The organism is Burkholderia sp. BCC1644 (assembly GCF_902833225.1).
Lineage (GTDB): Bacteria > Pseudomonadota > Gammaproteobacteria > Burkholderiales > Burkholderiaceae > Burkholderia.
This window is the reverse complement of the sequence record NZ_CADFEI010000017.1, coordinates 112,926-168,135: the sequence shown is the minus strand read 5'-3', so window position 1 is coordinate 168,135 and position 55,210 is coordinate 112,926. Positions and strand designations below refer to the sequence as shown.

Here is a 55,210-nt window from a genome sequence, read left to right as displayed (position 1 = left end):
GTGAACACGCGCGCCGTATCCATCAGGTAGTTCTGCACGGCGTCGTGTGCGCTGTCTGCCCGTTCGACGCCCCCCCAGAGTTCCCGTCCCTCCGTTGCGCCGTAGTGCTCGAGCGCCTGCCGGAACAACGCTTCCTTGCTGCCGAACGCCGCGTACAGGCTCGGCGACGCGATGCCCATCGCGGTCGTCAGGTCGGTCATCGACGCCCCCTCGTAGCCGAGGCGCCAGAACACCTCCATCGCGCGATCCAGCGCCGCTTCCTTGTCGAAGCTTCTCGGTCGGCCCCGTTCAGCCATTGCATCCGTCCCATCGTCGATTTCTGTATCGATCGATAAAATAAATCAATTGACTGTGGCGCGCAACTTGCCACATTCTGTGTCGGTCGTTACATAAATGAGGAAAGGAACCGACATGAACCGACTTCAGGGCAAGCGCGCACTCATCACGGGCGGCAGCCGCGGCATCGGCGCGGCAATCGCCAAACGGCTGGCGGCCGACGGCGCGGACGTCGCCATCACGTACGAAAAATCGGCCGAGCGGGCGCAGGCCGTCGTCGCGAGCATCGAGGCGCTGGGCCGCCGTGCCGTCGCGATCCAGGCCGACAGCGCCGATCCGGTTGCGGTGCGCGATGCGGTCGACCGTGCCGCGGAGGCATTCGGCGGGCTCGACATCCTCGTCAACAACGCGGGGATTTTCCGGGCCGGTACGCTCGACGACCTCACGCTCGACGATATCGACGCGACGCTGAACGTGAACGTGCGCGCGGTGATCGTCGCGTCGCAGGCGGCGGCGCGGCATCTCGGCGAGGGCGGGCGCATCGTGTCGACCGGCAGCTGCCTCGCGACGCGCGTACCCGATGCGGGGATGAGCCTCTATGCGGCGAGCAAGGCCGCGCTGATCGGCTGGACGCAGGGGCTCGCGCGCGATCTCGGCTCGCGCGGCATCACGGTCAATATCGTGCATCCGGGCTCGACCGATACCGACATGAATCCGGCCGACGGCGACCATGCCGGTGCGCAGCGTTCGCGGATGGCGATTCCGCAGTACGGCAAGGCCGATGACGTCGCCGCGCTCGTGGCGTTCGTCGTCGGGCCGGAAGGGCGGTCGATCAATGGCACCGGCTTGACGATCGACGGCGGTGCGAACGCGTAAGGGCTGGCGCCCGGCGTGATCCGGCCGGGCAGTGTGACGTTCGTTATCGGCAGCCGAGCTGTTGATGCTCGGCTTCGAGGTCGGCCCGTCTGTCGTAGGCGTGCAGTTCGTTGCGCGGCTTGCCGTCCGGGCCGAAGCCGCGCACGACCTTGTGGCCGCGGTCCGGGGCATGCGTGACCGCGTCGATGCCTGCGGCCAGTTCCCGGCAGCGGGCGTCCGACGAAGTGTTTTCCTGATGCGGTGCTGCGGCGGCCGTGACGTTGGCGATGCCCGGGCTGACATAGCGCTGCCTGGCAGGCGCCGCGCCGGTAGCGGTGGCGTTCGCCGTGCAGGTCAGGGCCGAAAGCGCGGCCAGCGCCGCGATGGTTCGAATCATGGTCGGGTCCGGGTACGGGCGAAGGTTCGGGATTCTACGCAATGTGCGGTGCGGGTCCATGGGGATCGGGCGAAGTGCGATCGCATGTCGCATGTCACGACGATGAATCGCAGAGGATCGCCAACGGTTTGTGCGTACGGCGCACAGTGCGACACGGTGGACGAAGGCCTCATTTACAAAGACGCCACGTGTACTTAGGATGGCGCCATCTCGGGCTCGTCAGAAATCCTATGCGTACAGTCGATCGGGCGATGCTCGCCGCGCTTTGCCTTGGCCTCGCCGCGTGCGGTGGCGGCGACAACAATGCGGCGCAGACCGTTGCGGGCACATCCGTTTCGCCGGCGTCGCCCGCCGAGCCTGCCAGCGCGGCGTCCGGCAGCTCGCCTTCATCGGCAAATCCCGCCAGCCCCGCGCCGACGTCCAGTGTGGCGGGCACGACGTCCGGCGCGGCATCCAGTGTGGCCGGCACGGCCTCCGGAGCGGCGCCTTTGCCCACGCAAGGTGCAAATTCCGCTCTCGTCGCCGACTTAACCGTCTATCCGGCCGCCGACGGCAGCGATCAGGCCGATGCGCTGCAAAAGGCATTCGACAGCCTGAAGACCGGCCAGCGCCTCGTCATCGCGCCGGGGCGTTACGTCGTCGGGCATTCGCTCACGGTCAGCGTGCCGCAGGCGGTGATTTCCGGATACGGCGCGACGCTGGCCGCCACGAATCCCGCAGACCAAACGATCGTGATGAGCGGCACCGGTTCGACGCTCGTGGGCGTGACGCTGGTCGGTACCGGCACGACGCGGCTTACGACGCCGGCCTCGACCAAGGTCGAGGTGACGGGCGCGGGCGTCCAGGTGCTGCAAGTGACGATCGACGGCGGCGCGAGTGCGGGGATTTTCGTGTTCGGTGGCAATGGCGTCGCGATCGTCGGCAATACCGTCCACGCGACGCTGGCCGATGGCATCCACACGACCAACGGATCGATCAACGTGCTCGTGCAGAACAATACGGTGACGGCCACCGGCGACGATTTGATCGCCGTCGTCAGCTATCTCGGCGACGGCCGTCTCAGCAGCAACGTGCTGATCGACCATAACGCGGTGTCCGGCAACCCGTGGGGGCGCGGCATTGCGGTGGTCGGCGGGCAGGCCGTGACGATCTCGAACAATACGGTCGACGGCGTGCAGAAGGCGGCCGGTATCCTGGTGGCGCAGGAGGACAGCTGGAACACGTATGGTGCATCGAACGTCATGATTACCGGCAACGTCGTGACCAACATCCAGAATTCGAACGTGAACAACGGACTGCAGCCGACGCAGCAGGCGGCGATCGAGCTGGACACGTGGACGGGAACGGTGACGAACGTGGCGGTGACGGGCAACAGTGTGTCCGGCTCCGGTTATGCCGGTTTTCGGGCGTACGGGAATGTGTGTTCGTTCAGCGTGACGGGGAATACGTTCTCGTCGATCGCGGGTGCGCCGCTGTCGCTGCTGGCGAGCGGGTGTGCGGCGAGCCAGATTGTTGTCGATGCGAACCGGTTGGGCGATGGCAGTTTGATGGCGCTGCCGTCGGGGTCGTCGGCGAAGGGGGCGTTTAACGTGACCGGTGCGGATGCGAGTTTGATGCCGCAGGTACGGACGGGGTTGATGTGAGGGGTGGTTGGCGGGGTTGCGTGAGGGGGCGGACGGTTGTCGCCTGATGGCGTTGTGCGTGCGCGGTTCCGGCGGGGCGAGGCTGGTGGTGGCGCGTAGCGGGGGAGGTGTGGGAAATGCTGGTCCCCGACAGCATTCATATCTGCAAGAAGTAAAAGGAATCTCGGGGGTATGTGAGGAGAAACACCCCCAAAAGAACCCCCAGATTGTCGATGTGATGAGGGGGCAGTGTCCGCCCTCCATCCCGTGGCAAGCATGTTGCCCCGTTGATATAAGTGGATAGCCTGTCCGCTTCGTGGGACGATCTACAACCCACCTGTGCTATCCGCAAGTCGACTTCAGCCGGTCAAGTCGGACTCTTCGTCCGTATCGTCGGCATCAGTCTCATTCTCTACCATCCCCGCAACAGCGATGTCCTGATGCACCATCGTCTTATAGTTCAAAATGTTTGCACCGAGGATGTATGCATAAAGACTACTCGGCTGTAGCCGGAAACTCATGTCCTTGTATTCAAAGTCGGCTGTTATGGTTTTGGTTGTGATTAGCGTGGAACCCTGGAGCAGGGTTGGGTGTAGTTGAGCGAAGTCGACGCAGTGGCGGAGAAGCGAGCGATCATCGTATGGCCGGTCGCTCCATTTTACCTCCACAATCCACTGAGGTTTTTGAGTTGAGGTAGATAGTGACACGATGTCAATTTCGCCACTGTTCCATCGAGCGTAGTACAGCTCAATGCTTTCGTTATGTTGCCATTGGCTGAAAATCGCTGTTTCAGTCAGGTTTCCCATTGTTTCGGCATCTTTGCTGACTTGGCCGAATAATGCGGCGCGCATCGATGGATTTGTCAGATAAATCTTGAACTGCATGGCTCGCTTAAATCGCCTTGCGTTTTGGTCGATTCTCTCGATGCGTCGAATAAGAAATGCTGCTTCGAGATATTCCAAGTATCGCTTAATAGTATTCTTTGCGACGCCTGAGCTTTTCGATAATTCCTCAAGGGAGACTTCGTTGCCAGTGTTATATGCAAGTACGGTAAAAAGTCTGTTGAGCTCCTGTATGTCAGATATTCCATACAGGCTTGGGAGGTCGCGCAGTAAAACCTTATCGATAATATCGCTTTTGATGTACTGGCCTGGATTTGATTTTACCGTATCGGAAAAAACAGCCTCCGGATAGCCTCCGTAGTTGAGATAGCAAATGAACTCATTGTTGAGTTCGTCAATATTGGTGCAGGTATAGTGATAATTCCCTGATTGAGGGTTACTTTTTTTGATCAGGGAATCTTCCTTGTTCACGAATTGCAGGTATTCGGCGAAAGTGAGGGGAGGGAGGATAAAATCGCTAAATCGACCGGCGCCGGATTCATTGCTTTTCATTCGCAGTGCTGCGGCAGCAGATCCTGTGGCAATGAACTTATAGTCCACATAAGAGTCGACCAATGATTTTAGATGAATTTCCCAGCCTTTGAGATATTGAATTTCATCGAAGAAAATAAAGACTTGGCTGTTCTTCGTTAAGCCCAATAAACCAGTATACAGTTGGACAATCTTGTCTAGCCTTAGACCGGTGTAGAGTGGCGTTTCAAGCGAGAGATAGAGGATGTTCTTGGCCTCAACGCCGCTTTTGAGAAGTGCTTCGATCGCGTGGTAGACCATGACGGTCTTGCCAACCCGCCTGGGCCCCATCAGGACGACCGCCCGTTGGATGGACCTGTCAGTCACGGCGCGCAAGAATGGCGCAAAGTACTTACGACGCGGCATCTTCGCGTATGCAACATGGTCAGGCGCTTCGTCTTCCCACCACGGGTTGTCGAACTTCAGGCGCCCAAGGATCTCTTCCTCAGAAATTTCGAACATCGGTGACGCTCCTAAGATCAGTGTCCTGACTTTAATTCTCGAACCTTTTCAGGTCAAGGTCAATGCGCTGATCTTGTTTTTGATGCGTTGTCTTGTCATGTCGACCCGTCGATGTATCGCCGGACAACGGAGGGGCGCATTGACGTCACGGAACGTCGTCCTTCTCACCCACCAACGAACCTTAAAGAGGAATATCGAGGTGCTCCGAGGCGCGGGGCGCGCTGTCCTTGCCACTGCAGTCGAAGCCAAACGGGGAGGGGGCAAGCCAACGTTGTGTGCCGGCCGTGAGCGTCACGCCACCGCCGGATCGCGCAAGCGCATGAGAAGCGACTCGACCGCCGGCGTGAGCGGGTCGGTCGTGCCTTCGCGGTCATCGTATAGGGTGCCGAGCACGAGCAGGACAGCCGAGGGCACCGCGCCGGGCACAGTGCTCGGCGTGTCGCCATCTTCGAGCGTCCAGGTGCCGGGGATTGCCGCCGAGATCTTCCAGGGCTTGACCGTCGATGAGGAACTTAGCCACGCGACACCTCCGCGCGGGCAAGTTCAGCCAGACAACGCAGTGCATCGCCGGTCACATCGAGAGCTTCTTGGTAGGTGGGGGCGAGCGCAGCAGCGCGCAGCGCTTCGCGGATGATGAGAATGGGGGCGGGGAGCGCGGGCATCGTGGCCCGCGTTCGCTACGACTTGTCCAGGTCGACCGTCGCGCCGACCGCGCGCATCCGATTCACTATCCTGTCGAAGGTCTCCGTATCCAGCTCGAGCCGAGCCATCGCGAAGAACAGCACGTGCATCCCCATATCGCGACTGTTGTTCGCATCCGCCGCCATGTACTTGCGCCACTGCCGCCCGGTCGATATGCCGAAGAGCTCGGCCATCTCCGTGCTGCTCTTGCCAAGCGCCTGTTTCAGACGCTCCATGTCTTCGGCTGTGGGAGGGGAGTATTGAATCATTTTTTTTAGGCGCGACTTGGCGCGCACGAAGAAGGGTCTTCATGATGGGCATCCTTTCGGAGAGTCGGTCCTCGCGGGGTGCGCGAACCATACCGCTCAATGCAGGCCCTTTGGGTACCTTTGTCAAACTCGGGATGTCATCCGTTTTCATCAGTTCATCCCCTTTGGATCGGCGGCCAGCGCAGCGAGTCGCAACGCCTGCATCAGCTCGCCAGCTTGTTCCGGGCGCAGCGATACGCCGGCCCGGCCGGGTTTCCACTCACCGCCATCCACGACGTACCAGACTCGAACGTCGATCAGCGTGCGGCCGCGATACTCGCTAACCGTGACGCGCAGTCGCTCGGAGTCGGAACGGCGCAGATCGAGGAAGCACATGCCATCTGCGCCGTTGGTGTTAACATTCGCGTTCGAATTGAGATTCTTTTTGTATTGGCTGGCCTGCGGGTCGGCCATTTTTTTTGTTTGCATGGCTCAGACCTCCGCACGGTAGTTTGCGGGATCGGAGAGCCAGCGATGAATCTCACGGTTCGGCCATGCAATACAGCGCTGCGAGCCGAGCTGTACGCGCCGCGGAAAGCGACCGGCGATTTCACGCAGTCTGATTGACTCGCGCGAGAGCGGCACGAACGTCTTGAGATTTTGCCAGCGCGAGTATCCGTCGAGCGGCAGCGCTTGGGGGGCAGTGGTGAGCGCCTGTGCGCTCGGTTGTGCGAATGTTGTCTTGGCAGCCATGCTGTAAACCTCGTACAAGGTTGTTGAACATGGCGCTAGTTAAATATGTTGCGTCGGGCGCGGGTGCCAGCTGGCAAAACTCGCTGCTAGCTGGCAAATCGATCAAGCTTCACTGAGCAGGTCAAGGCCCGCTTTGATACTGGCTCTGATGGAAGATGATCCCGTGCCTTGTCGCTTGGCATCTGGCAGAGCGTCGAGAATATCGGTGACTGCCTCGGCGATTCTCGACGAGTTTGGATCGTCCCCCTTCCTATAGCGATTCGATGCGCTCGCTAGAGCGAGCGCGAGAGCGCCAATTTGCTTGTGCAGGGTCGCGCGTTCTCGGTCTCCAAGATCGGATGGTGCAGAAGCATCAGTGCCGGTGCGGTCATCGCTCAACAGATTGCGGAGATCGGCGCTACCGATTCGAAACGTATCTGGAGAGGGAAACTCCAAATCGACGATGAAATCCCGCGCGCTGTTTGAGCCTGCGGGCCGGGAGGGCATCCTTCGAAGTACCTGCAACAGAGAGTCGTTGTCTTGATCGAGCAGTAGGATTCCGTCCGTGAATTCAATTTTTCCTAACCGATCGCCGTCGAAGATTTCCTGGCGGTCCCTCCGGGCGTCGAAGGCTATGCGGTACACCCCTTCAAGCAATTGAACGCGTTCGGATTGATGGAACCACTGTTCCCGTTCCGCACCAGATCGCTGGCGCCCCATACCAGCGATGGACGGGTCTGGACGCGTGCCGAAGCAGTGACAGCCTCGCGCGACAGGTATTGCGTATCTCGCCGTCGCATCCCACCAAACCGGAATCTGCCCTGCATATACATGATCGAGAACGTCAGAATCCGTAATGTCCTCGGCGAACGATTCTCGAAGAAGGTTCGCCGCCTGTGTGACTGTGAACCAGCGTTTGAATGAGCCGAACTCCCGCATTGCTAGCCCTGTAGCAAAGCCCTGTTTAGGAACCGCGCCAACCGGGTAGGGCACCCGGCGTTCGCCCCGTCGAGCTAGGCGCGGTTTGACTTTTGGGATGCCGTCAGTTGGCAACCGTGGTCATCGATTGTAGATCGGCATACTGTTTTTTTGTACAGGTATGGCAGCCAGGCGTTGGATGAGGCGAAGGGCAGTCGTGGTCTCGGGATAATGCTCGTCTACGACGGTCGGTTTGCTGAGGCGTTGCCTCGACCGCATGTCACGGATGCCGAGTTGTCAGGTCCGGTGCGTAGGTTCGGCACATGACCACACCACACAGTAGACCGGACATTCATGCTTGACTATTTCTTTACCGATAGTCGATCAAAGGGGGTCTTGCGGCCGCTATCACGCAACGCACGAGCGCCCCGGAGTCAATCGCTCCGCACGTTGGCCGTGCACGTTTCCGCCAAACTTTCGACAGCGCATCATCCTACGCCGATCCACCTTGGGGCGAGCTGCATGCTCGATTTGCTCCGGACAGTACCGAGGGAGGATGTTGCAGCGTTGTCGACCTGAATTATGCGACACTTGGGAACATTAAAGCCTCTGGACACCACGAACAACGATGAGATCAATTTGTGTATTCAACAATAAGGGTGGCGTAGGAAAAACAACCCTACTCGCAAACCTCGCGGCATACCTCGCTATCGACTGCGACCTCAAGGTGCTTGTCGTTGACGCAGACCCTCAGTGCAATGCAACTGCGTATATGTTGCAGGAATCATTGCTCGAAAAGTATTACAAATCACGAGACGATGCTACGACGATCAATCATCTCATCACCTCGTTAAAGCGCTCAAAAGGGTACGGGCCGGTCCCTGTCGTCCGAAGCCAGGGGTTTGGTGTCGACTTGGTACTCGGCGACCCAAAATTCTCCCTTGCAGAAGATTTTCTGGCAAAAGATTGGGGTGACGCCATTTCGGGGGAAGAGCGAGGACTTAAGACGACATTCCTGTTTAGCGCGTTATTGGAATGGGCGGAAAACGAAGGTTATGATTATGTTTTTTTTGATGTTGGGCCGTCTCTCGGTGCAATAAATAGGACGGTGTTGCTCGCGTCTGATTATTTTATTTTGCCGATGTCGTCGGATATATTCAGTCTTCGCGGCCTGCAAAACATTCAGCTGGCAATCGCAAGTTGGAAGCGGAGCCTGGAACGAGGTTTATCGGTTTTTGAGGAAGATAATGGCCATCCTTTTGCAATCGAAGAAGGTGGAGAGGCCGAGTCTGTTAATATTAAATTTTTGGGATATGTCACGCAGCAATACACGGCAAAGACCGTAGACGGCAAGAAGCAGCCCGTATCTGCCTACGAAAAAATTATCCGAAGAATTGGGCCGTCGGTTAAAAAGCATCTGGTGGACGGATTTAATGGTGGGATAAGCTTGAATTATAAACTGGGTGAGATTCCGTATTTCCAGAGCGTGGTTCCCATGTCCCAGAGCGCAAGCAAGCCCATATTTGGGCTAAAGTCTGCGGATGGTGTGGTGGGAGCGCATTTCGATAAGGTTAGGCAATTCCATGATGTCATCTCGAGCATCGCTGAAAATATCGAGGCCAATCTTGAAGGTATTGAATAATGGAATGGCCTCAGCGTCTAGTACGCGATATTGCGGCGCGTCGGTCGGTGCTTTTCTTTGGGTCCGGCATATCAATGAATTCTATATCCGCCGATGGACAAAAGCGCCCAAAAAGTTGGCCCGGATTTCTCGAGTCGGCGCTGTTGAAAATTCCTGCCGCCAATAAGCCAATAGTAAAAGAGGTAAAAAAATTTATTGCGGCAAACGATTTGCTTACTGCGTGTGAAATAATTAAGCGCGCTATTGGTAGAGATGATTTTGTTGAGCTGGTAAAGGCTGAATTTCAGGACCCGGGTTATCGCCATGCCCCAATTCACGAACATCTTTGGCAACTTGATTTTAGAATAACAATTACTCCAAATTTCGATAATATCTATGATGGCTTGGTCGCGCAACGGGGGAATGGAACGGTATCGGTAAAGCAATATTTTGACAACGACATTGCTGATTCTATAAGGGGGCAGGGTCGGGTTGTCATAAAGAGCCATGGCACCGTTACCCACCCCGATAAGCTAATATTTTCTAGGGGTGATTATGCGAAGGCGCGGAACGAGCACCGAGATTTTTACGGATTGGTTGATTCGTTGCTTCGAACCCATAGCTTTATATTTGTTGGGTGTGGTTTGGATGACCCGGATATTCGATTGTTGCTTGAGGACTACTGCTATCGACACCAATACGCCCAGAGTCATTATTTTGTCTTGCCTGCAAAGCGATATTCACAGATGACGAAGGCGGTCCTTGAGGAGTCGCTAAAGCTCAAATTACTGGAGTACAGAGCTACTGCCGATCATGCGGATCTGACAACTTCTTTGCAGGCACTGGTAACTAACGTTGAACAGAAGCGCAACGAGTTAGGGGAGTCGCAGAGTTGGTAAGGCGCCGCTGACGGCTCGGTTCATTGCATATGGACCGTAGATTGGCTTCGGCAGGCTCCAAATCGATAGTCGTATTGGCGACGATGAACTCGGATTCGAGTATCCTCGCTCGCCACCGATTTGCCAGATACTGCTGCGCTTCATAGGGTAGATTATCTGTAGTAAGCGGACTTTCGCGGATAACCGCTCAGGAACCGCTCCTGGCCGAATGCCGACGTGTCGACTACGCGCCCTCCCCCCACGAAATTCGAGATGCCCTTTTTCAGGTGTCGCAATCAGCCATTGGATGATGTGAGGGGCAGTACCTTCGCCCCGGCCTTCAAGTCGTCGAGGTAGTCGGCCCAGCGCTGCATCATCTTGCGACGCTCTGGCAGATACTCGGCGTGGACGTAGGCTGCAGTGACTTGGTTGCGTTCCGCGTGCGCCATTTGACGCTCCACAACGTCGCGGCTGTATCCAAGTTCGCGCAACGCTGTCGCGGCAAGTCCGCGAAAGCCATGCCCAGTCATGCGCGACTTGTAGCCCATTCGATACAGGGCATACAGCATCGTGTTGTTCGAGATATGACTCCTGCCCTGCACGCTGTAGAAGACGAAGCGCTGCTCGCCATTGATCTCGCGCAACCGCGCCAGTACGTCGAGCGCCTGCCGAGAAAGCGGGACGATGTGCGGATCGCGCATCTTCATGCGATCGGCGGGCACGCGCCATTCAGCGGCATCGACGTTGATCTCTGGCCACTCGGCCTGGATCATTTCTTTCGTTCGCACGAACGTCAGCGCCATGAACCGCAAGGCGAGTCGCGTGACCAGATCGCCGGAGTATTCGTCGATGTCGCGCATGAGCTGCGGGATCTCGGTCGCCTTCACTCGCGCCATTTGCTGTACGCCGGCGCTCTTCTTCAATACCGTTTCTGCGTCGATGTCCGCGGCCGGGTTCCGGGTACAGCGGCCGGTCATGATGCCGTACTGAAACACGGCACGCGAACGCTGCAGCACCCGCTTGGCCGTCTCGCGAACGCCGCGAGACTCGACAGTCCGGATGATCGCTAGCAGTTCAGGGGCATCGATGCTCGCGATAGGGCGGGCGCCGAGTGGGGGGAATACGTCGACTTCAAGGCAGTTGATGACCTTGCCTGCATACACCTCGGACCATCCACCGCGCTGAGTCTCAAACCATTCGCGCGCGACGATTTCGAACGAGCTGGCGGCGGCCAGTTGCGCAGCGCGCTTGTCGGCTTTCTTGGCTTCGCCTGGGTCAACGCCTGCGGCAAGCTTTTCACGCGCGCTATCGCGGCGAGCGCGTGCCTCGGCAAGCGATACATCCGGATACGTGCCGAGCGCCAGGCTCTTCTCTTTACCGTCGACGCGGTACTTGAGAACCCATCGCTTGCCGCCGGTCGGCATTATCAATAGCAGCAGTCCGCCACCGTCATAAAGCTTCTGTTGTTTTTCAGTGGGCCTGGCTGTGCGGACCTTGAGGTCGGTGAGCGCCATGTGCTGGTGCCTCGGGGGTTGTTTGCTGGGGGTGTTTTGCGGAACCCCCAAAACAACCCCAAGTCGGGGGTTGTTTCCACTGGGGGTTGCTGGTGGAAGTTTGCAACAAAAAACCCCGCACAGCCAAGCGTGACGGGGTTCTTGTGGTGAATCTGGTGGAACTTTGGAGGATTCTTGGTCCCCCCGACAGGAATCGAACCTGTATCTAGCGCTTAGGAGGCGCTTGTTCTATCCATTGAACTACGGGGAGAGCCATGTCCGGGTAATCGCGCGAAAACCGCGAACCGGACGGCGGTGTGGACAGCGCGCAGAGTATAGCAAACGCGCGGCGCGTCGGCGGGGCGGAATGCGTGCCGACGCGCGTATCGCGGGATCAGTCGCGACGGGAACGGAAAATCAGAAATCGACGACGACGAAATCTTCCTTGCCCACGTCGCACAGCGGGCAGCGCCAGTCGGCGGGAATGTCGGCGAAACGGGTGCCGGCCGCGATGCCCTCGTCGGGCAGCCCTTCCGCTTCGTTGTAGACCCACCCGCAAATCAGGCAGACCCAGCTCTGGTATTCGATTACTTCGCTCATGTGGCGCTCGGGAAAATGGAAACTCGGTGATGCCGTCCGCGGCCTGGCCGGCGGACGAAAGGCGCAATGGTACCGGAATTTCGTCGAACGCCTCCGCAACGTCGTTTTAAACGTACGCATCGCGAACAACCGGCGTCATCGCGTGGGGCGGGCATGCAGTGTATGCTTCGTGGGCCTGTCAATCTGAAGGAGGAAACGATGCTCAACAAAAAGTGGATCGCGGGTGCAGTGTGCGTCGCGGCGCTGGCCGTGTCGACGCTCGCGCGCGCCGAAGCGCGTGTGTTCTTCGTCGAGCCGCAGGACGGCGCGACGGTGTCGAGCCCCGTGCACGTGAAGTTCGGTCTCGAAGGCATGGATCTCAAGCCGGCCGGCGACATGACGCCGAATACCGGCCACCATCACCTGCTGATCGACGGCAAGCCGGTGCCGAAGGGTGACGTGATCCCGGCGAGCGACCACTCGCTGCATTTCGGCAAGGGCCAGACCGAAACCGACGTGAAGCTGGCGCCCGGCCAGCACACGCTGACGCTGCAGCTCGGCGACGGCGCGCACCGTTCGTACGGTCCCGAAATGAGCTCGACGATCACCGTCAACGTGAAGTAACCGCACGTCCGCGCGGGCGCCCGATGCGCCGCGCGCGGGATTGCCGATCGGCCGGCCGCGGGCATCGGGCCGGCTTTTGCCCGTTCGTGCGGGCATGCAAGCTGCACGGGCGGCATCTATCTGGAAACCGGCGGCCAGCCGTTCATCGCACCGCGCCGGCGCGTTTTGTGTGCCCCTTGCAGCTCGTCCATCCGGCCATACCGGTGCCGGCCTCCGCGACCGGTACAATGGGCGCTTCCGATTTCTCTCTTCGCCGTCTCCCCATGTCGCTCTATTCCATTACCGGCGCGCAGCTCGCGTTCGGTCACGTCGCGTTGCTCGATCACGCGGATTTCTCGCTCGAAGCCGGCGAGCGCGTCGGTCTGATCGGCCGCAACGGCGCAGGCAAGTCGTCGCTGCTGAAGATCGTCGCCGGCCTCGCGAAGCCCGATGACGGCCTGATCACGCGCCAGCAGGAGCTCGTGACCGTCTACGTGCCGCAGGAGCCTGAATTCGAACCGGGCGCGACGGTGTTCGATGCAGTCGCGTCGGGGCTCGCGCACACGCGCGAACTGCTTGAAGAATACGATTCGATCGCGCACCGCCTGGCGGATATACCGGAAGGCGCCGAACACGATGCGTTGCTCGCGCGGATGAACGCGCTGCAGTCGTCGCTCGACGCGCACGACGCGTGGAGCTGGCGCACGCGCGTGTCGATGACGCTCGCGCAGATCGGCCTGGCGGACGTCGACGCGCCCGTCGACGCGCTGTCGGGCGGGATGCAGAAGCGTGTCGCGCTGGCGCGCGCGCTGGTGCTGCAGCCCGACGTGCTGCTGCTCGACGAACCGACCAACCACCTCGACTTCGACGGCATCCGCTGGCTGGAAGAACTGCTCGTCGCGCAGCGCGCGGGCCTGCTGTTCATCACGCACGATCGCGCGTTCCTCGACCGCGTCGCGACGCGCATCGTCGATCTCGACCGCGGCCGGCTGCTGTCGTATCCGGGCAATTTCTCCGCGTACCAGACGCGCAAGGCGCAGCAGCTCGAAGTCGAGCGCGTGGAAAACGAGAAGTTCGACAAGCTGCTCGCGCAGGAAGAAGTGTGGATCCGCAAGGGGGTCGAAGCGCGCCGCACGCGCAGCGTCGGCCGCATCGCGCGGCTCGTGCAGATGCGCAACGAGCGCGCGGAGCGCCGCAACACGCTGGGCAACGTGAAGCTGGATGTCGCGCAGGGCGAGAAGTCCGGCAAGATCGTCGCGGAGCTGACCGACGTGACGAAGCGCTACGGCGGCCGCGCGGTCGTCGATCGCTTCTCGACGACGGTGATGCGCGGCGACAAGATCGGCTTCATCGGCCCGAACGGCGCTGGCAAGACGACGCTGCTCAAGCTGATTCTCGGCGAACTGAAGCCCGACGAAGGCACGGTGCGCATCGGCACCAACCTGCAGGTCGCGTATTTCGACCAGATGCGTGCGCAGCTCGACCAGGAAAAGAGCCTTGCGGATACGATCAGCCCCGGCAGCGAATGGGTCGAGATCGGCGGCGTGCGCAAGCACGTGATGAGCTATCTCGGCGATTTCCTGTTTGCACCGGAACGCGCGCGCTCGCCGGTGAAGTCGCTGTCGGGCGGCGAGCGCAACCGGTTGCTGCTCGCGCGCCTGTTCGCGCGTCCGGCCAACGTGCTGGTGCTCGACGAACCGACCAACGACCTCGACATCCAGACACTCGAACTGCTCGAAGAGCTGCTGGCCGACTACGACGGCACGGTGCTGCTCGTCAGCCACGATCGCGCGTTCCTCGACAACGTCGTGACGTCGGTGATCGCGGCCGAGGGCGACGGCAAGTGGCGCGAATACGTCGGCGGCTTCAGCGACTGGCAGATCCAGAGCGAGCGTTCGGAGCAGCTCGCGCAGCAGGAAGCCGCGAAGCGTGCGGTCAAGGAAGCGGCGCCCGTGAAGGAAGACGCGGCGAAGAGCGCCCCCGGCCGCAACGCGCAGCGCACGGTGAAGCTGTCGTTCAACGAGCAGCGCGAGCTCGATTCGCTGCCGGAGAAGATCGCCGCGCTCGAAGAGGAGCAGAAGACGATCAATGCGCAGCTCGCGGACGGCTCGATTTTCGCGAAGGATCCGCAGGAAGGCACGCGCCTGACCGAGCGCTTCGCGGCGATCGACGACGAACTGCTTACCGCGCTCGAACGGTGGGAAACACTCGAGGCGAAGCGCAAGCCGGCGTGACGCGTGCGGTGCGCGCCGATCTCGTGATTGGCGCGCCACGCGGAACCAGTAAAATACCGCGCGTTCAGGGGCGCGCCGCGCATGCCGCGCGCCCGCTTTCGGAGCAGTCCAAGCACACCGTTGTTTCGATTCGCTTTTTTACGGAACTCAACGTTTTGTCCACGACGTTATCCACACGAGGTGTGGACAACGTCCCGATGAATGACGAAATTCAGCGCCTATGTCTACGAAGAAACCCAGCGCGGCCTATAGCGAAGCATCGATCAAGGTGCTCAAGGGTCTCGAGCCGGTCAAGCAGCGACCCGGCATGTACACCCGTACCGAGAATCCGCTGCACATTATCCAGGAAGTCATCGACAACGCGTCCGACGAGGCGCTCGGCGGCTACGGCAAGCAGATCACGGTCACGCTGCACGCCGACCAGTCGGTCTCGGTCGAAGACGACGGCCGCGGCATCCCGTTCGGCATGCACCCCGAAGAGGGCGTACCGGTTGTCGAGATCGTGTTCACGCGCTTGCACGCAGGCGGCAAGTTCGACAAGGCTGCCGGCGGCGCCTATACGTTCTCGGGCGGCCTGCACGGCGTCGGCGTATCGGTGACGAACGCGCTCGCGACGCGCCTCGACGTGACGGTGTGGCGCGACGGCAAGATCGCCGAGCTCGGTTTTGCGGAAGGCGACGTGGTCAAGCCGCTCGCGACGCAGGGCGCGGGCCGCGGCGAGAAGAAATCCGGCACCCGCGTGCAGGTGTGGCCGAACACGAAGTACTTCGATTCGCCGAACCTGCCGCTCGGCGAACTGCAGCGCTTGCTGCGCTCGAAGGCCGTGCTGCTGCCGGGCGTCGAGGTCGTGCTCGTCAACGAAAAGAGCGGCGAGCGCCAGACGTGGAAATATGAAGACGGCCTGCGCGGCTACCTGCTCGACGAAATGAACGGCAGCGAGCTGCTGATTCCGCTGTTCGAAGGCGAGCGTTTCGCCGATTCGCGTTCGGGCGACGACACGTTCGCCGAAGGCGAGGGCGCATCGTGGGTCGTTGCATGGAGCGAGGAAGGTTCGCTCGTGCGCGAGTCGTACGTGAACCTGATCCCGACGCCGGCCGGCGGCACGCACGAATCCGGCCTGCGCGACGGCCTGTACCAGGCCGTGAAGAGCTTCGTCGAGCTGCACAACCTGCAGCCGAAGGGCGTGAAGCTGCTCGCGGAAGACGTGTTCGCACGCGTGTCGTTCGTGCTGTCCGCGAAGGTGCTCGATCCGCAGTTCCAGGGGCAGATCAAGGAACGCCTGAACAGCCGCGACGCGGTGAAGCTCGTGTCGTCGTTCTCGCGTCCGGCGCTCGAACTGTGGCTGAACCAGCACGTCGAGCACGGCAAGAAGCTCGCCGAACTCGTGATCAAGCAGGCCCAGGCGCGCACGCGCGCGGGCCAGAAGGTCGAGAAGCGCAAGAGCTCGGGCGTCGCGGTGCTGCCGGGCAAGCTGACCGACTGCGAGACCGAGGATATCGCGCGCAACGAGCTGTTCCTCGTCGAGGGCGACTCGGCGGGCGGCTCCGCGAAGATGGGCCGCGACAAGGAATACCAGGCGATCCTGCCGCTGCGCGGCAAGGTGCTGAACACGTGGGAAACCGAGCGCGACCGCCTGTTCGCGAACAACGAGGTGCACGATATCTCGGTGGCGATCGGCGTCGATCCGCACAGCCCCGACGACACCGTCGACCTGTCGAACTTGCGCTACGGCAAGATCTGCATCCTGTCGGACGCGGACGTCGACGGCTCGCACATCCAGGTGCTGCTGCTCACGCTGTTCTTCAAGCATTTCCCGCAACTGATCGAGCGCGGCCACGTGTGCGTCGCACGGCCGCCGCTGTTCCGCGTCGACGCGCCGGCGCGCGGCAAGAAGGCCGCGCAGAAGCTCTATGCGCTCGACGACGGCGAACTCGAAGCGATTCTCGACAAGCTGCGCAAGGACGGCGTGCGCGAGACGCAATGGAGCATCAGTCGCTTCAAGGGTCTCGGCGAAATGAGCGCCGAGCAGCTGTGGGACACGACGATGAACCCCGATACGCGCCGCCTGATGCCCGTGAAGCTCGGCGAGCTCGACTACGAGGCGACCGTCGCGCGCATGACGATGCTGATGGGCAAGGGCGAGGCAGCCGCACGGCGCGGCTGGCTCGAGGAAAAGGGCAACGACGTCGAAGCGGACATCTAAGCCACGCATCCGCGCGGCCGGGCATGACGCCCGGCCCGGCCTCACGCCACTTACGAATACGGAATTCTGATGGACGACAATACTTCCGATCTCTTTGCGAGCCCGGACGCGCCCGAGAGCGACGCGCTGACGCTCGGCAACTACGCGGAGCAGGCGTATCTCAGCTACGCGGTCAGCGTCGTGAAGAGCCGCGCGCTGCCCGACGTGTGCGACGGCCAGAAGCCGGTGCAGCGCCGGATCCTGTTCGCGATGAACGAAATGGGCCTCGGCCCGGACGCGAAGCCGGTGAAGTCGGCGCGCGTGGTCGGCGACGTGCTCGGTAAATACCACCCGCACGGCGACCAGTCGGCGTACGACGCGCTCGTGCGTCTCGCGCAGGACTTCTCGCTGCGCTACCCGCTGATCGACGGGCAGGGCAACTTCGGTTCGCGCGACGGCGACGGCGCGGCGGCGATGCGTTACACGGAAGCGCGCCTCACGCCGATCGCGAAGCTGCTGCTCGACGAGATCGACCAGGGCACGGTCGACTTCATGCCGAACTACGACGGTTCGTTCGAGGAACCGAAGACGCTGCCGAGCCGCATGCCGTTCGTGCTGCTGAACGGCGCGTCGGGCATCGCGGTCGGCCTCGCCACCGAAATCCCGTCGCACAACCTGCGCGAAGTCGCGGGCGCGGCAGTCGCGCTGATCCGCAATCCGAAGCTGACGCACGCGGAGCTGATGAACCTGATCCCCGGCCCGGATTTCCCGGGCGGCGGCCAGATCATCTCGAGCGACACCGAAATCGCCGCGGCGTACGAAACCGGGCGCGGCAGCCTGAAGGTGCGCGCGAAATGGAAGATCGAGGATCTCGCGCGCGGCCAGTGGCAGCTCGTCGTCACCGAGTTGCCGCCGAGCACGTCGGGCCAGAAGGTGCTCGAGGAAATCGAGGAACTGACCAACCCGAAGCTCAAGCTCGGCAAGAAGACGCTGACGCCCGAGCAGCTCAACACGAAGAAGGCGATGCTCGACCTGCTCGACGCGGTGCGCGACGAGTCGGGCAAGGAAGCGGCGGTGCGGCTCGTGTTCGAGCCGAAGTCGCGCACGATCGACCAGACGGAATTCGTGAATACGCTGCTCGCGTACACGAGCCTCGAGTCGAACGCGACGCTGAACCTCGTGATGATCGGCGCCGACGGCCGGCCGGGCCAGAAGGGCCTGCTGACGATCCTCGACGAGTGGGTGAAGTTCCGCCAGCTGACGATGACGCGCCGTTGCCGCCATCGCCTCGCGAAGGTCGACGACCGCATCCACATCCTCGAAGGGCGGATGATCGTCTTCCTGAACATCGACGAGGTGATCCGCATCATCCGCGAGTCGGACGAGCCGAAGGCCGCGCTGATGAGCGCGTTCGGCCTCAGCGACCGTCAGGCGGAAGACATTCTCGAAATCCGCCTGCGTCAGCTCGCGCGGCTCGAGAAGATCAAGATCGAGAAGGAACTCGAGGCGCTGCGCGACGAGAAGGCGAAGCTCGAGGAGCTGCTCGCGAACGAAAGCGCGATGAAGCGGCTGATGATCAAGGAGATCGAGGCCGACGCGAAGCAGTACGGCGACGATCGCCGCACGCTGATCCAGCAGGAAAAGCGCGCGACGTTCGAGGCGAAGGTGGTCGACGAGCCGGTGACGGTCGTCGTGTCGCAGAAGGGCTGGGTGCGGGCGCTGAAGGGCCACGGGCTCGACCCGGCCAGCTTCTCGTTCAAGGCTGGCGACCACCTGTACGCAGCGTTCCAGTGTCGCACGCCGGATCGCCTGATCGCGTGGGGCAGCAGCGGCCGCGTGTACTCGGTCGACGTGTCGGTACTGCCGGGCGGGCGCGGTGACGGCGTGCCGGTCACGTCGCTGATCGAGCTCGAATCGGGCTCGCACCTGATGCACTACTACGCGGCGCCGGCCGACCAGCAACTGCTGCTCGCGTCGAGCAACGGCTTCGGCTTCCTCGCGAAGGTCGGCGACATGGTGAGCCGCGTGAAGGCCGGCAAGTCGTTCATGACCATCGATGCGGGCGCGGCGCCGCTCGCGCCGATGCCCGTGCTGCCGAATGCGACGCAGGTCGCGTGTCTGTCGAGCGGCGGCCGGCTGCTCGTGTTCGGGATGGACGAGATGAAGACGCTGTCCGGCGGTGGCCGCGGCGTGATCCTGATGGCGCTCGACGACAAGGAAACGCTGCTCCAGGCGCTCGCGATCGATCCGGCCGGCGTCGTGCTGATCGGCACCGGCCGCGGCGGCAAGGCGCAGGATGACACGCTGTCGTACGCAGGGCTCGCGGCGCACATCGGCAAGCGTGCCCGCAAGGGCCGCACGCCGGACACGAAGCTCAAGGTCGTCAACGAGCTGCGTCCGCTGCTCGGCTGACGCCGGGCCCGGATCGGCCGCGATCGAAGGCCGCACGTCCGCTTCGGCGGGTGTGCGGCCTTTTCTTTGGGTGCGGGGATTCGGGTAAGCAACGGTGGCGCTGTCACGCGGAACTTGCAAAATATTGTGAAATCGAGCCCGGGGTCTGAACCGAGAGGCGACTGGCCGGTCGAACGTCGCTTGATGCCGCGCGCGACGCGGCCGTTCGCTGCACCCCACTCATCACAGGATTCGCCATGTCCCACGCTGTTGCCGTCGCGCTGTTTCTTCACCTGCTGGCCGTTGCCGTGTGGGTGGGCGGGATGGTTTTCGCGAACTTCTGCCTGCGTCCGGCGCTGTCCGACCTGTCGCCGCAGCTCCGGCTGCCGCTGATCGAGGGCGTGTTCGGTCGCTTCTTCAACTGGGTGGCGGGCTCCGTGATCGTGATCCTGCTGTCCGGCGGCTTCCTGCTCGTGGAATTCGGCGGCGCGCACGCGACGTGGTCGCTGCACGCGATGGCGGGGCTCGGCGTCGTGATGATGCTGATCTTCGGCCATATCCGCTTCGCGCTGTTCCCGCGCATTCGTCGCGCGGTGCAGGCGCAGAACTGGCCGGACGGCGCGCGCGCGGTGAACGCGGTGCGCCTGCTCGTCGTCGTGAATCTCGTGCTCGGCGTCGTCACGGTCGGCGCGGCCGTGCTGTCGCGCGGTTTCTGATCGTTCGGGCGCGGCCGCCGGCGCGGCGGCCTGCGCCGCTACGCGGCCAGCATCGCATCGAGCAGCCAGGCGCCGGCCGGGCCGAGCGGCCGGTTGCGCGACCAGACCGCATCCACCCGCACACGGCGCGGCCAGCCGCGTGAGCGCAGCTCGCACAGGCGATCCCGTGCGAAGTGCTCGACCATCCAGCGCGGCAGTTCCGCCCAGCCGAACCCCAGCACGGCCATCTCCAGCAGCATCAGGTAGCTCGGCGCCAGCCAGTGCTGCGTGCCGACGACGATCCGGTCGTCGGCGCCGCGGCCTTCCGTTTTCACATAGGTATTGAGGCGCAGTTCGCGCACGTCGCGCAGCGCCGCGTGCGGGACCTCGGCGTCGCCGTAGTCGGCGAGCGCGTGCGTGCGCCCGACGAACAGCCCGATCTCCGATTCTTCCGCCACCGTCGCCGCGCCGATATCGGCCGGGTAGGCCGCACGCGCGGCCATCAGCCCGAGCTGCGCGCGGCCCTGCTGGATCAGGTCGAGCACGTCCTCGTGTTCGGCGATCTGGCATTCGAGCTCGAGCGCCGGAAAGCGCCGTTCGAGCGCCATCAGCGTTTCCTCATAGCGTTTCGACTGGTACGTGTCGGACACGACGAGTGTCAGCCGCGCTTCCTCGCCCTGCGCGAGCCGCGCAGCCGTGCGGTCGATCGCCGCACTGGCTTCGAGCGCGCGCTGCACCTGCGGCAGCAGCGCGCGCCCGGCGTCGGTCAGCGTCGGCGCGCGCGTCGAGCGGTCGAACAGCTGGACGCCGAGATCGATTTCGAGGTTCGCGATGGCTTCCGAAATGGTCGACTGGCGCTTGCCGAGCTTGCGCGCGGCGGCCGTGAACGAGCCGAGCAGCGCGGCTTCGGCGAACGCGAGCAGGGCTTCGGGGGCGTGGTGCATGCAGCGCTCCAGACTTCGTTATATCGGTAAAACCGATGATAACAAACTGGATTCAACCGGTATCGCCGATCAGAATGGCCGACATGAATGACGTAACGGATTGGAGGGCATCATGAAACAGATGAACAAAACGGTAACGGAACGGCTGCTGCACGCGCTGACGTTCGAGCTGGTCGCGATCGCACTGTGTGCGCCGATCGGCGCATGGCTGCTGGACATGCCGGTGTCGCACGTCGGCGTGCTGACCCTGATGGTGTCGCTGATCGCGATGGCGTGGAACATGGCGTTCAACACGCTGTTCGACCGCTTCGAGCGGCGCGCGGGATCGAAGCGCACGCTCGGCATGCGGATCGCGCACGCAGTCATGTTCGAGCTCGGTCTCGTCGCGATGGTGGTGCCGGTTGCCGCGTGGTGGCTGAACGTGAGCCTCGTCGAGGCACTGCTGCTCGACCTCGGCATCGTGCTGTTCTTCCTGCCTTATACGTTCTGCTTCAACCTCGCGTACGACGCGCTGCGGGCCCGCTGGATGGCACGCCGGGTCGCGGTGCAGGCCGGTTGAGGTTCGTCGATGCCGGTGGAAGCCGGCAGAGCAGGGCGATGGCCGCCGCCCGTCAGCGCGCGGCGGCCCACAACCACACGCTGCACGCCACGGCGACCGCGCCGTAGACGGCATAGACGGGCACCTTGAAGCGCGTGAAGCACAGCGTCGCGAAGGCGCCCGTCAGCCAGTAAACGGGGTCGGCCGGCTCGCGGTGCAGGATCTTCACGACGGCGACGACGAGAAAGCCCGTCGTCGCCGCGCGCAGCAGGCGCATCCCGTGTTCGAAGCGCGCGTGGCGCTTGAGCCGGAACAGGTGGTTCTGCGCAAACACGACGAGGCACCCCGACGGAATGAACAGCGCGGCCGTCGCGAGCAGCGCGCCGACCCAGCCGTCCGTCAGGTAGCCGAGAAACGGCACGACGTTCAGCAGCGGCCCCGGCGCTACCGGCGACAGCGCGAACGCCAGCGTGAAGTCGTGATCGGAGATGCCCGTTGCGGGCGACACGAACAGCGTCTTGAGCACCGGCAGGGCGGAGAACCCGCCGCCGAACAGCGTCATGCCGGCACCCGCGAGGCGCGGCCACAGCAGCTGCGCCTGGTAATCGCCCGGCAGCGGCACCGCGAACAGCGCGACGAGCACGCCGAGCAGCACGAGCAGGTTGCGGTCACGCTTCGACAGCATGAAATCGACCGCGTCGCGTTGGGTCGGCCCTGTCAGCCAGCCCGCTGCAAACGCAGCGAAGAGAATCCCGACGAAAGCGGCGGGACTATGCGCGAAAGCGAGCAGAATCGTCGACAGCGCAGCGATCAACTGCTCGAGCCGCGTGCGCGCGAGCGAGCGCAACTGCTTGACCCACGTCACGCCGATCAGCGCGGCGAGCACCATCCCGAAGTGATTGATCAGCATCGGCGCGGCCAGCGAGCGCACGAGCGGCGTCTGATAAAAGATCGCGAACAGCGTCATCAGGATCGAGAACGGCAGCACGCTCGCGATACCCGCGACCCAGGCGCCGGCGCGGCCGTGCAGCGTCTGGCCGACCTGCACCGCCACATTGCAGCCGACGGGGCCCGGCACGAGCCAGGCGAGCGCGACGAGATCGCCGAATACGTGCGGTTCGATGCGCTGCAGCCGTTCGACGTAGTGGCGTTCGAGCTGCGCCATCATCGAAAGCCCGCCCCACGAGATCGCAGAAATGCCGGCGACGACCTTGAACAAGGCCCATAGGGATGCCTGTGCCTCTTCGACACGAGCGGTCGCTTCGACTTCGACGGTTGTCATGGTTGTGGTATTGGCGCAGGGCCAGATCTCGCGCGTGTGGCCGTACCGGCGGCCCGCCGATACGTTGGCCCTCCCGATTGTCCGCCGCGCACCGTGACACTGCCATGCGCGAAAACGCTAGTTAATGAACTAAACAATCAGATCGGAAAGCGAAACAATTGCGGCAGCGCGCAACGCACACCGCGGTCGCAGACGCAGCCGCGGTGCTGCTCAGGCGCCCGTGCTGCCCGTCGCGCGATGCGCGATGACGTTCGGATGATGGCCGCGCACGCCGAAGCGCGCGATCAGCGCGGGAATCGCATCGGCCGGCACCGGGCGCGAGAACAGGAAGCCCTGTGCCTCGATCTCGCCGAGCGCGGACAGCCACGTGATCTGCTCTTCGGTTTCGGTGCCTTCGACGACGACGGTCAGGCCGAGCGAGCGGGCGAGATGCACGATCGACGACACCATCACGCACACGCTGCGATCGTTCGGGATGGCCTGCACGAACGAGCGGTCGACCTTCAGCGTGTCGACCGAGAAGCGGTGCAGGTACGACAGCGACGAATAGCCGGTGCCGAAATCGTCGAGCGCGATGCGGATGCCGAGCTTCTTCAACGCGACGATCTTCTCGGACACGAGTTCCGGATATTCCATCATCGCGGTTTCGGTGATCTCGAGTTCGAGCCGGTTCGCGTCGATGCCGGTTTCCAGCAGCGTGCGCGAGATCGTCTCGATCAGGTCGCCGCGCCAGAACTGCACGGGCGAGATGTTGACCGCGAGCGTCAGCGTGTCGTGGCCCTCGTCGCGCCAGCGCGCGATCTGCTCGCATGCGGTGCGGATCACGAAGTCGCCGATCGGCACGATCAGGCCCGTCGATTCGGCGATCGAAATGAATTCGTTCGCGGAGATGATCCCGTGCTCGGGGTGATCCCAGCGCGCGAGCGCCTCGAAGCCGGTGATGTAGCGATGCGTGAGGTCGATCTTCGGCTGGTACGCGAGGAACAGCTGCCCCTCGGCGAGCGCGACGCGCAATTGCTGTTCCCAGCGCATCAGGTGATCGGCACGGTGCGACAGGTGCGGCGCGTAGAACTGGTAGCAGTTCTTGCCGGCGTCCTTCGCGCTGTACATCGCGAGGTCGGCCTTCTTCAGCAGGTCGATCTCGCTTTCGTTCGCGACGGTGTGCAGCGCGATGCCGATGCTCGCATGCAGCACGAACGAACTGCCGCGCACGTCGAACGGCTCGCCGAACATCCGGATGATCGCTTCCGCGAGCCGCACCGCGCGTCGCTCGACGTCGTCGCCCTTCATCACGACGACGAACTCGTCGCCGCCGATGCGAGCGAGCGAGCCTTCGTCGCCGACCGCATCGGCCAGACGCGACGCGGTCATTTGCAGCACGATGTCGCCGGCATTGTGGCCGAGCGTATCGTTGACGGTCTTGAAGTTGTCGAGATCGATGAACAGCAGGCCGAGCCGCGACAGGCTCGTCGGCATCGACACGTCGTTGCGCAACCCGCGCAGCGTCGCATAGCGGTTCGCGAGGCCGGTGAGCAGGTCGTATTCGGCGAGCTGCGTCATCTCGCGCTCGCGGCCGAGCAGCTTGCCGATCAGGCCCGTCGCGACGCCGAAGAACGCGAGCATCGCGAGCGTGATGAAGCTCGTCATCAGCAGGTAGACGTTGCGCGTGTGGTAGTAGTCCGCGAACTCTTCCGTCTGCGACAGCCCGACCATCACCGCGAGCGGGTAGCCGTCGAGGTGGCGGTACGACACGATGCGCGTGACGCCGTCGATCGGGTCGATGATCGTGCCCGTCACGCGCTCGGCGATCGGGTAGACGCCCGATGCGGAAAACGCGCCCGGCGCGTTGTTCAGCGAACCCGTGCGCCGCGCGAGCACGGTGCCCGTGTCGGACACCACCGCGATCACGCCTTCCTTGCCGATCGCCGCGTTGTTGTAGAAGTCGTTCGTGAAGTAGCTCGGGTCTTCCGACACGACGACGATGCCCGCGAAGCTGCCGTCCGGATTGTTCAGGCGCCGCGTCATCTGCAGCGTCCAGTGGCTCGACACGCGGCCGAGCACGGGTTTGCTGATGAAGAGGCGGTCGTCGTTGTGCGCGAGGTGGACCTTGAAGTGCTCGCGGTCGGACAGGTTGATCGGCTGCGGATGCAGCTCGGCCGTGTTCGCGAACAGGATGCCCTTCGCGTTGACCAGCGACACCTGGATCAGCGTGTCGCTCGGCACGACGCCTTTCTCGACGGCGCTCGCGAGATTGAAACGCCCGGGCGACTTCTCGAATTCGAACTTGACGAAGCGGGTGATCTGGTCGACCTGGTGGATCGCCTTGACCGTATGCTGCTCGAGCGCCGAAGAGAGGATCGCAGCGGAGGCGGCTGCTTCCTTGTAGGCGCTGTCCTTTTCCACCGACAGCCGCGCGATGATCACGGCCCACAGCAGCGCGAGCGCCAGCATCCCGAGCAACGGGATCGCAAATAGCGCACGCCGGCGCGATTTGCGCGGCGCGCGTAGCGGCCGGTTCGGCGGCGTGTGGTTGGACCGGGCGGAGCTCATCGAAGCGGGTGGCGTCCTGCTCGCGTACGCCATCCGTCTGGATGGCTGGCTTGGGTTGGGGTTATCCCGGCGTCTGTTCGTTCGCGGGATGCGCAACCATGGACAGACGTCCGAAACAACGGATTAGGCCCGATATTACTGGCTGGAACGTTTTTGCGATAGTTGGGCGAATCGTAGGGGGGCGCCGGACGAGCCGGCGCCATCGCACATCGCGGAATGTCAGGCAGGTGACCGAAAGGTACCGTCGACGACCGTAACGACGTCGCCGCCGATCCAGGTCGTGCCGTCTTCGTCGTAGCTGACGAAGATGCGGCCGTCGCGGCCGATTGCCGTGCCCTGGCGGGCCGTATACGACGGGCCGGGGCGGCGTTCCTGCCGCGTCAGCAGCCCGGCCAGCGCGGCGTTCGCGCTGCCGGTGACGGGATCCTCGCCGGGTGTGCCGAACTTGCCGCCCGTCATCAGGCAACGGATCTCGAACGTCGCGGGGCCGCCTTCGGCGTGCGGCGCGTAGGCGGCGAGGCCGTCCACGCCGTAGCGGCGGGTAAGCGCCTCCAGGGCGGCCGGATCGGGCGACAGGCCGATGCACGCGTCGGCCGACTTCAGCCGCACGACCAGCCACGGCGCGCCGTTGTCGACCGCGCACGGCTCGGCATCGAGGTCGAGCGCGTCGCTGCGCAGCGCGGCGGCCAGCACCGCGTAGTCCGAACGGTCGAGCGGCGTGACGCGTGCCGGCGGCGCGGCGAATGCCCAGCCGCCGGCCTGCTCGCGCAGCGCGACCCGGCCGACTCCGCATTGCTGGACCAGCCGGCCCGGCGTGCGCGGCTGCGCGCCGCTTTCGAGGAACGCATGCGCGGTGCCGAGCGTCGGGTGGCCGGCGAACGGCAGTTCGCCGCCCGTCGTGAAGATCCGGACGCGGTAGTCGGCTTCCGGATCGGTCGGCGAGCAGAGGAACGTGGTTTCCGACAGGTTCGTCCAGCGGGCGATCTCGAGCATGGCGTTGTCGCCGAGCGAATCGGCGTCGAACACCACGGCAAGCGGATTGCCCTTGAACGGCACCGACGAGAACACGTCGACCTGCTTGAAGCGGACGAGGCGGCCGGGCATCGCGCTGCGCTCGTTACGCAACTTCGGCGATCAGCTCGATCTCGACGCACGCGCCGAGCGGGATCTGCGCAACGCCGAAGGCCGAGCGCGCGTGCTTGCCTGCGTCGCCGAACACTTCCGCGATCAGCTCCGACGCGCCGTTCGTCACGACGTGCTGTTCGGTGAAGTCGAGCGTCGAGTTGACGAGGCTCATCAGCTTCACGATGCGCGTGACCTTGTTCAGGTCGCCGGTGTGCGCGTGCAGCGTCGCGAGCAGGTCGATCGCGATCGAGCGTGCGGCGGCCTTGCCGTCTTCCGTCTGCAGATCCGCGCCGAGCTTGCCGGCCCAGACCTTGCCGTCTTTCTTCGCGATGTGGCCCGACAGGTACACCGTGTTGCCGCTTTGCGCGCTCATCACGTAGGCGGCAGCCGGGGCGCCGGCGGTCGGGAGCTCGATGCCGAGCGACTTCAGTTTGTCGTAGACGTTAGCCATGCGTTCGATTCCTCGTAGAGAGTCGTGACAGGAAAAAGGGGATCAGAGACGTTCGCGCAGCAGCTTGCCGAGGCGCGCGACGCCTTCCTCGATCTTCTCGGGCGGCACCGTCACGAACGACAGGCGCAGCGTGTTCTGCTGCGCGTTGTCCGCGAAGAACGGCGCGCCCGGCACGAAGGCGACGTGATCGTCGACGGCCGCGGCGAGCAGCTTCATGCTGTCGATCTGCGCGGGCAGGTTCACCCAGATGAACATCCCGCCTTCCGGGCGGTTCCACGTGACGCCTTCCGGCATGTGGCGCTCGAGCGCGCCGAGCATCGCGTCGCACTGCGCGCTGTACAGCTCGCGGATCGTCGGGATGTGCTCGTCGAGGAAGCCGTCCTTGATCACTTCGTGCGCGATGCGCTGCGTGAGCGTCGGCGTGTGCAGGTCGGTGGCCTGCTTGGCCTGCACGAGCTTGAAGTGGAGTTCTTCGGGCGCAATGATGTAGCCGATCCGCAGGCCCGGCGCGAGCACTTTCGAGAACGTGCCGAGGTGCACGACGTGGTCGGGCGCCATCGACAGCATCGTCGGCAGTGGTTCGCCACGGTAGTTCAGGGCACCGTACGGATCGTCTTCCAGCACCGGGAACGGGCTCGACTGCGCGAACGCGGCGAGCGCGCGGCGGCGCTCGACGGGCATGCGGCGGCCGGTCGGGTTCTGGAAGTTCGGCTGCGCGTACAGCAGGCGCGCGCCCTGGGTGAGTTCGGGCGTCAGGCCCTCCGGCAGCAGGCCCTGCTCGTCGGTCGGCACCTGCACGTAGCGCGGCTCGTACAGCGAGAACGACTGCAGCGCGCCGAGGTAGGTCGGCGTTTCGACGAGGATCGGGCTGCCCGGATCGACGAGGGCCTTGCCGAGCAGGTCGAGCGCCTGCTGCGAGCCGGTCGTGATCAGTACCTGCGACACGCGCACGCTGTAGCGCTCGGCGATCCATTCGCGCAGCGGCAGGTAGCCTTCGGTCGCGCTGTACTGGAGCGCGGCGGCCGGCGCGTCGCGCAGCACGCGGTCGGCGGCGGCGCGCATGCGCTCGGCCGGGAACGTCGCGGGGGCGGGCAGGCCGCCGGCGAACGAGATGACCTCGGGGCGTTCCGTGACCTTCAGGATCTCGCGGATCGCAGAGCTCGTCAGCTTGCGGGCGCGTTCGGAAAGCTGCCAGTGCGGCGGATGCAGGTCGCTCGGATTCATAGTCTCCTCGTTCGGATATCGTGGTCAGTCAAGAAAGGTCGTTCGGGCGCACCGCTTCGACGCTGCCGGGTGGGCAGGCGCGAACGCGATCGAGCCTTCGCGGCCGGGTGGGCAAAACCGATCAGGCAAAACAAACATTATGGCGCACCTCATCAACCGGCGCGAGCGGGACGCGGGGCCGTGGCGACCGCCGAGCGGCGCCCGAGCACCACGGTGGCGATCACGGCGGCCGCGAACAGCCACGTCGACGACGTGACCGTTTCGCCGAACAGCAGTGCGGAAAACGCGATCGTGAAGAAAATCTGCAGCAATTGCACCTGGCCGACGCGCGCGATGCCGCCCATCGCGAGCCCTGCGTACCACGCGAAAAAACCGATGAATTGCGAAAAGAGGGTCACGTAGCCGAACGCGAGCCAGGTGCGCAGCGCGAGCGGGCCCGGATGCGCGGCATGCTGCATCCACGCGAGCCAGCCGACCGGCAGCACGAGGAACGGCGCCGACACGACGAGCGCCCAGCAGATCACTTGCCAGCCGCCGATCTGGCGTGCGAGGCGCGCGCCCTCCGCATAGCCGAGCGCGCCGATGCCGACCGCGACGAGCATCAGCGCATCGCCGGCCTGCACGGTGCCGCCGCCGTCGCGCAGCGCGAACGCGATCACGAGCGCGCTGCCCGCGACCGCGCTGACCCAGAACGCCTTCGACGGCCGCTCGTGCGACAACCATGCCGCGTACAGCGCGACGAACAGCGGCTGCAGCCCGTTGACGACCGCGCCGTGCGACGCCGGTACCGATTTCATCGCCCAGGCGGAGAACACCGGATACGCGATGATCACGCCGGCCGACGTGATCGCGAGGCTTTTCAGCTGCGCGCGGGTCGGCAGCGCCTCGCGGCGCCACCACAGCAGCAGGCCGGCCGGCACGGCGGCGGCGAGCGCGCGGCCAAGCCCGTTGAGCAGCGGGTTGAGTTCGGACACGACGATGCGCGTCATCGGCAGCGTCAGGCTGAAGATCATCACGCCGATCAGGCCGAGCAGCATGCCCCGGGTTTCGCGCGAATTCATGTTGCAGGTGTCTCCGTATTGCAGGTCGTTGTAATGAGGAAAGCGGCAGGGCGTTCAGCGCAGCGTGCGTGCGCCCTGTGGGGTGTCGAATTCGGCGACGAGCGCGGGCGGGCCTTCACCCGCGTCGAGATCGAGCAGGTGGGCGGCGCCGAGCCAGTCGAGTTGTTCGCGGATGACGCCGGCATGCGGGTGGGTGCCCTTGAGCGCCTTCAGCGCGACACCGTCGCCCGGCAGCGATTCGGCCGGGTGGCGCGGGCTGTCCCACTGGATCAGCGACGGCGCGAGCCCGTCGCCCGAGCCCTGCCACGCGGGGAAGCTGCCGTCGTCGGGCACCGTGAGGCCCCAGCGCAGGTCGCCGCGGCTCATCGCGACCACGGGTGCGATACGGGCCGGGTACTGGCTCTGCCACAGGGCAAGCTGGCGCGGGCGGTCGACCCGCGCGACCCAGTGCGCGAGAAACGGGCCCTGCGCGAGTCGCGCGTGCATCGCCGGATCGTCGAGGCCGAACATCCGCGCGCGCGGCGGCTCTGCGCCGTCGCCTGGCGCCGGTGCGTCGGGGTCGATCGCGATCACTTCGAGGTAGAGCCCGCCCCACGCGCCGAACAGCGCATTGTGGGTCCGCATCAGCGGGTGACGGCCGCCGCCTGCCGGTTCGATGCCGAGTGCGTCGGCGACATGGCGAACGCCTTCGTCGAGCGTGCGCGCGGCGATCACGAGATGGTCGAGTGTCAGGGGGCGGGCTGGCATGAACGTCGGTCGGGAAGCGAAAGTGTCATGGTAGGCGGGCGAGGCGCCGGGCGGTAGCCGGCCCGGCCGGCGCACCGGCCGCGATGCAGGCCGGCGGGTGCAGCGCCAAGTGCGGCAGCGCCGGAACGGCGGCCGCACGATCGCCATTCCGGTCAACTGTAATCGTCGCTACCGGCACAGTAACGGTACAATCGGCGCGATACCCTTCGGTACAGTTGGAGCTGCCGCCCATGTCCACCGTCCCACTCGCCCAGATTCCCGCGCCGCACGACACGGCCACGCTCACGCTCGTCGACCAGCTGGTCCAGTGGGCGCGGCGGCGCATCGACGAACGCGTGTTTCGTCCCGGCATGCGGATGCCGTCGATCCGCAAGCTCGCGCTCGACAAGAGCGTGTCGCGCTTCACGGTCGTCGAGGCGTACGAGCGCCTCGTCGCGCAGGGCTACCTCGACTCGCGGCGCGGGTCGGGCTTCTACGTGCGCGAACGCACGGCCACCGGCCCGCAGCCCGCCGACAGCGTCGCGCGCGTGGCCGAGGCCGCGCCCGTGCACAACACGATCGACGTTGTCTGGTTGCTGCGCAACATGCTGCACACCGTCAGCCCGGAAAAGGGCCCCGGCCTCGGCTACTTGCCGGGCCGCTGGCTCGACGGCGAGCTGATCACCGGCGCGCTGCGTGCGCTCGGGCGCCAGTCGGGTGCGCAGATGCTCGGCTTCGGCACCGCGCAGGGTTTCCTGCCGCTGCGCCAGCAACTGCAGACACGCCTCGCTGAAGTCGAGATCGGCGCGAAACCCGAACAGATCGTGCTCGTATCGGGGATCACGCAGGCGATCGACCTGATTTCGCGGATCTACATGCGCCCGGGCGACGCGGTGATCGTCGGCGATCCCGCCTGGTTCCAGATGTTCGGCCGCTTCGCGGCGCAAGGCGCGCAGCTCGTCGGGATGCCGTACACGCCGGACGGCCCCGACCTCGACGCGCTCGAAACGCTGGTGCAGATGTGGCGCCCGAAGATGCTCGTGATCAACTCGGTGCTGCAGAACCCGACCGGCACGTCGCTGTCGGCCGCGCAGGCGTTCCGGATCCTGAAGCTCGCGGAAGCGTACGACTTCCTCGTCGTCGAGGACGACGTGTACGGCGACCTGTGCCCGCCGAGCTATCCGGCCACGCGCCTCGCGAGCCTCGACCAGCTGAAGCGCGTGATCTACCTCGGCAGCTATTCGAAGACGCTCGCGGCGAACCTGCGGGTCGGCTACGTGGCATGCGCGCCGGAGATCGCGAAGGCCGTCACCGACCAGAAGATGCTGGTCGGGATGACGACGCCCGAGCTCAACGAGCGCGTGCTTTACAAGATCCTGACCGAAGGGCATTACCGCCGCCACGTCGAGCGGCTGCGCGCGCGGCTCGACGGCGTGCGCGACAAGACCGCGCGGATGCTCGAGCGCACGGGGCTCGGCCTCTTCACGATGCCGGCGGCCGGGATGTTCCTGTGGGCCGACACGGGCGTCGATTCGGACGCGCTCGCGGCGGTCGCGCACGAGGCCGGCTTCCTGCTGACGCCGGGCAGCCTGTTCTCGCCGCAGCAATCGCCGTCGACGTGGATGCGCTTCAATGTCGCGAACTGCGGCGATCCGGCGCTGCCGGGGCTGCTGGCAGGCTATATCGACTCGGCCGTGCGGCGCGCGTCGTGACGCGGCGCGGCACGCCGCGTCTTGAAATTGCGCGCGCCGTCCCCAGATACGCGCGCAAACCGCTGGCGCCGGGCGACCGTTCTTCACGGACTCGCCGGCATCGCGCGCCGGGCGCCAGCGCCACACCATTCCAGTTCAAGTAAGAGGAAACAGCATCCATGGCACACGAAACGATGAGCTTTCAGGCAGAGGTCAAGCAACTCCTCCACCTGATGATCCATTCGCTCTACAGCAACAAGGAAATCTTCCTGCGCGAACTGGTGTCGAACGCGTCCGACGCGGCCGACAAGCTGCGTTTCGAAGGGCTCGCGGACAACGCGCTGTACGAGAACGATCCGAACCTGCGCATCCGCATCGGCTACGACAAGGCCGCGCGCACGATCACGATCGACGACAACGGCATCGGCATGAGCCGCGACGAGGCGATCGCGAACCTCGGCACGATCGCGCGTTCGGGCACCAAGGAATTCTTCACGAAGCTGTCGGGCGACCAGCAGAAGGATGCGGCGCTGATCGGCCAGTTCGGCGTCGGCTTCTACTCGGGCTTCATCGTCGCGGACAAGATCACCGTCGAGACGCGCCGCGCAGGCCTGCCGGCGAACGAAGCCGTGCGTTGGGAAAGCGCGGGCGAGGGCGATTTCACGATCGACGCGATCGAGCGCGCACGGCGCGGCACGACGATCACGCTGCACCTGCGCGAAGGCGAGGACGAGCTGCTGTCGTCGCACCGCCTGCAGTCGATCATCCAGAAGTACTCCGACCACATCGCGCTGCCGATCCTGATGCAGAAGGAAGAATGGGATCAGGAAAAGGGCGAGATGGTCCTGAAGGACGAGGACGAGACCGTCAATCAGGCAAGCGCGCTGTGGACGCGTTCGAAAAGCGACGTCACCGACGAGCAGTACACGCAGTTCTACCAGCATATCGCGCACGATCACCAGGATCCGCTCACGTGGACGCACAACCGCGTCGAGGGCCGCAGCGAATACACGCAGCTGCTGTTCGTGCCGTCGCACGCGCCGTTCGATATGTGGAACCGCGACTATCGCGGCGGCCTGAAGCTGTACGTGAAGCGTGTGTTCATCATGGACGATGCCGAGCAGCTGCTGCCGCAGTACCTGCGCTTCGTGAAGGGCGTCGTCGATTCGGCGGACCTGCCGCTGAACGTGTCGCGCGAGATCCTGCAGGAAAGCCGCGACGTGAAGGCGATCCGCGAAGGCGTGACGAAGCGTGCGCTGTCGATGCTCGAAGAACTCGCGAACGCGGAAGACGATGCCGGCAAGGAAAAGTACAAGACGTTCTGGGGCGCATTCGGCCAGGTGCTGAAGGAAGGCCTCGGCGAGGATCACGCGAACCGCGAGCGCATCGCGAAGCTGCTGCGCTTCGCGTCGACGCACGGCGACACCGATGCGCAGGACGTGTCGCTCGCCGACTACGTGTCGCGCATGAAACCCGAGCAGAGCAAGATCTACTACGTGACGGCCGACGCATGGCAGGCCGCGAAGAACAGCCCGCATCTCGAGGTGTTCCGCAAGAAGGGCGTCGAGGTGCTGCTGCTGACCGATCGCGTCGATGAATGGATGCTGTCGTTCCTGCAGGAATTCGATGGCAAGCCGCTCGCGAGCGTCGCGCGTGGCGACCTCGATCTCGGCGAGTTGAACGACGAAGAGAAGAAGGCGCAGGAGCAGGCGGGCGAGGCGATCAAGCCGGTCGTCGAGAAGATGAAGGAAGCGCTCGGCGACAAGGTGAAGGAGGTGCGCGTCACGTTCCGCCTGACCGATTCGCCGTCGTGCCTCGTCGCGGACGACAACGACATGAGCGGCTACCTGCAGCGGATGCTGAAAGCAGCCGGCCAGAACGCGCCGGCGATGCAGCCGATCCTCGAGATCAATCCCGAGCACGCGCTCGTGAAGCAGCTGAATGCCGATAGCGCCGATTTCGGCGACTGGGCCCATCTGTTGTTCGATCAGGCGCTGCTGGCCGAAGGCGGCATGCTCGACGATCCGGCGAGCTTCGTGAAGCGGACCAACGCGCTGCTGCTGTCGCGCACCGCGTGAACGCGCGCATGCGATTCGACGGCGGTCAGGCCGGCTGGCGTGAAACGCCGCGGCCTGGCTGCTCGCTCGACCAGCGCGACTGGCTGACGCGCGGCGGATCGCTGACCGCGCATCTCGCGCGGCTTGGCCGCGTGAACGTACGCGTGACGCGCGAGGCCGTCGACTGTCCGTGGTTCGACGAGCCGGACGCGCTCGCCAGTTCGCCGCGCGCGCCGATGTGGGTGCGCGAGGTGATCCTGTCGGTCGACGGCACGCCTTTCGTTGCCGCGCACAGCATCGCGCCGCTCGCCGCCAGCAAGGGTGTGTGGCAAGCGATGCGGCGGCTGCGCACGCGGCCGCTCGCGGAGCTGCTGTACAGCGATCCGCAGGTCGAGCGTTCGGCGCTCGTCAGCCGGCGCGTGATCGCCGGCCATCCGCTGTATGCCCTGGCGACCCATGCGCTTGGCGCGGGCGTCCGGCCGCCGCACGCGTTCGCCGCGCGGCGTTCGGTGTTCCAGCGTCACGGCAAGCCGCTGATGGTCACCGAGTGCATGCTGCCGGCGCTGTGGCGTCATCTCGATGCGTACGGCGACGGGCCGCGCCCGGGCGGTCCGGGCGGAGGTGCGTGATGCTGCAGGGCTTCGGGCCGGTCGTCGGGCCGGATACGCACACGATGATCCTCGGCAGCTTTCCGGGCGAGGCGTCGCTCGATGCCGCGCAGTATTACGCGCATCCCCGCAATCAGTTCTGGCGGTTGCTGGGGGCGGTGCTCGGCGAGCCGGCGCTTCATGACTTGCCGTACGATGCGCGGCTCGTGTGCGTGCTGTCACACGGCATCGGTATCTGGGACGTTCTCGATGCGTGCCATCGTCAGGGTAGCCTCGATTCTGCGATCCGGAATGCGAAGCCGAACGACTTCGATTCGTTGCGGGAACATGCGCCGTTGCTGAAGCGCGTGTGCTTCAACGGCAAGACGGCAGGGCGGTTCGCCGATGTGATCGGCGAGGCCGGGTACGAGACGCTCGTGCTGCCTTCGTCGAGCCCGGCGAACGCGATGTTGTCGTTCGATCAGAAGCTGGTGCTTTGGCGCGCACTTCGCTCCTGAGGCCCGTTGGATGCCGGGTATGCGGTGAAGCGGTATCAGGCGGGCGGCAGCAGGTGCCTGGCGCCCGTGGTCGCGGCAAGGCGACTTTGTGCGGCGACGAGCTGGTCATCGGTGGTCGCCACCAGCCACAGACGTGCGTGCTCCTCGATCCGGCGGTTGTGGTCCTTCAACGGGCCCATCGCGGCAGCGGCCTTCCAGACCACCGGGCCGATTCGGCTACTTCTGCCCGACGGCGCGCCTACCAGCAGGCAATAAGGTCCCAGCGGAAGCGATACGAACGGAAGTGCCGGACTCGCGATCACGCGCCAGTCGATGAAGGGTGTCTCGCTGATCAGCAGCGGCGTGGGCAAGCCGTAGAGCACACTGAAATCGTACAGCGCCAGCTGCTCTCGCATGCCGACGTAAATTCGCCGGATGTCGTCGACAACCGCCGCGCGGATCTCGTCCTCGAACATGGGTTCCTGCGCGTAGCGGTCAAATGCCTTTCGAGCTTCCCGTTGATACGCGCTGAACAGGCCGATCTCCACACAGTCCTGCACGGCGCGCTGGGTGTCCGCTACGGAACCGGCTTCCTCTGGCTTGCCCATCTGCGCAGCCCGCAAAAAGCGGGCGAGTCCCGCCTCGTGGATCGCAGGACCATCCGCAGATGCGTCGTCGTCAGCGTTCTTGCCGAGGGGCACATAGATATATTTCTCGGCGGCGAAATGCGATTTCTTGCCTTCATCGAACTTGATTTCGCCATCGACGCAGTCCAGATAGCGAGTCCCGATTCGACCGTGCTCCCAAACCCAATTTTTCAGGAACGGGCGCAGCGGATGCAGTTTGTCGTGATCGGCCATTGAAACCTCCAGGTTTCCCAGTATGCGCCATTCCAGCAACTCACCGCATCCCCCCGCACCGTCCGGCGCCCCTCGCTACAAGGCGAGCGTGCCCAACTCCTCATAAGTACGATGCAGCCAGACCTTGACGCGCTGCCGCTCCAGCAAGCCGAGCCCCGTGGCGGCGCGGTCGGGATGATTGACCGCCGCCCAGAAGCTCGCGCTTTGTCGATCGATCTTCTGCATCGTCGTATCGGGCAAGCGGCGCAGCGTAATCACGCTGGCGCCAAGGGCTTCGGCCCTCTCGCGTTCGCCGGATGCTTCCAGAATCTCGAAGCGATCGCCGCGGACTTCATTCAGCACCAGCACCAGCTTGATTCGTCCGCCGAATTCGTCGAGCCACTGCCGCAGCAGATCGACCGAATCGCGTCCAGTGTCCATCACGTGCCACCAGGTCAGCGTGAGGCCGTGTTCTTCGGCAAAATCCAATACGTCCGAATCGTCGAGCCACTTGGCGAGCGATTGCCGCGTCTGGGCCGCGAGGTCGACCAGTATGCGCCGCTGCGGATCCTCGAGCGCCGATTCCATGACAGGATCGAGGCTGTCATGCTGGTCGAGCACGGCAGGCGCGGCAAAATCGGCATAGAACCGCAGTAGCGCGCCGTGCGACCGGTCGGTATCGAAGCCCACGAAGGGTATGCTCCGATCGATGAAATACTGGGCCAGCACGCGGGCGGCGAGCGATTTTCCGACGCCGCCTTTTTCCCCGCCGATGAAGTGGATGTGGCTCATGCTTACGAAATCCCGTGTGATGGAGCAGGTATGGTCGGAGCGGATGTTGGCAGGCTTCGATGACATTACGGCGCAGCAGGTCACGTCGCAAGAAAGTGCATGCGCGGCAGCAGCATGCTGTCTGATCAACGCCGGTGTCAAACTGAACAAAATAGCAAGCAGTTCTGGTGATTGCCGGGGGCGGTGCTCGGCGAGGCGGCGATTCATGACCTGCCGTACGATGCGCGGCTCGTGTGCGAAGCGCGTGTGTTTCAACGGCAAGACGGCAGGGCGATTCGCCGATGTGATCGGCCAGGTCGGGTACGAGACGCTCGTGCTGCCTTGGTCGAGCCCGGCGAATGCGATGTTGTCGTTCGAGCAGAAGCTCGTGCGGTGGCGGCAGATTCGCGACTGATTTCGGCGTGAGGCGCAGGGACCGGCGGCCATCGAGCCCGACGTTCAATCGTCCTTGCCCCATCTCCATGTGGGCTTCTCGCCCTTGATCCAGCACACCACGGTCAGCAGCGCGACCAGCGCCACGATGCACGCCCCGTATGCGACCGGCGAGCGTTGCGGCGGCACCAGCCACGCGCTCGCGACGATTCCGATCACGAACAGCAGCAGCACGACCCACCCCTGCCACACGACCGGCAATCCCCAGCCCCAGCCATAGCGTTTCGCCGGGAACCAGATTTTCTTGTCGTTCGAGGTCATGTTTCCTCCTTCGAGCAATGAATGCCGTGAATCGCCAGCGGGATGCGAAGTCGGGTGCAGTCGGGCGCGCCTCGCGGCCGCCATCAACCACCAATGCTATCCTCTCGTCCGCTAAAACCAGCATCACCCAGCGAGATTCAATCATGACCCGACTGATCAAGCGTGCGTCCGCCGAGGCGCGTGCGTTCAAGCAAGGCAAGCCGTCCTCGTACAACGGCTCCGAAAAACTCCAGCCGCCGCGCGTGAAGCGCCGCCCGGACATCGACGAACACGACGACGTGCCCGTGCTCGAAGCGCCGCGCAAGCCGCGCTTCGCGCCCGTTACGTTCTCCGAAGAGGGCGGCGTGCGCTTCCTGCACTTCGGCACCGAATGGGTGCAGGGCGCCATGCGGATCTCGAAGCCGCTGCACATCGAGCTCGAATACGCGCAGCAGATGATGGCATGGCTGCTGTTCCTCGAAACGCCCGAGCGGATCGTCCAGCTCGGGCTCGGCACCGGCGCGCTGACCAAGTTCTCGCACCGTTTCCTGCCGAACGCGAAGGTCGAGGCCGTCGAGCTGAACCCGGCCGTGATCGTCGCCGCGCGCACGATGTTCGCGCTGCCGCCCGACGACGCACGTCTCGCCGTGCATGAAGCCGACGCGTGGGACTTCGTCAACGACCCGGCCAACCGCGGCACGATGGGCGCGATCCAGATCGACCTGTACGACGCGACCGCGCGCGGCCCCGTGCTCGACAGCGTCGCGTTCTACCGTGCGGTGCGCGGCTGCCTCGCCGACGCGGGCATCGCGACGATCAACCTGTTCGGCGATCATCCGAGCTTCGTGCGCAACATGAAGCACTTGAACGCGGCGTTCGAAAATCGCGTGATCGCGCTGCCCGAAGTGCACGACGGCAACCGGATCGCGATCGCGTTCTCGGGCCCCGCGCTCGACGTGCCGTTCGCGCAGCTCGACGCACGCGCGAAGCTGATCGAGGACACGCTGAAGCTGCCCGCACGCAAGTGGGTGAAAGCTTTGAAAGAAACGACCGGCGCACGCGACACCTCGTTCGCGATCTGACGCTTCATGCACCGGCGGCAGGCCGGTGCAACCACGCGACAAGGGGCGGATCACCTCGGGTTCGCCCCTGCTTGACCGCGTGCTCGCGGCTCCTATACTGGCGCGAAGCTAGGGGAGCCGCAGCCTACCCGTTTCGCCGCTCCTCTCGGCGCCGTACCCGCTCAACAAGATCGATAACCGGGAAAGAAGAGGAGACGTCATGGCTCACGATGCCGACGCCAACCGAGCCGCCAAGCGCTGGCTCTGGCTGCTGGTACTGCCGCTGATTGCGATGGTCTGGGTACCGTCCTACAGCAAGATCGAACCGCAGTTGTTCGATTTTCCGTTTTTCTACTGGTACCAGCTGCTGTGGGTCTTCATCAGCGCGGTGATCACTGCGTTCGTGTATTTCAAGACCAAGAACGCGTGGAAGGCGAGCGGCCCGCAGGGAGGTGGGCAATGAATCTCGGCGCAACCTTCGTCTTCGTCCTGCTGTTCATCGGCGTCACGATCATCGGTTTCCTGGCTGCGAACTGGCGGCGCGGCGATCTCGCCCATCTCGACGAATGGGGCCTCGGCGGACGCCGCTTCGGCACGATCGTCACGTGGTTCCTGCTCGGCGGCGACCTCTATACGGCCTACACGTTCGTCGCGGTACCCGCGCTGGTGTTCGGCGCCGGTGCGATGGGCTTCTTCGCGCTGCCGTACACGATCCTGATCTATCCGTTCGCGTTCGTCGTGTTCCCGAAGCTGTGGAGCATCGCGAAGCGGCACGGCTACGTGACGGCCGCCGACTTCGTCAACGCGCGCTACGGCAGCCGGATGCTCGCGCTCGCGATCGCGGTGACGGGCATCCTCGCGACGATGCCGTACATCGCGCTGCAGCTGGTCGGCATCGAAGTGGTGATCGGCGCGCTCGGTTTCGACACGACCGGCTTCGTCGGCGATCTGCCGCTGATCATCGCGTTCGCGATCCTCGCCGCGTACACGTACACGTCGGGGCTGCGCGCCCCGGCCATGATCGCGATCGTCAAGGACATCCTGATCTACATCACGATCGCGGCTGCCGTCATCGTGATCCCGGCGAAGCTCGGCGGCTTCGGGCACATCTTCGCGAGCGTGCCGCCCGCGAAGCTGCTGCTGAAGGCACCCGATGCGATGAGCCTGAACGGCTACAGCGCGTACGCGACGCTCGCGATCGGCTCGGCGCTTGCACTGTTCCTGTATCCGCACTCGGTCACGGCGATCCTGTCGTCGTCGTCGGGCAACTCGATCCGCCGCAACATGGCGATGCTGCCCGCGTACTCGTTCGTGCTCGGCCTGCTCGCGCTGCTCGGCTACATGGCGCTCGCGTCGGGCGTGAAGGACATGCCGCAGTACGCGCCGTACTTCAAGGCGTTCGGCCCGAACTTCGCGGTGCCCGCGCTGTTCCTCGAGTACTTCCCGTCGTGGTTCGTCGGCGTCGCGTTCGCGGCGATCGGCATCGGTGCGCTGGTGCCGGCGGCCATCATGTCGATCGCGGCCGCGAACCTGTACACGCGCAACATCCACCGCGAGTTCGTGAACCGCAACATGTCGCACGAGCAGGAGACGCACGTCGCGAAGCTCGTGTCGCTGATCGTGAAGGTCGGCGCGGTGGCGTTCATCCTCGGGCTGCCGCTGACCTACGCGATCCAGCTGCAGCTGCTCGGCGGGATCTGGATCATCCAGACGCTGCCCGCGATCGTGCTCGGCCTGTATACGCGCGTGCTCGACCATCGCGGCCTGCTGGCCGGCTGGGCCGCCGGCATCGTGTGCGGCACGTGGATGGCGATTTCGCTGAAGCTGGCCGGATCGATCTTCACGATCCACCTGTTCGGTCTCGCGATTCCCGGCTACGCGGCCGTGTGGTCGCTGATCGTCAACCTGGTGGTGTCGGTGGTCGTGAGCGTGCTGGTGCGCGTGATGGGGATGGCGCATGCGGAAGATCGCACGCGGCCGGAGGATTATCTCGACGTCGTCGAGGGCTGATTCCCCCACCTGCCGTTGCTGTTTCGACACGACGCCCGCGACGCTAGTCGCGGGCGTTTTGCATGGTGCGTCGTGAACGCCCCGTGCGACGGTGCATGCCGTTCGAACGGCGTGCTGGAGCAGGCGCTGACGAAGGTGCTGCGCAAATGGCGGGCCCGCCCGGATCGTCGCGTCAGCGCGGCGACCGGGCGGCACGCGCGTGCGTTACTGCCCCGCGCGTTGCGCGAGATCCTCGCGCTGCGACAGGTCTTCGACGTTGACCATCCAGTGCACGCCGAACCGATCCTTCGCCATCCCGAAGCCGAGCGCCCAGAACGTCTTGCCGAACGGCATCGTCACTTCGCCGCCGTCGGCGAGCGCATTGAACAGCTTCTGGCCTTCCTCGACCGTCGCCGGGTTCAGCGACAGCGAATAACCGGCATGCGCGGCGCCTGCCGGCTGGCTGCAGTCGCCGTCCGAGCACATGATCATCGAGTCGCCGATCGTGAAGCTCGCGTGCATCACCTTGTCGGCCATCTCCGGCGTCATCGGGTAGTCGGGGTTCGGCGGCGCATCCTTGAAGTGCATCTTGAACATCGTCTTCGCACCGAGTGCCTTTTCGTAGAACTGAAGGGCTTCGTCGGCACGACCGTAGAACGTCAGGTACGGTTGAACTTGCATCGTTGTCTCCTGTGATGGGCCGGACCCGCGTGTCGGCGCGGGTTCGGCGTCGTGCAAGATTGACTGGGAAAGGGCGCATCGGGAGGCGGCCGGCGCACCCGTGACGTGGATTGTAGTGCGCGTGCTTGACGATGGAATGAAAAATAAAAACGGCCGCGAACATCATGTTCGCGGCCGTGTGCGGCGTGCTTGCTGACGGCTGTTGTCAGTGTTGCTGACAGCCGCTGACGCCCGTTGCGACTCAGCGCAGCGCGTCGATCAGCTTCTCGAGCTTCACCGCATCGGCGGCGAAGACGCGGATGCCTTCGGCGAGCTTTTCGGTCGCCATCGCTTCGTCGTTCAGCTGGAAGCGGAACGATGCCTCGTCGATCGCGACCCGGTCGATCGCGACGCGTTCGGACGGCTTGTCCTGCAGCGCTTCCGGCGACAGCTTGCGTGCGACGGTCTCGTTGCTCTCCTGCAGCTTCTGCAGCAAATCGGGACTGATCGTCAGCAGGTCGCAGCCGGCAAGTTCGGTGATCTGGCTGGTCGTGCGGAAGCTCGCGCCCATCACTTCAGTGTTGTAGCCGAACGTCTTGTAGTACGTGTAGATGCGGCGCACCGACTGCACGCCCGGATCGTTCGCGCCACCGTCCTTCTCTTCATTCCACTCTGCGCCGGCCTGCTTCTTGTACCAGTCGTAGATGCGGCCGACGAACGGCGAGATCAGTTGCGCACCGGCTTCCGCGCACGCGGCGGCCTGCACGAGCGAGAAAAGCAGGGTCATGTTGCACTTGATCCCTTCCTTCTGCAGCACCTCGGCCGCGCGGATGCCTTCCCACGTCGATGCGAGCTTGATCAGGATGCGGTCGCGGCCGATGCCGGCGGCTTCGTACAGCTTGATGAGCTCGCGGCCCTTGTCGATCGAGCGTTGCGTGTCGAACGACAGGCGTGCGTCGACTTCGGTCGACACGCGGCCCGGGATCAGCTTCAGGATCTCGGTGCCGAACGCGATCAGCAGGCGGTCGATGATGAAATCGGTGCTTTCGTTGCGATGATCGCGGACGGTTTTCTCGAGGATCGGCTTGTACGCATCCTTCTGGACGGCCTTCAGGATCAGCGACGGGTTCGTGGTCGCGTCCTGCGGCTTGTATTGCGCAAGCTGCTGGAAGTCGCCCGTGTCGGCGACGACGGTCGTGTACTGCTTCAGCTGGTCGAGTGCGGTAGTCATGGCGATTCGGAAGAAGGGCGCGGGGCGCCGGGTTCTCACGGGCCGCGCGAGCGCGGCGGCGAAGCGAAGCGGCGCCGGGCGCCGCTTCCAATCCATCATTTTAGGCCCGATTCGTGTCGGACACGTTTTGGCGTGCCCGACGCGTGCCGCGGCGGGCCGCGAGCCGCGTCACGCGGGGCGTCGCGCGTTCAGGATCACCTGCGTGACGATCCCCGCGACGAGCCCCCAGAACGCCGAGCCGATCGACAGCAGCGTGAGGCCCGACGCGGTGACCATGAACGTGACGAGCGCGGCCTCGCGCTGTTTCACGTCCTGCATCGCGTTCGCGAGCCCGCTCATGATCGAGCCGAACAGCGCGAGCGCGGCGACCGATACCACGAGCGCCTTCGGCAGCGCGGCGAACAGCGCAGCGATCGTCGCGCCGAAGATGCCGGCGACCAGGTAGAACGTGCCGCACCACACGGCTGCCGTGTAGCGCTTGGCGTGATCCTCGTGCGCTTCGGGGCCCGTGCAGATCGCGGCCGTGATCGCCGCGAGGTTCACGCCGTGCGAGCCGAACGGCGCGAGCAGCAGCGACGCGAAGCCGGTCGTCGCGATCAGCGGCGACGACGGCGTCTGGTAGCCGTCCGCGCGCAGCACCGCGATACCCGGCACGTTCTGCGACGCCATCGCGACGACGAACAGCGGAATGCCGATGCTGACGATCGACGCGATCGAGAACGCGGGCATCGTGAACACGGGCTGCGCGAGCGCGATGTGGAAGCGGCTGAAGTCGAGCAGGCCGAGGCCGCCGGCCACCGCCGTGCCGACGATCAGCGTCGTCACGATCGCATAGCGCGGCGCGAGCCGCTTGACGACCAGGTAGGTAAAGAACATCGCGAGCACGAGCGCGGTCTGGAACTGCGCGGCGCGGAAGATCTCGATGCCGATCTCGAACAGGATGCCCGCGAGCAGCGCGGCGGCGATGCCGGCCGGAATCCGGCGCATCAGCGTGTCGAACAGGCCGCTTACGCCGATGGCCGTCAGCAGCAGCGCGCACACGACGAACGCGCCGATCGCCTCGGCGTAGGGCACGCCGGGCAGCGACGCGATCAGCAGCGCGGCGCCGGGCGTCGACCACGCGACGACGACGGGCGCGCGAAAGCGCAGCGACAGGCCGATCGTCGTCAGCGCCATGCCGATCGACAGCGCCCAAATCCACGACGAGATCTGCGCATCGGTGAGGTGGGCGGCGCGGCCGGCCTGGAACATCAGCACGAGCGAACTCGTGTAGCCGGTCATCATCGCGACGAAGCCGGCGACGAGCGCCGACACGGACGTATCGGCGAAAAAGCGGCGGCCGCCGGCGCGGCTGGCGCTCGCGGTGGGCGAGGGGTTCATGCTATCTCCGGGGGAGGCCGCTCGGACGCGGCCTTTGTATCTGCGAGTGGGTTGCGTTACTTGCTGAGTGCGCGCATCGCGGTTTCGAGGCCCGCCAGCGTGAGCGGATACATGCGATGGCCGAGCAGGTCGCGGATTACCGCGACCGACTGCCGGTACTCCCATAGCCGCTCGGGCTCGGGGTTCAGCCATGCATGATGGGGGAACTGGTCGGCGAGACGGCGCAGCCACACGGCGCCGGCTTCCGGGTTGTTGTATTCGACCGAGCCGCCGGGCTGCAGCACTTCGTACGGGCTCATCGTCGCGTCACCGACGAAGATCAGCTTGTAGTCGGGCGTGAACTTGTGCAGCACGTCCCACGTCACGGTGCGCTCCGAGTGGCGGCGGCGGTTGTTCTTCCACAGGTGGTCGTACACGCAATTGTGGAAGTAGAAGAATTCGAGATGCTTGAATTCGGCTTTCGCGGCCGAGAACAGCTCTTCGGTGCGCTTGATGTGGTCGTCCATCGAGCCGCCGACGTCGAGCAGCATCAGCACTTTCACGTTGTTGTGGCGCTCGGGCACCATCCGCAGGTCGAGCCAGCCCGCGTTCGCGGCCGTGCTGCGGATCGTGCCGGGCAGGTCGAGCTCTTCCGCCGCGCCTTCGCGCGCGAAGCGGCGCAGCCGCCGCAGCGCGACCTTGATGTTGCGCGTGCCGATCTCGACCGAATCGTCGTAGTCGCGATAGGCGCGTGCTTCCCACACCTTCACCGCGGTGCGGTTGCCGTTCGACGGGCCGCCGATGCGTACGCCTTCGGGGTTGTAGCCGCCGTGCCCGAACGGCGACGTGCCGCCCGTGCCGATCCACTTGTTGCCGCCTTCGTGGCGTTCCTTCTGCTCGTCGAGCAGCGCCTTCAGGCGCTCCATCAGCTTGTCGAGCCCGCCCATTGCCTCGATCTGCGCCTTTTCCTCCGGCGACAGTTCGCGCTCGAGACGCTTCTCGAGCCAGTCGAGCGGAATGTCGAACGCTTCGGACGGCAGCGTGGACACGCCATGGAAATACGCGCCGAACGCCTGGTCGAACTTGTCGAAGTACTGCTCGTCCTTGACGAGCGTCATCCGCGCGAGGAAGTAGAACGCGTCGATCGACGGCGAGATCAGCCCGGCCTTCAGCGATTCGAGCAGCGTCAGGTATTCCTTCACCGAGACGGGCAGCTTGGCTGCGCGCAGCGCGTAGAAGAAATTGAGCAGCATGGCCGGGCCTTCGCGGGTGAGGGAGGATTACCGGTTGTGCCGGTTCATGTAGACGAGCCGTTCGAGCAGGCTCAGGTCCTGCTCGTTCTTCAGCAGCGCGCCCGCGAGCGGCGGCACGATCTGCTTCGCGTCCGCGCTGCGCAGCGCGTCGGCCGGGATGTTCTCGGCGAGCAGCAGCTTCAGCCAGTCGAGCAGCTCGGACGTCGACGGCTTCTTCTTCAGGCCCGACACGCCGCGCAACTCGAAGAAACTCTCGAGCGCCGCGCGCAGCAGCTCCTCGCGGATGTCGGGGAAGTGCACCGCGACGATCTTCTGCATCGTCGACGGGTCGGGAAACTGGATGTAGTGGAAGAAGCAGCGGCGCAGGAACGCGTCGGGCAGCTCCTTCTCGTTGTTCGACGTGATGATCACGAGCGGGCGGTGCTTCGCACGCACCGTCTCGCGCGTCTCGTACACGTGGAACTCCATCCGGTCGAGCTCGCGCAGCAGGTCGTTCGGGAATTCGATGTCGGCCTTGTCGATCTCGTCGATCAGCAGCACGCTCGGGTGCTCGGCGTCGAACGCCTGCCACAGCACGCCCTTGACGATGTAGTTCGAGATGTCCTTCACGCGCTCGTCGCCGAGCTGCGAGTCGCGCAGCCGCGATACCGCGTCGTATTCGTACAGGCCCTGCTGCGCCTTGGTGGTCGACTTGATATGCCACTGCAGCAGCGGCATGTCGAGCGCGGCGGCCACTTCCTCGGCGAGCATGGTCTTGCCGGTGCCGGGTTCGCCCTTGATCAGCAGCGGGCGTTGCAGCGTCAGTGCGGCATTGACCGCGAGCTTCAGATCGTCGGTGGCGACGTACTGCGAGGACCCTTCGAAACGCATGGCGGCGCTCTTCTTCATCGGGAAAAAAACCCAGTATAAGTCAGAAGGGCTGGCCGGTTGGGCCGCGCCCGCGTATCGTTGCGGGGCTGTGGCGGGGCGAACGGGGGCGCCGTATGGACGCGTTCCCTGCCGACGCGGTACAATCTGGCCGTTTTTTTTGGCCTGCGTGGCGATCCAACAAGCAAAACGGCGCGGGCCGTTGCCGCTTTGGCGCCAGTTTCCCCTCAAGCTAGGTTACAAGAGCTATGAACAAATTCGTCGGCAAACACGTCGTTGTCGCAGCGCTCGTGGCGCTCGCGGGCAGCGCGCAGGCGGCCGGTGTGGTCGGCAACCCGAAGGACGGGGCGAGCAAGGCCGCCATGTGCATCGGTTGCCACGGCATCCAGGACTACCGCGCGGCGTATCCGGAGGTCTACCGGGTGCCTGTCCTCGGCGGCCAGAACCAGCAATACCTCGAGAACGCGCTGAAGGCCTACCGCAAGAAGGATCGTCACTTCCCGTCGATGAATGCGATCGCCGGTTCGCTGACGGACCAGGACATCGCGGATCTGGCGGCCTACTACGCCGTCCAGAAGGCCGACTCGAAGGACAATCCCTACAAGTAAGCGCGCGCCGCCGGTCTCTCCGGCGGGACAGGAGCATTCATGAACAACGCATTCAAGACGGCGGCGGTGGCACTGGTGGCCGGCCTCGCGATCGGTACCGCGCACGCAGCGGACATCACGAAGGGCAAGGAGCTGGTCGAGTCGCACAACTGTGCCGCCTGCCATGGCGCGCAGATGAACAAGCCGATCAACGCCGAATATCCGCGCCTCGCCGGCCAGCATGCCGACTACCTCGTGTGGGCGATGCGCCAGTACCAGATGGGCCTGACGAACCCGCTGCTCGGTCGCAACAATGCGATCATGCAGGCACAGGTGCAGAGCCTGTCGGTCAGCGACATGAAGGACATCGCGTCCTACATCGAGTCGCTGAAAGAAACCGATCTCGTGTTCAAGAAGTAAGCGTGCCGGGCCTCACGGGCCCGTGCAGCAAAAATACCCCGCCTCGGCGGGGTATTTTTTTGTCCGCGACCGGGCCTGCCCGGGCGCCGGTGTGCCGGGCCCGCGCGCTCAGTCGCGCGACGCGCGGCGCAGGATGCGCTGCAGGTACGCGTCGGTATCGGGCGGCGTGTTCGTGCGCTGCGCTTCCCAGATCGTCTCGCCGAGGCATTCCATGATCGCGTGCTGCGCGTCGTGGGTCGAGTCGAGCTTGGCGGCCAGCTTGTCGTGCGCGGCGCGGATGCCGGGCGGCTGGTCGATCGACAGCTGCTCGCTGATCGCGAGGTGCATCGACAGGTGCAGGAACGGGTTCGTGCGGCCTTCCTCGGGCGTGTAGTTGCGCGCGGCCGCGCCATCCGCATCGGCGAGTTCGTCGTGGTATTCGGGATGCTCGATGATCCAGTCGGCTGCCATCGCTTCCAGCGGCGTCAGGATCTCGCCCGCGCGCTGCTTGCGCCAGGTCTCGGTGAAAAAGCGACGCACTTCGTCGCGGCTTGGATTGAACATGGTGGGGAAGCGTCGTGATTCGGGCGGCCTCATGCCGCGTCGGGCATTGTACGCCGGGTCGGCGGACGGCGCTGGCGGCGGGCCGGGACGGGCGGCGCCGCGCAGGCCCGCCGCGACTGCCCCGCAAGGCGCTGCGCACCGGGTAAGCGGGGGCTAGGCCGGCGGCCGTCGCGCCGCTACACTCCGACGATTCCCGCCCCGGCGCCTCGCTCGCCCGTTTCGTCATGACCGCCACCGCCCGCCCATCGTCCGCCGCCCTGCAGGGCACGCTCTACGTCGCGCTGTCTGCCGCCGCGTTCGGCGCGATGGCGATCTTCGGCCGCTACGCGTATGCGGCCGGCGTCGACGTGCTCGGGCTGCTGATCGTGCGCTTCGCGATCGGCGGCGCGGTGCTCGCCGCGATCGCACGGCACCGTCGCGTCGCGTGGCCGCGCGGCCGCGCGCTCGCGCCGCTCGTGGCAATGGGCACGGTCGGCTACGTCGGGCAGTCGTTCTGCTATTTCAGCGCGCTGCAGCACGCGCAGGCGAGCCTCGTCGCGCTGCTGCTGTACCTGTACCCGGCGTTCGTCACGCTGCTGGCAGCGTGGTGGCTCGGCGAGCGCCTGACGCGCGCGAAGGCCGTCGCGCTCGTGCTGTGCGTCGCGGGTTCCGCGCTGATGGTCGGCGGCGGGCATGGCGAGCCGCTCGGGATCGCGCTCGCACTGGCGGCCGCGGTGATCTATTCGCTGTACATCGTCGGCGGCACGAAGGCGACGCGCGGCGTCGATCCGCTCGCGACGACGGCGATCATCTGCCTGTCGGCGACCGCCACGCTCGTGGTGATCGCCGTCGTGCGGACGGCCGCGTTCGGCGCGCCGCCGCGCTGGCCCGCGACGGGCGGCGGCTGGGCGTCGATGCTCGCGATCGCGCTCGTGTCGACGGTTGCGGCCATGCTCGCGTTTTTCGCCGGGCTCGAGCGGCTCGGGGCCGCGCGGACGTCGATGCTGTCGACGCTCGAACCGGTCGTGACGGTTGCGCTCGCGGCGTTGCTGTTCGGGGAAGCGTTGTCGCCGCTGCAGTGGGCGGGCGGCGTCGCGATTCTGGCCGCGGTGCTGGCGCTCGTGCGGGCGGGTGGCGCGGCCGCCGACGATGCGACGGCGACGTCCAATGCGTAGCCGGAAGCGGGCGAGCCGCGCGCGGCGCGACGGCGCCCACGGATCCGGGCCGTGCCGACGCGGTTCGATCGGCCGGCGCCGCGCGAGTCCTCGCGCCTGACGCTTATTCGTTGGGCGGCGGCGTTTTCGGCCGGAATTCGCACAGCGGCTCGATCACGCAGTGCCAGCATTCGGGCTTGCGCGCCTTGCATACATAGCGTCCGTGCAGGATCAGCCAGTGATGCGCGTCCTGCAGGAATTCCTTCGGCGTGAATTTCTCGAGGGCGGCCTCGACGGCCCGCACGTCCTTGCCCGGCGCGAGCCCCGTGCGGTTCGCGACGCGGAAGATATGCGTGTCGACCGCGATCGTCGGCTGGCCGAACGCAGTGTTCAGCACGACGTTCGCGGTCTTGCGGCCGACGCCCGGCAAGCCTTCGAGCGCGTCGCGATCGGCCGGCACTTCGCCGTCGTAGCGGTCGAGCAGGATCCGGCACGTCGCGACCACGTTCTTGGCCTTGGTGCGGTACAGCCCGATCGTCTTGATGTACTCGGTGACGCCTTCTTCGCCAAGCGCGACGATTTGTCGCGGGGTGTTCGCGACCGGGAACATCTTCCGCATCGCCTTGTTGACCGACACGTCGGTCGCCTGCGCGGACAGCATCACGGCGATCAGCAACTCGAACGGCGTCGAGTATTCGAGCTCGGTGGTCGGATGCGGATTGAGGCTCTGCAGCGTTTCGTAGATCGCGCGTCGTTTGCTGGCGTTCATGGAGCGTTCTGGTCGGGCGGCGCGGATGGGCTGCCTGGGTCGTCGTTGCCTGCGCCGTTCTCTTGATCGTTGCCGCCTGCGGCCGCGGCGTCGGCGTCGCGTTGCGCCTGCTGCTCGGCGAGCCGTTTGCGGCGCGCCTCGGCCGCGTCGATCTGCGCCTGGACGGCCGTGCTCACACCTTCGGTGTTCTTCGGCCCGGCGCCTTGCCCGGACAGTTCTTCCTTCTTCTTGCGCGCGCGTTCGAGCGCGGCGGCGATGATCGCGCGTTTCTTCGCTTCGGCGTCGTCAGCGACCGGCGCGGCAGCGGGGGCGTCCGGCTGTGCCGCGGGTTGCTGTTCCGCGGCCGGTTTCGCGGCACTGGCCGCGCGGCGGGCGGCGGCGCGTGCTTCGGCGGCTTCGCGTTCGCGACGCTGGCGGGCGAGCCGGAGGTCGTGGCGTTCGCGCGCGGCGTCGGCCTGCTCCTGCGACCACGCATCCCAGCCCGTACGATCGCCGGTCACCGGCAGCATCGCGATGCAGTCGACCGGGCAGGGCGGCACGCACAGATCGCAGCCGGTGCACTGTGCTTCGATGATCGTGTGCATCTGCTTCGGCGCGCCGACGATCGCGTCGACCGGGCACGCCTGCATGCACAGCGTGCAGCCGATGCACAGGCTTTCGTCGATGAAGGCGACCGCGCGCGGATGCTCGCTGCCATTGACGGGATTCAGCGGAATCACCTGCTTGCCGAGCAGGCCCGCGAGACGCGCGATGCCTTCGGCGCCGCCGGGCGGGCACTGGTTGTAGTTCGCGTCGCCGGCGGCAATCGCCTCGGCGTACGGACGGCAGCCGTTATAGCCGCACTTCGTGCATTGCGTCTGGGGAAGCAGATCTTCGATGCGATCCGCGAGTGTTTTGGAGTCGGTCACGGTGACAGCGGGCGCAGCGGCGCCGAATGGCTCTCGGCCGCGTCGGACGCAGCCGGAAAGGTTTGCCAAAGCTCGATTATCGCCGATTTCCCGCATTGCGCTGGACGCCGTCTGTGCGCATAATCGAACCGCTTTTTTGCAGGGGCTCAGCAGGAGGGCGGCCGCACGCGGCGCGCCCGTTCCAGGGCGGCCGGCGCCAAGGCGGTGGGGGTGCCGGTCCGGATCAAGCGGCTCACATAGCAAAACGCCACCATGAATCAGCCAAAAATCAAAAGAGATCCTGAAGGTACGCGCCGCCGCATCCTGATGGCGGCAGCCGAAGAGTTCGCGAGTGGAGGGCTGTTCGGCGCACGCGTCGACCAGATTGCGCGCCGGGCCGAAACCAACGAGCGCATGCTCTATTACTACTTCGGCAGCAAGGAGCAGTTGTTCACGGCCGTGCTCGAACACGCGTTCTCCGCGCTGACCGAGGCCGAGCGTGTGCTCGATCTCGACGGCGTCGCGCCGGTCGAGGCCGTCACGCGGCTCGCGCATTTCGTTTGGGACTACTACCGCGACCATCCGGAACTGCTCAGGCTCATCAACAACGAGAACCTGCACGAAGCCCGCTACCTGCACAAGTCGACGCGGATCCGCGAGATGATGTCGCCGATCGTCGCGAAGCTCGGCAACGTGCTGATGCGCGGCCAGAAGGCCGGGCTGTTCCGCGGCGACGTCGATCCGCTGCGCTTCTACGTGACGCTGTCGGGGCTCGGCTACTACATCGTGTCGAACCGCTTCACGCTTGCCGCGACGCTCGGCCGCGACTTCACCGACACCGACGAGCGCGCGGAGATGGTCCGGATGAACACCGAGGTGCTGCTCGCATATCTGCTGCGGCGCTGACGCGCGGCCGCCGGATGTAAAAACGCCGCCGTGCGCAGGCAACGGCGGCGTTTTTTCGTCGGAACGCGATGCGTCAGGCGGCCTTGCGCGTGCGAACGGTTTTTGCGCGCGGCGTGCTGGCGGCACGCTTCGCTGCCGGAGCGGCCTTTGCGGGGGCTGCGGCGGTGGCAGCCTTGGCCGGCGCCTTCGCGCGCGTGCGCTTCGCTACCGTGGCGCGCGTCGCTTCGGCCGGCGCGTTGGCGGCCGGTACGGCCGCGAGCGTCGTGGTCGCCGGCGTGTCCGGATGATCCTTCGTCGCGCCGTGCTTCGGCTCAGGGGCATGCTCGCGGATGAAATCGCGCAGCTGCGGGTAGATGATCGTGCGCCAGCGGCGGCCCGAGAAGATCCCGTAGTGGCCGCACTTCTCGGCGGTCAGGCTGCGGCGATCGTCTTGCGGGATGCCCGTGCACAGCTCGTGCGCGACGTGCGTCTGGCCGCTGCCCGAGATGTCGTCGAGTTCGCCTTCGATCGTCATCAGCGCGGTGTGCTTGATGTCCTGCGGCCGCACGCGCTCGCCTTCGACATCCCACGTGCCTTCCGCGAGCCGGAACTCCTGGAACACGACGCGGATCGTCTCGAGGTAGTACTCGGCGGCCATGTCGAGCACGGCGTTGTACTCGTCATAGAAGCGGCGGTGCGCCTCGGCGTCTTCCTCGTCACCGCGCAGCAGGCTCTGGTAGAAATCCCAGTGCGATTGCGCGTGCCGTTCCGGGTTCATCGCGACGAAGCCCGTGTGCTGCAGGAAGCCCGGATACACCTGGCGGCCTTCGCCCGGATAGTTCGCGGGCACCGTGTGGATCACGTTGTTCTCGAACCACGCGGTCGAGTGCTGCGTCGCGAGCGAGTTCACCGACGTCGGACTGCGGCGGGCGTCGATCGGGCCGCCCATCATCGTCATCGTGAGCGGCGTATCCTCGCCGCGGCTCGCCATCAGCGAGATCGCCGCCAGTACCGGCACCGTCGGCTGGCACACCGAGATCACGTGCAGGTTGCGCGCGCCGATGTGACGGATGAATTCCTGGATGTACGCGATGTAGTCGTGCAGGTGGAACGGACCCGTCTCGATCGGCACCATCCGCGCGTCGATCCAGTCGGTGATGTAGACCTTGTGATCCTGCAGCAGCGTGCGCACCGTGTCGCGCAGCAGCGTCGAGTGATGGCCCGACAGCGGCGCGCAGACCAGCACGACCGGCTCGTCCTTCAGTTGCGTGACGGCATCGGCGTCGTCGGAATAGCGCTTGAAGCGCAGCAGCCGGCAGAACGGCTTCTCGACGATCGTCTGCTCGACGATCGGAATGTTGTGGCCGTCCTTGACGATCTGATGAATGTTGAATTCGGGCTTCTCGTAATCCTTGCCGAGCCGGTACATCAGTTCGTACGCGGCGGCCATCCGCGTTGCGCCGGGCATCAGCGAGAACGGGCTGGACGGGTTGGCGAACGATTTGGACGCGGCCTGGGCCCAGGCCGTCAGCGGGCTCAGCATGGCGCGCTGGAATTCATGCAGTTGGTAAAGCATGCAGACTACTCCCGCGTGGGGGACGGTGCGCAAGGGCGGCGTGGGGCGTCGCGGCGTGCCGTGGGGGTCAGCGGCCGGCCATGTTGCACTGCGGCCGGACAATCGCGTCGATCATATCGGACAACGATGGGTGGTGCAATGCAACATTTCCCCGATTTTTCATCAAAATTTTGCGATTTGACGATCTCTGACCAAGCCGCCCGCGCACCCGTCCGGCCCCCCGTCAACGCCCCGTCGCCACGGCCGGCGCGGGCTGGCCGGCTGCCCGCGCCATGGCCTCCTCGTGGTGCATCAGGTTCATCGCGGTATGCACGAGCGCCACGTGGGAGAACGCCTGCGGGAAGTTCCCGACGAGCCGCCCGGCGACCGGATCGTATTCCTCCGCGAGCAGCCCGAGGTCGTTCGACAGCGCGAGCAGCCGGCTGAACAGCCGGTGCGCGTCGTCGATCCGGCCGAGCAGCGCGTAGTTGTCGACCAGCCAGAAGCTGCACGCGAGAAACGTGCCTTCGCCGGGCGGCAGGCCGTCGTCGTAATCGGTCGTCCGATAGCGCATCACGAGCCCGTCGTGCAGCAATTCGCGCTCGATCGCCTCGACCGTGCCGACGATGCGCGGGTCTTCCGGCGGCAGGAAGCCGAGCAGCGGCATCAGCAGCACGCTCGCGTCGAGTTCGTCGCTGCCGTAGCTCTGCGCGAACGCCTGCTTGCCTTCGTGCCACGCGTTGGCGCAGACATCCGCATGGATCTGCTCGCGCAGCGCGCGCCAGCGGTCGAGCGAGCCGGGCAGCCGGAACATTTCCGCCGACTTGATCGCGCGGTCGAACGCGACCCACGCCATCACCTTCGAGAACGTGAAATGGAGGCGGCCGCCGCGCGTTTCCCAGATCCCTTCGTCGGGTTCCTGCCAGATCTTCTCGAGATGGTCGAGCAGCGCGCACTGCACGGACCAGACCGTGTCGTCGGCCTGCAGGCCGCCCACGCGCGCGAGGTGCAGCGCGGCCATCACCTCGCCGAACACGTCGAGCTGGAGCTGGTTCGCGGCGCCGTTGCCGACGCGCACCGGCTTCGAATCCTGATAGCCGGGCAGCCAGTCGAGCTCCATTTCCGGCAGCCGTCGCTCGCCGGCGATCCCGTACATGATCTGGATCTGCTCGGGCGAACCGGCCATCACGCGGCCGAGCCAGGTACGCCACGCGCGCGCCTCGTCGTAGTAGCCGCCGCGCATCAGCGCGAGCAGCGTGATCGTCGCGTCGCGCAGCCAGCAGTAGCGGTAGTCCCAGTTGCGATTGCCGCCGATCTTCTCGGGCAGCGACGTGGTCGGCGCCGCGACGATGCCGCCGGTCGGCTCGTACGCGAGCGCCTTCAGCGTGATCAGCGAGCGGCGCACGGCCGCCGCGTAGCGGCCCTGCACCTGGCAGCGGCCCGACCATTCGAGCCAGTAGTTCTCGGTGCGCGCGAGCATCGACAGCGGATCGCGCGCGGGCGGCAGCCGCATGTGCGACGCCGCATAGCTGAGCGAGAACGGCACGCGCTCGTCGGCGCTGACCGTGAATTCCGCGAGGGTATGGAGATTCTTGCCGGTGAGCGGCACCGGCGTGCGCAGCACGACGGTGTCGGGGCCCGCGATCGCCTTCATGCCGTCCTCGCGGGTCAGTTGCGTGACCCACGGGATCGAGAAACCGTAGTCGAAGCGCAACACGAGCTCCATGCGCATCTTCATCGTGCCGTGGCGGCCGACGACGATCCGCACCAGTTCGGACCAGCCGTTGCCGGGCGGCATGAAGTCGATCACGGTGACGGCGCCGTCGGCGCTTTCGTAATCGGTTTCGAGGATCAGCGTGTCGCCGCGATAGCGGCGTGTGGTGTGCGTGATCGCGGCGTCGGCAGCGGGAGCAAGCAGCCAGCGGCCGTGCTCGGGCGTGCCGAGAAGCGCCGCGAAGCAGGCGCCCGAATCGAAGCGGGGCCAGCACAGCCAGTCGACGGAGCCGTCTTTCGAGATCAGCGCGGCCGTGTGGCCGTCGCCGACGAGGGCGTAGTCTTCGATCAGGGCGGGCATGGGCAGGCGATCCTTGGGTATTCGAGTTCACAATGCGGACGGCGGCGGCCGGGCTTCACGCCCGGGCGTCGCGCCCCGTATACTCGGCCGGGCGGCGGAGCGCATGAACGGCCGGCGTTTCGTCCTATCTCAACACTTGAAGCGACTCGATGCAAGGAGGATTCAATGCCCAACCGTTTACGCGAGCGTGACGCACGCGCTTCGACACGAGGGTTCCCGCTTAGGCTCGCTCACTGGATGAAAGGTTTCGCGATCGTGCTCTCCTTGTCCGCGACCCACGCATTTGCGCAGCAATCGCCCGCACCGGCCGACGGCGTCTACAACCTGCTGGTCGGCACCTACACGGGCGGCGGCAGCGACGGCATTTATGTTTACCGCTTCGATACTAAAAACGGCAGCGTCGCGCCCGTCTCGTCTGCAAAGACCGTGAACCCGTCGTACCTGTTGCCGAGCCGCGACGGTCGCACCGTCTACGCGGTCAACGAACTGCCCGGCGACGACGGGCCCGCGTCGCAGCGCGGCGGCGTCAGCGCGTTCCGTTTCGACGCGAAGACGGGCGCGCTGAGCTTCATCGACCGCGTGTCGTCGGAAGGGAACGATCCTTGCTATCTCGCGCTGTCGC

At 65.0% G+C, this 55,210-nt stretch carries 52 protein-coding genes, 1 tRNA gene and 1 pseudogene (2 of these 54 only partly in view); 23 read left to right on the top strand and 31 right to left on the bottom strand.

The window, feature by feature from the left end; translation table 11 throughout:
• Nucleotides 1–296: the start of a TetR/AcrR family transcriptional regulator gene (locus tag HWX87_RS29065; protein ID WP_176050470.1), read on the bottom strand. Its footprint begins 319 nt before the window's first position; the window shows 296 of its 615 coding nt (coding positions 1–296); the start codon lies at nt 294–296; its stop codon lies beyond the left edge, outside the window.
• Nucleotides 297–411: 115 nt separating this feature from the next.
• Between HWX87_RS29065 and HWX87_RS29060 the strand changes: the two genes are divergently transcribed.
• Complete coding sequence (locus HWX87_RS29060; RefSeq protein WP_176050469.1) at nt 412–1,152, top strand: SDR family NAD(P)-dependent oxidoreductase; 741 nt, start codon at nt 412–414, stop codon at nt 1,150–1,152.
• Between the two features lie 43 nt (nt 1,153–1,195).
• Here HWX87_RS29060 and HWX87_RS29055 read toward each other — a convergent pair whose 3' ends face one another.
• Nucleotides 1,196–1,528 carry a hypothetical protein gene (locus HWX87_RS29055; RefSeq protein ID WP_176050468.1) on the bottom strand — a complete coding sequence of 111 codons (333 nt, stop codon included), beginning with the start codon at nt 1,526–1,528 and terminating at the stop codon, nt 1,196–1,198.
• A 488-nt stretch (nt 1,529–2,016) separates the two neighbouring features.
• Here HWX87_RS29055 and HWX87_RS29050 point away from each other — a divergent pair, with 488 nt between their 5' ends.
• On the top strand, nt 2,017–3,171 hold the full coding sequence (locus HWX87_RS29050) for a right-handed parallel beta-helix repeat-containing protein (RefSeq protein WP_244137785.1): 1,155 nt from the start codon (nt 2,017–2,019) through the stop codon (nt 3,169–3,171).
• A 338-nt stretch (nt 3,172–3,509) separates the two neighbouring features.
• On the opposite strand, the gene HWX87_RS29045 is transcribed toward HWX87_RS29050, so the two are convergent.
• The 5 genes from HWX87_RS29045 to HWX87_RS29025 form a co-directional block, all read right to left on the bottom strand.
• The gene (locus tag HWX87_RS29045) at nt 3,510–5,024 is read right to left on the bottom strand and encodes an ATP-binding protein (protein ID WP_176050467.1); all 1,515 of its coding nucleotides are present in this window, start codon (nt 5,022–5,024) and stop codon (nt 3,510–3,512) included.
• 677 nt (nt 5,025–5,701) lie between these two features.
• The gene (locus HWX87_RS29040; RefSeq protein ID WP_244137780.1) at nt 5,702–5,941 is read right to left on the bottom strand and encodes an XRE family transcriptional regulator; all 240 of its coding nucleotides are present in this window, start codon (nt 5,939–5,941) and stop codon (nt 5,702–5,704) included.
• A 183-nt stretch (nt 5,942–6,124) separates the two neighbouring features.
• A complete protein-coding gene (locus tag HWX87_RS29035; protein ID WP_244137779.1) occupies nt 6,125–6,442 on the bottom strand; it encodes a transcriptional coactivator p15/PC4 family protein in 318 nt (105 codons plus the stop codon).
• A gap of 3 nt (nt 6,443–6,445) precedes the next feature.
• Nucleotides 6,446–6,706 carry an AlpA family phage regulatory protein gene (locus tag HWX87_RS29030; protein ID WP_176050466.1) on the bottom strand — a complete coding sequence of 87 codons (261 nt, stop codon included), beginning with the start codon at nt 6,704–6,706 and terminating at the stop codon, nt 6,446–6,448.
• Between the two features lie 102 nt (nt 6,707–6,808).
• Nucleotides 6,809–7,678 carry a hypothetical protein gene (locus HWX87_RS29025; protein WP_176050465.1) on the bottom strand — a complete coding sequence of 290 codons (870 nt, stop codon included), beginning with the start codon at nt 7,676–7,678 and terminating at the stop codon, nt 6,809–6,811.
• A 553-nt stretch (nt 7,679–8,231) separates the two neighbouring features.
• Between HWX87_RS29025 and HWX87_RS29020 the strand changes: the two genes are divergently transcribed.
• Nucleotides 8,232–9,245 (top strand): AAA family ATPase, encoded by a 1,014-nt coding sequence (locus HWX87_RS29020; RefSeq protein WP_124921213.1) that lies wholly within the window; start codon nt 8,232–8,234, stop codon nt 9,243–9,245.
• Nucleotides 9,245–10,123, top strand: coding sequence for an SIR2 family protein (locus HWX87_RS29015; protein ID WP_176050464.1), 879 nt, complete (start codon nt 9,245–9,247; stop codon nt 10,121–10,123). Before HWX87_RS29020 ends, HWX87_RS29015 begins: the two co-directional genes overlap by 1 nt.
• 275 nt (nt 10,124–10,398) lie before the next feature.
• Here the strand turns inward: HWX87_RS29015 and HWX87_RS29010 are convergent, their stop codons facing one another.
• The 3 genes from HWX87_RS29010 to HWX87_RS29000 form a co-directional block, all read right to left on the bottom strand.
• On the bottom strand, nt 10,399–11,616 hold the full coding sequence (locus HWX87_RS29010) for an integrase arm-type DNA-binding domain-containing protein (protein WP_176050463.1): 1,218 nt from the start codon (nt 11,614–11,616) through the stop codon (nt 10,399–10,401).
• Nucleotides 11,617–11,791: 175 nt separating this feature from the next.
• Nucleotides 11,792–11,866: transfer RNA gene (locus tag HWX87_RS29005), tRNA-Arg, on the bottom strand.
• 146 nt (nt 11,867–12,012) lie between these two features.
• Nucleotides 12,013–12,195 carry a rubredoxin gene (locus tag HWX87_RS29000; RefSeq protein ID WP_176050462.1) on the bottom strand — a complete coding sequence of 61 codons (183 nt, stop codon included), beginning with the start codon at nt 12,193–12,195 and terminating at the stop codon, nt 12,013–12,015.
• Nucleotides 12,196–12,393: 198 nt separating this feature from the next.
• Between HWX87_RS29000 and HWX87_RS28995 the strand changes: the two genes are divergently transcribed.
• The 5 genes from HWX87_RS28995 (at nt 12,394) to HWX87_RS28975 (ending at nt 20,300) form a co-directional block, all read left to right on the top strand.
• Entirely contained in the window at nt 12,394–12,798 is a 405-nt protein-coding gene (locus HWX87_RS28995) for a DUF4399 domain-containing protein (protein ID WP_176050461.1), read from the top strand.
• 227 nt (nt 12,799–13,025) lie between these two features.
• Nucleotides 13,026–15,011, top strand: coding sequence for an ATP-binding cassette domain-containing protein (locus HWX87_RS28990; RefSeq protein ID WP_176050460.1), 1,986 nt, complete (start codon nt 13,026–13,028; stop codon nt 15,009–15,011).
• Nucleotides 15,012–15,231: 220 nt separating this feature from the next.
• On the top strand, nt 15,232–17,214 hold the full coding sequence (locus tag HWX87_RS28985; protein ID WP_176050459.1) for a DNA topoisomerase IV subunit B: 1,983 nt from the start codon (nt 15,232–15,234) through the stop codon (nt 17,212–17,214).
• 69 nt (nt 17,215–17,283) lie between these two features.
• Complete coding sequence (gene parC / locus HWX87_RS28980) at nt 17,284–19,605, top strand: DNA topoisomerase IV subunit A (protein ID WP_176050458.1); 2,322 nt, start codon at nt 17,284–17,286, stop codon at nt 19,603–19,605.
• A 236-nt stretch (nt 19,606–19,841) separates the two neighbouring features.
• Nucleotides 19,842–20,300 (top strand): CopD family protein, encoded by a 459-nt coding sequence (locus tag HWX87_RS28975; protein ID WP_047898700.1) that lies wholly within the window; start codon nt 19,842–19,844, stop codon nt 20,298–20,300.
• Between the two features lie 38 nt (nt 20,301–20,338).
• Here HWX87_RS28975 and HWX87_RS28970 read toward each other — a convergent pair whose 3' ends face one another.
• Entirely contained in the window at nt 20,339–21,223 is an 885-nt protein-coding gene (locus HWX87_RS28970; protein ID WP_176050457.1) for a LysR family transcriptional regulator, read from the bottom strand.
• A gap of 112 nt (nt 21,224–21,335) precedes the next feature.
• On the opposite strand from HWX87_RS28970, the gene HWX87_RS28965 reads away from it, so the two are divergent.
• Nucleotides 21,336–21,782 (top strand): multidrug/biocide efflux PACE transporter, encoded by a 447-nt coding sequence (locus HWX87_RS28965; protein ID WP_176050456.1) that lies wholly within the window; start codon nt 21,336–21,338, stop codon nt 21,780–21,782.
• 52 nt (nt 21,783–21,834) lie between these two features.
• Here the strand turns inward: HWX87_RS28965 and HWX87_RS28960 are convergent, their stop codons facing one another.
• The 7 genes from HWX87_RS28960 to HWX87_RS28930 all read right to left on the bottom strand — a co-directional run bounded on the left by HWX87_RS28960 (nt 21,835) and on the right by HWX87_RS28930 (nt 30,201).
• On the bottom strand, nt 21,835–23,043 hold the full coding sequence (locus HWX87_RS28960; protein ID WP_176050455.1) for a chromate transporter: 1,209 nt from the start codon (nt 23,041–23,043) through the stop codon (nt 21,835–21,837).
• 210 nt (nt 23,044–23,253) lie between these two features.
• On the bottom strand, nt 23,254–25,593 hold the full coding sequence (locus HWX87_RS28955; protein ID WP_176050454.1) for an EAL domain-containing protein: 2,340 nt from the start codon (nt 25,591–25,593) through the stop codon (nt 23,254–23,256).
• 219 nt (nt 25,594–25,812) lie between these two features.
• The gene (locus HWX87_RS28950; RefSeq protein ID WP_176050453.1) at nt 25,813–26,697 is read right to left on the bottom strand and encodes a PhzF family phenazine biosynthesis protein; all 885 of its coding nucleotides are present in this window, start codon (nt 26,695–26,697) and stop codon (nt 25,813–25,815) included.
• Nucleotides 26,698–26,710: 13 nt separating this feature from the next.
• Nucleotides 26,711–27,169: a RidA family protein gene (locus tag HWX87_RS28945; protein WP_006478174.1), complete on the bottom strand. Its 459-nt coding sequence runs from the start codon at nt 27,167–27,169 to the stop codon at nt 26,711–26,713.
• 42 nt (nt 27,170–27,211) lie between these two features.
• Nucleotides 27,212–28,393, bottom strand: coding sequence for a PLP-dependent aminotransferase family protein (locus HWX87_RS28940; RefSeq protein ID WP_176050452.1), 1,182 nt, complete (start codon nt 28,391–28,393; stop codon nt 27,212–27,214).
• A gap of 152 nt (nt 28,394–28,545) precedes the next feature.
• The gene (locus HWX87_RS28935) at nt 28,546–29,454 is read right to left on the bottom strand and encodes a DMT family transporter (RefSeq protein ID WP_176050451.1); all 909 of its coding nucleotides are present in this window, start codon (nt 29,452–29,454) and stop codon (nt 28,546–28,548) included.
• A 54-nt stretch (nt 29,455–29,508) separates the two neighbouring features.
• Nucleotides 29,509–30,201: a VOC family protein gene (locus HWX87_RS28930; RefSeq protein WP_176050450.1), complete on the bottom strand. Its 693-nt coding sequence runs from the start codon at nt 30,199–30,201 to the stop codon at nt 29,509–29,511.
• Nucleotides 30,202–30,431: 230 nt separating this feature from the next.
• On the opposite strand from HWX87_RS28930, the gene HWX87_RS28925 reads away from it, so the two are divergent.
• From HWX87_RS28925 to HWX87_RS28910, 4 genes are all read left to right on the top strand, one after another.
• Nucleotides 30,432–31,892, top strand: coding sequence for a PLP-dependent aminotransferase family protein (locus HWX87_RS28925; protein WP_176050449.1), 1,461 nt, complete (start codon nt 30,432–30,434; stop codon nt 31,890–31,892).
• 158 nt (nt 31,893–32,050) lie between these two features.
• Nucleotides 32,051–33,949 carry a molecular chaperone HtpG gene (gene htpG / locus HWX87_RS28920; RefSeq protein ID WP_176050448.1) on the top strand — a complete coding sequence of 633 codons (1,899 nt, stop codon included), beginning with the start codon at nt 32,051–32,053 and terminating at the stop codon, nt 33,947–33,949.
• Nucleotides 33,950–33,957: 8 nt separating this feature from the next.
• Nucleotides 33,958–34,557, top strand: coding sequence for a chorismate lyase (locus HWX87_RS28915; protein WP_176050447.1), 600 nt, complete (start codon nt 33,958–33,960; stop codon nt 34,555–34,557).
• Nucleotides 34,557–35,033: a DNA-deoxyinosine glycosylase gene (locus tag HWX87_RS28910; protein ID WP_176050446.1), complete on the top strand. Its 477-nt coding sequence runs from the start codon at nt 34,557–34,559 to the stop codon at nt 35,031–35,033. Before HWX87_RS28915 ends, HWX87_RS28910 begins: the two co-directional genes overlap by 1 nt.
• Before the next feature lie 35 nt (nt 35,034–35,068).
• On the opposite strand, the gene HWX87_RS28905 is transcribed toward HWX87_RS28910, so the two are convergent.
• Complete coding sequence (locus tag HWX87_RS28905; RefSeq protein WP_176050445.1) at nt 35,069–35,872, bottom strand: hypothetical protein; 804 nt, start codon at nt 35,870–35,872, stop codon at nt 35,069–35,071.
• 75 nt (nt 35,873–35,947) lie between these two features.
• Nucleotides 35,948–36,643, bottom strand: coding sequence for a mobilization protein (locus tag HWX87_RS28900; protein ID WP_176050444.1), 696 nt, complete (start codon nt 36,641–36,643; stop codon nt 35,948–35,950).
• A gap of 147 nt (nt 36,644–36,790) precedes the next feature.
• Between HWX87_RS28900 and HWX87_RS28895 the strand changes: the two are divergent.
• Nucleotides 36,791–37,037 (top strand): annotated as a pseudogene (locus tag HWX87_RS28895) (DNA-deoxyinosine glycosylase); the annotation flags it as partial.
• A gap of 44 nt (nt 37,038–37,081) precedes the next feature.
• Here the strand turns inward: HWX87_RS28895 and HWX87_RS28890 are convergent.
• Nucleotides 37,082–37,336 (bottom strand): hypothetical protein, encoded by a 255-nt coding sequence (locus HWX87_RS28890; RefSeq protein WP_176050443.1) that lies wholly within the window; start codon nt 37,334–37,336, stop codon nt 37,082–37,084.
• Between the two features lie 143 nt (nt 37,337–37,479).
• Between HWX87_RS28890 and HWX87_RS28885 the strand changes: the two genes are divergently transcribed.
• From HWX87_RS28885 to HWX87_RS28875, 3 genes are all read left to right on the top strand, one after another.
• The gene (locus tag HWX87_RS28885) at nt 37,480–38,397 is read left to right on the top strand and encodes a spermidine synthase (protein WP_176050442.1); all 918 of its coding nucleotides are present in this window, start codon (nt 37,480–37,482) and stop codon (nt 38,395–38,397) included.
• Nucleotides 38,398–38,596: 199 nt separating this feature from the next.
• Nucleotides 38,597–38,839, top strand: a complete 243-nt coding sequence (locus HWX87_RS28880; RefSeq protein WP_059233528.1) for a DUF3311 domain-containing protein — start codon at nt 38,597–38,599, stop codon at nt 38,837–38,839.
• Nucleotides 38,836–40,386 carry a sodium:solute symporter family protein gene (locus HWX87_RS28875; protein WP_176050441.1) on the top strand — a complete coding sequence of 517 codons (1,551 nt, stop codon included), beginning with the start codon at nt 38,836–38,838 and terminating at the stop codon, nt 40,384–40,386. Before HWX87_RS28880 ends, HWX87_RS28875 begins: the two co-directional genes overlap by 4 nt.
• Nucleotides 40,387–40,590: 204 nt before the next feature.
• Here HWX87_RS28875 and HWX87_RS28870 read toward each other — a convergent pair whose 3' ends face one another.
• From HWX87_RS28870 to HWX87_RS28850, 5 genes are all read right to left on the bottom strand, one after another.
• Complete coding sequence (locus HWX87_RS28870) at nt 40,591–41,046, bottom strand: VOC family protein (protein ID WP_166960895.1); 456 nt, start codon at nt 41,044–41,046, stop codon at nt 40,591–40,593.
• Nucleotides 41,047–41,287: 241 nt separating this feature from the next.
• Nucleotides 41,288–42,256, bottom strand: a complete 969-nt coding sequence (tal, locus tag HWX87_RS28865) for a transaldolase (protein WP_176050440.1) — start codon at nt 42,254–42,256, stop codon at nt 41,288–41,290.
• A gap of 168 nt (nt 42,257–42,424) precedes the next feature.
• Nucleotides 42,425–43,636: a benzoate/H(+) symporter BenE family transporter gene (locus HWX87_RS28860; RefSeq protein ID WP_176050439.1), complete on the bottom strand. Its 1,212-nt coding sequence runs from the start codon at nt 43,634–43,636 to the stop codon at nt 42,425–42,427.
• A 56-nt stretch (nt 43,637–43,692) separates the two neighbouring features.
• Entirely contained in the window at nt 43,693–44,868 is a 1,176-nt protein-coding gene (locus HWX87_RS28855) for a VWA domain-containing protein (protein WP_176050438.1), read from the bottom strand.
• A gap of 27 nt (nt 44,869–44,895) precedes the next feature.
• Nucleotides 44,896–45,738: a MoxR family ATPase gene (locus HWX87_RS28850; protein ID WP_176050437.1), complete on the bottom strand. Its 843-nt coding sequence runs from the start codon at nt 45,736–45,738 to the stop codon at nt 44,896–44,898.
• A 245-nt stretch (nt 45,739–45,983) separates the two neighbouring features.
• Between HWX87_RS28850 and HWX87_RS28845 the strand changes: the two genes are divergently transcribed.
• Both HWX87_RS28845 and HWX87_RS28840 read left to right on the top strand, forming a co-directional pair.
• On the top strand, nt 45,984–46,343 hold the full coding sequence (locus HWX87_RS28845; protein ID WP_174379984.1) for a c-type cytochrome: 360 nt from the start codon (nt 45,984–45,986) through the stop codon (nt 46,341–46,343).
• A gap of 39 nt (nt 46,344–46,382) precedes the next feature.
• The gene (locus HWX87_RS28840; protein WP_176050436.1) at nt 46,383–46,742 is read left to right on the top strand and encodes a c-type cytochrome; all 360 of its coding nucleotides are present in this window, start codon (nt 46,383–46,385) and stop codon (nt 46,740–46,742) included.
• A 108-nt stretch (nt 46,743–46,850) separates the two neighbouring features.
• On the opposite strand, the gene HWX87_RS28835 is transcribed toward HWX87_RS28840, so the two are convergent.
• A complete protein-coding gene (locus HWX87_RS28835) occupies nt 46,851–47,285 on the bottom strand; it encodes a DUF1841 family protein (RefSeq protein ID WP_176050435.1) in 435 nt (144 codons plus the stop codon).
• A gap of 224 nt (nt 47,286–47,509) precedes the next feature.
• Between HWX87_RS28835 and HWX87_RS28830 the strand changes: the two genes are divergently transcribed.
• Complete coding sequence (locus tag HWX87_RS28830) at nt 47,510–48,439, top strand: DMT family transporter (protein ID WP_176050434.1); 930 nt, start codon at nt 47,510–47,512, stop codon at nt 48,437–48,439.
• A gap of 103 nt (nt 48,440–48,542) precedes the next feature.
• Here HWX87_RS28830 and nth read toward each other — a convergent pair whose 3' ends face one another.
• Together nth and rsxB are read right to left on the bottom strand one after the other, a co-directional pair.
• Nucleotides 48,543–49,187 (bottom strand): endonuclease III, encoded by a 645-nt coding sequence (gene nth / locus HWX87_RS28825; protein ID WP_176050433.1) that lies wholly within the window; start codon nt 49,185–49,187, stop codon nt 48,543–48,545.
• Nucleotides 49,184–50,191: an electron transport complex subunit RsxB gene (rsxB, locus tag HWX87_RS28820; protein ID WP_176050485.1), complete on the bottom strand. Its 1,008-nt coding sequence runs from the start codon at nt 50,189–50,191 to the stop codon at nt 49,184–49,186. Before rsxB ends, nth begins: the two co-directional genes overlap by 4 nt.
• 156 nt (nt 50,192–50,347) lie before the next feature.
• On the opposite strand from rsxB, the gene HWX87_RS28815 reads away from it, so the two are divergent.
• Nucleotides 50,348–50,980, top strand: coding sequence for a TetR family transcriptional regulator (locus tag HWX87_RS28815; RefSeq protein ID WP_049031880.1), 633 nt, complete (start codon nt 50,348–50,350; stop codon nt 50,978–50,980).
• A 73-nt stretch (nt 50,981–51,053) separates the two neighbouring features.
• On the opposite strand, the gene phaZ is transcribed toward HWX87_RS28815, so the two are convergent.
• Together phaZ and HWX87_RS28805 are read right to left on the bottom strand one after the other, a co-directional pair.
• Nucleotides 51,054–52,535: a polyhydroxyalkanoate depolymerase gene (gene phaZ, locus HWX87_RS28810; RefSeq protein WP_176050432.1), complete on the bottom strand. Its 1,482-nt coding sequence runs from the start codon at nt 52,533–52,535 to the stop codon at nt 51,054–51,056.
• 223 nt (nt 52,536–52,758) lie between these two features.
• Entirely contained in the window at nt 52,759–54,588 is a 1,830-nt protein-coding gene (locus HWX87_RS28805) for a glycoside hydrolase family 15 protein (RefSeq protein ID WP_176050431.1), read from the bottom strand.
• 165 nt (nt 54,589–54,753) lie between these two features.
• On the opposite strand from HWX87_RS28805, the gene HWX87_RS28800 reads away from it, so the two are divergent.
• A protein-coding gene (locus tag HWX87_RS28800) for a lactonase family protein (protein WP_176050430.1) crosses the window boundary here: on the top strand, nt 54,754–55,210 show its beginning. Its footprint extends 788 nt past the window's final position; the window shows 457 of its 1,245 coding nt (coding positions 1–457); the start codon lies at nt 54,754–54,756; its stop codon lies off the right edge, out of view.

What these genes read in the sequence shown, in the direction of transcription:
- HWX87_RS29060 (WP_176050469.1), top strand. Translation starts at nt 412, where the DNA reads ATGAACCGACTTCAGGGCAAGCGCGCACTCATCACGGGCGGCAGCCGC.
- HWX87_RS29055 (WP_176050468.1), bottom strand. Translation starts at nt 1,528, where the DNA reads ATGATTCGAACCATCGCGGCGCTGGCCGCGCTTTCGGCCCTGACCTGC.
- HWX87_RS29045 (WP_176050467.1), bottom strand. Translation starts at nt 5,024, where the DNA reads ATGTTCGAAATTTCTGAGGAAGAGATCCTTGGGCGCCTGAAGTTCGAC.
- HWX87_RS29040 (WP_244137780.1), bottom strand. Translation starts at nt 5,941, where the DNA reads ATGGAGCGTCTGAAACAGGCGCTTGGCAAGAGCAGCACGGAGATGGCC.
- HWX87_RS29035 (WP_244137779.1), bottom strand. Translation starts at nt 6,442, where the DNA reads ATGCAAACAAAAAAAATGGCCGACCCGCAGGCCAGCCAATACAAAAAG.
- HWX87_RS29030 (WP_176050466.1), bottom strand. Translation starts at nt 6,706, where the DNA reads ATGGCTGCCAAGACAACATTCGCACAACCGAGCGCACAGGCGCTCACC.
- HWX87_RS29020 (WP_124921213.1), top strand. Translation starts at nt 8,232, where the DNA reads ATGAGATCAATTTGTGTATTCAACAATAAGGGTGGCGTAGGAAAAACA.
- HWX87_RS29015 (WP_176050464.1), top strand. Translation starts at nt 9,245, where the DNA reads ATGGAATGGCCTCAGCGTCTAGTACGCGATATTGCGGCGCGTCGGTCG.
- HWX87_RS29010 (WP_176050463.1), bottom strand. Translation starts at nt 11,616, where the DNA reads ATGGCGCTCACCGACCTCAAGGTCCGCACAGCCAGGCCCACTGAAAAA.
- HWX87_RS29000 (WP_176050462.1), bottom strand. Translation starts at nt 12,195, where the DNA reads ATGAGCGAAGTAATCGAATACCAGAGCTGGGTCTGCCTGATTTGCGGG.
- HWX87_RS28995 (WP_176050461.1), top strand. Translation starts at nt 12,394, where the DNA reads ATGCTCAACAAAAAGTGGATCGCGGGTGCAGTGTGCGTCGCGGCGCTG.
- HWX87_RS28990 (WP_176050460.1), top strand. Translation starts at nt 13,026, where the DNA reads ATGGGCGCTTCCGATTTCTCTCTTCGCCGTCTCCCCATGTCGCTCTAT.
- HWX87_RS28985 (WP_176050459.1), top strand. Translation starts at nt 15,232, where the DNA reads ATGTCTACGAAGAAACCCAGCGCGGCCTATAGCGAAGCATCGATCAAG.
- parC (WP_176050458.1), top strand. Translation starts at nt 17,284, where the DNA reads ATGGACGACAATACTTCCGATCTCTTTGCGAGCCCGGACGCGCCCGAG.
- HWX87_RS28975 (WP_047898700.1), top strand. Translation starts at nt 19,842, where the DNA reads ATGTCCCACGCTGTTGCCGTCGCGCTGTTTCTTCACCTGCTGGCCGTT.
- HWX87_RS28970 (WP_176050457.1), bottom strand. Translation starts at nt 21,223, where the DNA reads ATGCACCACGCCCCCGAAGCCCTGCTCGCGTTCGCCGAAGCCGCGCTG.
- HWX87_RS28965 (WP_176050456.1), top strand. Translation starts at nt 21,336, where the DNA reads ATGAAACAGATGAACAAAACGGTAACGGAACGGCTGCTGCACGCGCTG.
- HWX87_RS28960 (WP_176050455.1), bottom strand. Translation starts at nt 23,043, where the DNA reads ATGACAACCGTCGAAGTCGAAGCGACCGCTCGTGTCGAAGAGGCACAG.
- HWX87_RS28955 (WP_176050454.1), bottom strand. Translation starts at nt 25,593, where the DNA reads ATGAGCTCCGCCCGGTCCAACCACACGCCGCCGAACCGGCCGCTACGC.
- HWX87_RS28950 (WP_176050453.1), bottom strand. Translation starts at nt 26,697, where the DNA reads ATGCCCGGCCGCCTCGTCCGCTTCAAGCAGGTCGACGTGTTCTCGTCG.
- HWX87_RS28945 (WP_006478174.1), bottom strand. Translation starts at nt 27,169, where the DNA reads ATGGCTAACGTCTACGACAAACTGAAGTCGCTCGGCATCGAGCTCCCG.
- HWX87_RS28940 (WP_176050452.1), bottom strand. Translation starts at nt 28,393, where the DNA reads ATGAATCCGAGCGACCTGCATCCGCCGCACTGGCAGCTTTCCGAACGC.
- HWX87_RS28935 (WP_176050451.1), bottom strand. Translation starts at nt 29,454, where the DNA reads ATGAATTCGCGCGAAACCCGGGGCATGCTGCTCGGCCTGATCGGCGTG.
- HWX87_RS28930 (WP_176050450.1), bottom strand. Translation starts at nt 30,201, where the DNA reads ATGCCAGCCCGCCCCCTGACACTCGACCATCTCGTGATCGCCGCGCGC.
- HWX87_RS28925 (WP_176050449.1), top strand. Translation starts at nt 30,432, where the DNA reads ATGTCCACCGTCCCACTCGCCCAGATTCCCGCGCCGCACGACACGGCC.
- htpG (WP_176050448.1), top strand. Translation starts at nt 32,051, where the DNA reads ATGGCACACGAAACGATGAGCTTTCAGGCAGAGGTCAAGCAACTCCTC.
- HWX87_RS28915 (WP_176050447.1), top strand. Translation starts at nt 33,958, where the DNA reads ATGCGATTCGACGGCGGTCAGGCCGGCTGGCGTGAAACGCCGCGGCCT.
- HWX87_RS28910 (WP_176050446.1), top strand. Translation starts at nt 34,557, where the DNA reads ATGCTGCAGGGCTTCGGGCCGGTCGTCGGGCCGGATACGCACACGATG.
- HWX87_RS28905 (WP_176050445.1), bottom strand. Translation starts at nt 35,872, where the DNA reads ATGGCCGATCACGACAAACTGCATCCGCTGCGCCCGTTCCTGAAAAAT.
- HWX87_RS28900 (WP_176050444.1), bottom strand. Translation starts at nt 36,643, where the DNA reads ATGAGCCACATCCACTTCATCGGCGGGGAAAAAGGCGGCGTCGGAAAA.
- HWX87_RS28890 (WP_176050443.1), bottom strand. Translation starts at nt 37,336, where the DNA reads ATGACCTCGAACGACAAGAAAATCTGGTTCCCGGCGAAACGCTATGGC.
- HWX87_RS28885 (WP_176050442.1), top strand. Translation starts at nt 37,480, where the DNA reads ATGACCCGACTGATCAAGCGTGCGTCCGCCGAGGCGCGTGCGTTCAAG.
- HWX87_RS28880 (WP_059233528.1), top strand. Translation starts at nt 38,597, where the DNA reads ATGGCTCACGATGCCGACGCCAACCGAGCCGCCAAGCGCTGGCTCTGG.
- HWX87_RS28875 (WP_176050441.1), top strand. Translation starts at nt 38,836, where the DNA reads ATGAATCTCGGCGCAACCTTCGTCTTCGTCCTGCTGTTCATCGGCGTC.
- HWX87_RS28870 (WP_166960895.1), bottom strand. Translation starts at nt 41,046, where the DNA reads ATGCAAGTTCAACCGTACCTGACGTTCTACGGTCGTGCCGACGAAGCC.
- tal (WP_176050440.1), bottom strand. Translation starts at nt 42,256, where the DNA reads ATGACTACCGCACTCGACCAGCTGAAGCAGTACACGACCGTCGTCGCC.
- HWX87_RS28860 (WP_176050439.1), bottom strand. Translation starts at nt 43,636, where the DNA reads ATGAACCCCTCGCCCACCGCGAGCGCCAGCCGCGCCGGCGGCCGCCGC.
- HWX87_RS28855 (WP_176050438.1), bottom strand. Translation starts at nt 44,868, where the DNA reads ATGCTGCTCAATTTCTTCTACGCGCTGCGCGCAGCCAAGCTGCCCGTC.
- HWX87_RS28850 (WP_176050437.1), bottom strand. Translation starts at nt 45,738, where the DNA reads ATGCGTTTCGAAGGGTCCTCGCAGTACGTCGCCACCGACGATCTGAAG.
- HWX87_RS28845 (WP_174379984.1), top strand. Translation starts at nt 45,984, where the DNA reads ATGAACAAATTCGTCGGCAAACACGTCGTTGTCGCAGCGCTCGTGGCG.
- HWX87_RS28840 (WP_176050436.1), top strand. Translation starts at nt 46,383, where the DNA reads ATGAACAACGCATTCAAGACGGCGGCGGTGGCACTGGTGGCCGGCCTC.
- HWX87_RS28835 (WP_176050435.1), bottom strand. Translation starts at nt 47,285, where the DNA reads ATGTTCAATCCAAGCCGCGACGAAGTGCGTCGCTTTTTCACCGAGACC.
- HWX87_RS28830 (WP_176050434.1), top strand. Translation starts at nt 47,510, where the DNA reads ATGACCGCCACCGCCCGCCCATCGTCCGCCGCCCTGCAGGGCACGCTC.
- nth (WP_176050433.1), bottom strand. Translation starts at nt 49,187, where the DNA reads ATGAACGCCAGCAAACGACGCGCGATCTACGAAACGCTGCAGAGCCTC.
- rsxB (WP_176050485.1), bottom strand. Translation starts at nt 50,191, where the DNA reads ATGCGGGAAATCGGCGATAATCGAGCTTTGGCAAACCTTTCCGGCTGC.
- HWX87_RS28815 (WP_049031880.1), top strand. Translation starts at nt 50,348, where the DNA reads ATGAATCAGCCAAAAATCAAAAGAGATCCTGAAGGTACGCGCCGCCGC.
- phaZ (WP_176050432.1), bottom strand. Translation starts at nt 52,535, where the DNA reads ATGCTTTACCAACTGCATGAATTCCAGCGCGCCATGCTGAGCCCGCTG.
- HWX87_RS28805 (WP_176050431.1), bottom strand. Translation starts at nt 54,588, where the DNA reads ATGCCCGCCCTGATCGAAGACTACGCCCTCGTCGGCGACGGCCACACG.